The organism is Streptomyces inusitatus, from assembly GCF_014651115.1.
Classification (GTDB): domain Bacteria; phylum Actinomycetota; class Actinomycetes; order Streptomycetales; family Streptomycetaceae; genus Streptomyces; species Streptomyces amakusaensis.
Map to the genome: position 1 here is coordinate 111,665 of NZ_BMWG01000002.1, position 55,009 is coordinate 166,673.

60 protein-coding genes (2 of these 60 cut by a window edge) are annotated in these 55,009 nt (G+C 71.0%); 36 read left to right on the top strand and 24 right to left on the bottom strand.

From position 1 onward, the window contains the following. Nucleotides 1-606, top strand: partial view of a DUF8823 domain-containing protein gene (locus IE247_RS04260; RefSeq protein WP_373305503.1) — the 3' portion only. 1,029 nt of this gene lie to the left of the window's left edge; 606 of the gene's 1,635 nt are visible here — the last part of the coding sequence; its start codon lies off the left edge, out of view; the stop codon is at nt 604-606. Nucleotides 607-678: 72 nt separating this feature from the next. On the opposite strand, the gene IE247_RS04265 is transcribed toward IE247_RS04260, so the two are convergent. Further along, nucleotides 679-1,734, bottom strand: a complete 1,056-nt coding sequence (locus IE247_RS04265; RefSeq protein ID WP_190121532.1) for an NAD(P)-dependent alcohol dehydrogenase — start codon at nt 1,732-1,734, stop codon at nt 679-681. Nucleotides 1,735-1,896: 162 nt separating this feature from the next. Next, on the bottom strand, nt 1,897-3,174 hold the full coding sequence (locus tag IE247_RS04270; protein ID WP_190121533.1) for a L,D-transpeptidase: 1,278 nt from the start codon (nt 3,172-3,174) through the stop codon (nt 1,897-1,899). 271 nt (nt 3,175-3,445) lie between these two features. Between IE247_RS04270 and IE247_RS04275 the strand changes: the two genes are divergently transcribed. Further along, nucleotides 3,446-3,718, top strand: coding sequence for a hypothetical protein (locus IE247_RS04275; protein ID WP_190121534.1), 273 nt, complete (start codon nt 3,446-3,448; stop codon nt 3,716-3,718). A 79-nt stretch (nt 3,719-3,797) separates the two neighbouring features. Here IE247_RS04275 and hutH read toward each other — a convergent pair whose 3' ends face one another. The 5 genes from hutH to IE247_RS04300 all read right to left on the bottom strand — a co-directional run bounded on the left by hutH (nt 3,798) and on the right by IE247_RS04300 (nt 9,842). Then, complete coding sequence (gene hutH / locus IE247_RS04280) at nt 3,798-5,348, bottom strand: histidine ammonia-lyase (RefSeq protein ID WP_190121535.1); 1,551 nt, start codon at nt 5,346-5,348, stop codon at nt 3,798-3,800. Between the two features lie 77 nt (nt 5,349-5,425). Beyond that, entirely contained in the window at nt 5,426-6,643 is a 1,218-nt protein-coding gene (locus IE247_RS04285; protein ID WP_190121536.1) for a GGDEF domain-containing protein, read from the bottom strand. 76 nt (nt 6,644-6,719) lie between these two features. Continuing rightward, on the bottom strand, nt 6,720-7,565 hold the full coding sequence (locus IE247_RS04290) for an enoyl-CoA hydratase/isomerase family protein (RefSeq protein WP_190121537.1): 846 nt from the start codon (nt 7,563-7,565) through the stop codon (nt 6,720-6,722). A gap of 83 nt (nt 7,566-7,648) precedes the next feature. Next, nucleotides 7,649-8,842 (bottom strand): adenylate/guanylate cyclase domain-containing protein, encoded by a 1,194-nt coding sequence (locus IE247_RS04295; RefSeq protein ID WP_373305504.1) that lies wholly within the window; start codon nt 8,840-8,842, stop codon nt 7,649-7,651. Nucleotides 8,843-8,987: 145 nt separating this feature from the next. Continuing rightward, complete coding sequence (locus tag IE247_RS04300) at nt 8,988-9,842, bottom strand: biotin--[acetyl-CoA-carboxylase] ligase (RefSeq protein WP_190121538.1); 855 nt, start codon at nt 9,840-9,842, stop codon at nt 8,988-8,990. 243 nt (nt 9,843-10,085) lie between these two features. On the opposite strand from IE247_RS04300, the gene IE247_RS04305 reads away from it, so the two are divergent. From IE247_RS04305 to IE247_RS04325, 6 genes are all read left to right on the top strand, one after another. Beyond that, nucleotides 10,086-11,669 carry an acyl-CoA carboxylase subunit beta gene (locus tag IE247_RS04305; protein WP_190122067.1) on the top strand — a complete coding sequence of 528 codons (1,584 nt, stop codon included), beginning with the start codon at nt 10,086-10,088 and terminating at the stop codon, nt 11,667-11,669. A 56-nt stretch (nt 11,670-11,725) separates the two neighbouring features. After that, nucleotides 11,726-11,938 (top strand): acyl-CoA carboxylase epsilon subunit, encoded by a 213-nt coding sequence (locus tag IE247_RS04310; protein WP_190121539.1) that lies wholly within the window; start codon nt 11,726-11,728, stop codon nt 11,936-11,938. 153 nt (nt 11,939-12,091) lie between these two features. After that, nucleotides 12,092-12,220, top strand: a complete 129-nt coding sequence (mmpB, locus tag IE247_RS34720) for a morphogenic membrane protein MmpB (protein WP_268247174.1) — start codon at nt 12,092-12,094, stop codon at nt 12,218-12,220. 20 nt (nt 12,221-12,240) lie between these two features. Continuing rightward, nucleotides 12,241-12,846, top strand: coding sequence for a Maf family protein (locus IE247_RS04315; RefSeq protein WP_190121540.1), 606 nt, complete (start codon nt 12,241-12,243; stop codon nt 12,844-12,846). A gap of 401 nt (nt 12,847-13,247) precedes the next feature. Next, nucleotides 13,248-15,002 (top strand): acetyl/propionyl/methylcrotonyl-CoA carboxylase subunit alpha, encoded by a 1,755-nt coding sequence (locus IE247_RS04320; protein ID WP_190121541.1) that lies wholly within the window; start codon nt 13,248-13,250, stop codon nt 15,000-15,002. A 173-nt stretch (nt 15,003-15,175) separates the two neighbouring features. Then, nucleotides 15,176-15,769, top strand: a complete 594-nt coding sequence (locus tag IE247_RS04325) for a TetR/AcrR family transcriptional regulator (RefSeq protein ID WP_190121542.1) — start codon at nt 15,176-15,178, stop codon at nt 15,767-15,769. 12 nt (nt 15,770-15,781) lie between these two features. On the opposite strand, the gene IE247_RS04330 is transcribed toward IE247_RS04325, so the two are convergent. Both IE247_RS04330 and IE247_RS04335 read right to left on the bottom strand, forming a co-directional pair. Further along, a complete protein-coding gene (locus tag IE247_RS04330; RefSeq protein ID WP_229868783.1) occupies nt 15,782-16,762 on the bottom strand; it encodes a DeoR/GlpR family DNA-binding transcription regulator in 981 nt (326 codons plus the stop codon). A gap of 233 nt (nt 16,763-16,995) precedes the next feature. Beyond that, nucleotides 16,996-18,435, bottom strand: coding sequence for an NAD(P)H-quinone dehydrogenase (locus IE247_RS04335; protein WP_190121543.1), 1,440 nt, complete (start codon nt 18,433-18,435; stop codon nt 16,996-16,998). A gap of 237 nt (nt 18,436-18,672) precedes the next feature. Between IE247_RS04335 and IE247_RS04340 the strand changes: the two genes are divergently transcribed. The 4 genes from IE247_RS04340 (at nt 18,673) to IE247_RS04355 (ending at nt 23,191) form a co-directional block, all read left to right on the top strand. Further along, a complete protein-coding gene (locus IE247_RS04340; protein WP_190121544.1) occupies nt 18,673-19,110 on the top strand; it encodes a gamma-glutamylcyclotransferase family protein in 438 nt (145 codons plus the stop codon). A gap of 114 nt (nt 19,111-19,224) precedes the next feature. Further along, nucleotides 19,225-20,043, top strand: a complete 819-nt coding sequence (locus IE247_RS04345; protein WP_190122069.1) for a purine-nucleoside phosphorylase — start codon at nt 19,225-19,227, stop codon at nt 20,041-20,043. Between the two features lie 116 nt (nt 20,044-20,159). Beyond that, a complete protein-coding gene (locus IE247_RS04350) occupies nt 20,160-21,833 on the top strand; it encodes a phospho-sugar mutase (protein ID WP_190121545.1) in 1,674 nt (557 codons plus the stop codon). Between the two features lie 146 nt (nt 21,834-21,979). Continuing rightward, entirely contained in the window at nt 21,980-23,191 is a 1,212-nt protein-coding gene (locus IE247_RS04355; protein WP_190121546.1) for a putative hexosyltransferase, read from the top strand. Between the two features lie 10 nt (nt 23,192-23,201). Here IE247_RS04355 and IE247_RS04360 read toward each other — a convergent pair whose 3' ends face one another. Beyond that, a complete protein-coding gene (locus IE247_RS04360; protein WP_190121547.1) occupies nt 23,202-23,816 on the bottom strand; it encodes a PH domain-containing protein in 615 nt (204 codons plus the stop codon). A gap of 134 nt (nt 23,817-23,950) precedes the next feature. Here IE247_RS04360 and IE247_RS04365 point away from each other — a divergent pair, with 134 nt between their 5' ends. After that, complete coding sequence (locus tag IE247_RS04365) at nt 23,951-24,361, top strand: hypothetical protein (protein ID WP_190121548.1); 411 nt, start codon at nt 23,951-23,953, stop codon at nt 24,359-24,361. 75 nt (nt 24,362-24,436) lie between these two features. On the opposite strand, the gene IE247_RS34150 is transcribed toward IE247_RS04365, so the two are convergent. The 3 genes from IE247_RS34150 to IE247_RS04375 are packed head-to-tail and all read right to left on the bottom strand — an operon-like array spanning nt 24,437 to nt 25,694. After that, the gene (locus tag IE247_RS34150; protein ID WP_229868636.1) at nt 24,437-24,643 is read right to left on the bottom strand and encodes a DUF397 domain-containing protein; all 207 of its coding nucleotides are present in this window, start codon (nt 24,641-24,643) and stop codon (nt 24,437-24,439) included. An 8-nt stretch (nt 24,644-24,651) separates the two neighbouring features. Further along, entirely contained in the window at nt 24,652-24,858 is a 207-nt protein-coding gene (locus IE247_RS34155; RefSeq protein WP_229868638.1) for a DUF397 domain-containing protein, read from the bottom strand. Then, nucleotides 24,855-25,694, bottom strand: coding sequence for a helix-turn-helix domain-containing protein (locus tag IE247_RS04375; protein WP_190121550.1), 840 nt, complete (start codon nt 25,692-25,694; stop codon nt 24,855-24,857). The genes IE247_RS34155 and IE247_RS04375 overlap by 4 nt, the downstream gene beginning before the upstream one ends. 108 nt (nt 25,695-25,802) lie before the next feature. Between IE247_RS04375 and IE247_RS04380 the strand changes: the two genes are divergently transcribed. The 5 genes from IE247_RS04380 to IE247_RS04400 all read left to right on the top strand — a co-directional run bounded on the left by IE247_RS04380 (nt 25,803) and on the right by IE247_RS04400 (nt 29,386). Then, on the top strand, nt 25,803-26,093 hold the full coding sequence (locus IE247_RS04380) for a hypothetical protein (RefSeq protein WP_229868641.1): 291 nt from the start codon (nt 25,803-25,805) through the stop codon (nt 26,091-26,093). A gap of 141 nt (nt 26,094-26,234) precedes the next feature. After that, nucleotides 26,235-26,531 (top strand): hypothetical protein, encoded by a 297-nt coding sequence (locus tag IE247_RS04385; protein WP_190121551.1) that lies wholly within the window; start codon nt 26,235-26,237, stop codon nt 26,529-26,531. Between the two features lie 90 nt (nt 26,532-26,621). Beyond that, nucleotides 26,622-27,158: an RICIN domain-containing protein gene (locus IE247_RS04390; RefSeq protein ID WP_190121552.1), complete on the top strand. Its 537-nt coding sequence runs from the start codon at nt 26,622-26,624 to the stop codon at nt 27,156-27,158. 154 nt (nt 27,159-27,312) lie between these two features. Beyond that, entirely contained in the window at nt 27,313-28,137 is an 825-nt protein-coding gene (locus IE247_RS04395; protein ID WP_190121553.1) for a hypothetical protein, read from the top strand. 148 nt (nt 28,138-28,285) lie between these two features. Next, entirely contained in the window at nt 28,286-29,386 is a 1,101-nt protein-coding gene (locus tag IE247_RS04400) for an SGNH/GDSL hydrolase family protein (protein WP_229868645.1), read from the top strand. 121 nt (nt 29,387-29,507) lie between these two features. Here the strand turns inward: IE247_RS04400 and tgmC are convergent, their stop codons facing one another. Genes tgmC through tgmA form a run of 3 tightly spaced genes read right to left on the bottom strand, consistent with a single transcriptional unit; the run spans nt 29,508 to nt 31,850 of the window. Next, a complete protein-coding gene (gene tgmC, locus IE247_RS04405; RefSeq protein WP_190121554.1) occupies nt 29,508-30,644 on the bottom strand; it encodes an ATP-grasp peptide maturase system methyltransferase in 1,137 nt (378 codons plus the stop codon). Continuing rightward, entirely contained in the window at nt 30,634-31,605 is a 972-nt protein-coding gene (gene tgmB / locus IE247_RS04410; RefSeq protein WP_190121555.1) for an ATP-grasp ribosomal peptide maturase, read from the bottom strand. The genes tgmC and tgmB overlap by 11 nt, the downstream gene beginning before the upstream one ends. After that, complete coding sequence (tgmA, locus tag IE247_RS04415) at nt 31,602-31,850, bottom strand: putative ATP-grasp-modified RiPP (RefSeq protein WP_190121556.1); 249 nt, start codon at nt 31,848-31,850, stop codon at nt 31,602-31,604. Before tgmA ends, tgmB begins: the two co-directional genes overlap by 4 nt. A gap of 190 nt (nt 31,851-32,040) precedes the next feature. On the opposite strand from tgmA, the gene IE247_RS04420 reads away from it, so the two are divergent. The 3 genes from IE247_RS04420 to IE247_RS04430 all read left to right on the top strand — a co-directional run bounded on the left by IE247_RS04420 (nt 32,041) and on the right by IE247_RS04430 (nt 33,917). Next, nucleotides 32,041-32,346 carry a hypothetical protein gene (locus IE247_RS04420; RefSeq protein ID WP_190121557.1) on the top strand — a complete coding sequence of 102 codons (306 nt, stop codon included), beginning with the start codon at nt 32,041-32,043 and terminating at the stop codon, nt 32,344-32,346. A 113-nt stretch (nt 32,347-32,459) separates the two neighbouring features. Continuing rightward, nucleotides 32,460-33,296 carry a class I SAM-dependent methyltransferase gene (locus tag IE247_RS04425; protein ID WP_190121558.1) on the top strand — a complete coding sequence of 279 codons (837 nt, stop codon included), beginning with the start codon at nt 32,460-32,462 and terminating at the stop codon, nt 33,294-33,296. 75 nt (nt 33,297-33,371) lie between these two features. After that, nucleotides 33,372-33,917 (top strand): class IV adenylate cyclase, encoded by a 546-nt coding sequence (locus IE247_RS04430; RefSeq protein WP_190121559.1) that lies wholly within the window; start codon nt 33,372-33,374, stop codon nt 33,915-33,917. 215 nt (nt 33,918-34,132) lie between these two features. Here IE247_RS04430 and IE247_RS04435 read toward each other — a convergent pair whose 3' ends face one another. Together IE247_RS04435 and IE247_RS04440 are read right to left on the bottom strand one after the other, a co-directional pair. Next, entirely contained in the window at nt 34,133-34,699 is a 567-nt protein-coding gene (locus tag IE247_RS04435; protein ID WP_190121560.1) for a GNAT family N-acetyltransferase, read from the bottom strand. 22 nt (nt 34,700-34,721) lie between these two features. Further along, nucleotides 34,722-36,083 (bottom strand): NsdA family TPR-like regulatory protein, encoded by a 1,362-nt coding sequence (locus IE247_RS04440; RefSeq protein WP_229868648.1) that lies wholly within the window; start codon nt 36,081-36,083, stop codon nt 34,722-34,724. A gap of 291 nt (nt 36,084-36,374) precedes the next feature. Between IE247_RS04440 and IE247_RS34725 the strand changes: the two genes are divergently transcribed. Together IE247_RS34725 and IE247_RS04450 are read left to right on the top strand one after the other, a co-directional pair. After that, nucleotides 36,375-36,791 (top strand): ATP-binding protein, encoded by a 417-nt coding sequence (locus tag IE247_RS34725; protein WP_268247176.1) that lies wholly within the window; start codon nt 36,375-36,377, stop codon nt 36,789-36,791. Beyond that, complete coding sequence (locus IE247_RS04450) at nt 36,788-37,021, top strand: hypothetical protein (RefSeq protein ID WP_190121562.1); 234 nt, start codon at nt 36,788-36,790, stop codon at nt 37,019-37,021. The genes IE247_RS34725 and IE247_RS04450 overlap by 4 nt, the downstream gene beginning before the upstream one ends. On the opposite strand, the gene IE247_RS04455 is transcribed toward IE247_RS04450, so the two are convergent. After that, entirely contained in the window at nt 37,003-38,148 is a 1,146-nt protein-coding gene (locus IE247_RS04455) for a Fic family protein (protein WP_190121563.1), read from the bottom strand. The two genes, IE247_RS04450 and IE247_RS04455, sit on opposite strands and share 19 nt — an antisense overlap. A gap of 134 nt (nt 38,149-38,282) precedes the next feature. On the opposite strand from IE247_RS04455, the gene deoC reads away from it, so the two are divergent. The 3 genes from deoC to IE247_RS04470 are packed head-to-tail and all read left to right on the top strand — an operon-like array spanning nt 38,283 to nt 41,614. Beyond that, nucleotides 38,283-39,233 (top strand): deoxyribose-phosphate aldolase, encoded by a 951-nt coding sequence (deoC, locus tag IE247_RS04460; RefSeq protein ID WP_190121564.1) that lies wholly within the window; start codon nt 38,283-38,285, stop codon nt 39,231-39,233. Between the two features lie 6 nt (nt 39,234-39,239). Further along, the gene (locus tag IE247_RS04465) at nt 39,240-40,715 is read left to right on the top strand and encodes an aldehyde dehydrogenase family protein (RefSeq protein ID WP_190121565.1); all 1,476 of its coding nucleotides are present in this window, start codon (nt 39,240-39,242) and stop codon (nt 40,713-40,715) included. Nucleotides 40,716-40,717: 2 nt separating this feature from the next. After that, the gene (locus IE247_RS04470) at nt 40,718-41,614 is read left to right on the top strand and encodes an aldehyde dehydrogenase family protein (protein WP_190121566.1); all 897 of its coding nucleotides are present in this window, start codon (nt 40,718-40,720) and stop codon (nt 41,612-41,614) included. A 72-nt stretch (nt 41,615-41,686) separates the two neighbouring features. On the opposite strand, the gene IE247_RS04475 is transcribed toward IE247_RS04470, so the two are convergent. Then, a complete protein-coding gene (locus tag IE247_RS04475; RefSeq protein ID WP_190121567.1) occupies nt 41,687-42,100 on the bottom strand; it encodes a hypothetical protein in 414 nt (137 codons plus the stop codon). A 119-nt stretch (nt 42,101-42,219) separates the two neighbouring features. On the opposite strand from IE247_RS04475, the gene IE247_RS04480 reads away from it, so the two are divergent. Further along, a complete protein-coding gene (locus IE247_RS04480) occupies nt 42,220-42,876 on the top strand; it encodes a uridine kinase family protein (RefSeq protein ID WP_190121568.1) in 657 nt (218 codons plus the stop codon). Nucleotides 42,877-43,116: 240 nt separating this feature from the next. On the opposite strand, the gene IE247_RS04485 is transcribed toward IE247_RS04480, so the two are convergent. Then, on the bottom strand, nt 43,117-43,893 hold the full coding sequence (locus tag IE247_RS04485; protein WP_190121569.1) for a SigE family RNA polymerase sigma factor: 777 nt from the start codon (nt 43,891-43,893) through the stop codon (nt 43,117-43,119). A 242-nt stretch (nt 43,894-44,135) separates the two neighbouring features. Here IE247_RS04485 and afsQ1 point away from each other — a divergent pair, with 242 nt between their 5' ends. From afsQ1 to IE247_RS04510, 5 genes are all read left to right on the top strand, one after another. Continuing rightward, entirely contained in the window at nt 44,136-44,813 is a 678-nt protein-coding gene (gene afsQ1, locus IE247_RS04490; RefSeq protein ID WP_190121570.1) for a two-component system response regulator AfsQ1, read from the top strand. Nucleotides 44,814-44,847: 34 nt separating this feature from the next. Further along, complete coding sequence (locus tag IE247_RS04495; protein ID WP_308433191.1) at nt 44,848-46,443, top strand: ATP-binding protein; 1,596 nt, start codon at nt 44,848-44,850, stop codon at nt 46,441-46,443. Then, on the top strand, nt 46,440-47,093 hold the full coding sequence (locus tag IE247_RS04500; protein ID WP_190121571.1) for a hypothetical protein: 654 nt from the start codon (nt 46,440-46,442) through the stop codon (nt 47,091-47,093). Before IE247_RS04495 ends, IE247_RS04500 begins: the two co-directional genes overlap by 4 nt. Nucleotides 47,094-47,138: 45 nt before the next feature. Next, on the top strand, nt 47,139-47,828 hold the full coding sequence (locus IE247_RS04505) for a VanZ family protein (protein ID WP_190122074.1): 690 nt from the start codon (nt 47,139-47,141) through the stop codon (nt 47,826-47,828). A 97-nt stretch (nt 47,829-47,925) separates the two neighbouring features. Then, entirely contained in the window at nt 47,926-48,138 is a 213-nt protein-coding gene (locus IE247_RS04510) for a PspC domain-containing protein (RefSeq protein WP_190121572.1), read from the top strand. A 154-nt stretch (nt 48,139-48,292) separates the two neighbouring features. Here IE247_RS04510 and IE247_RS04515 read toward each other — a convergent pair whose 3' ends face one another. Both IE247_RS04515 and IE247_RS04520 read right to left on the bottom strand, forming a co-directional pair. Continuing rightward, nucleotides 48,293-48,715, bottom strand: coding sequence for an ATP-binding protein (locus tag IE247_RS04515; protein ID WP_190121573.1), 423 nt, complete (start codon nt 48,713-48,715; stop codon nt 48,293-48,295). Between the two features lie 123 nt (nt 48,716-48,838). After that, on the bottom strand, nt 48,839-49,999 hold the full coding sequence (locus IE247_RS04520) for an adenosine deaminase (RefSeq protein WP_190121574.1): 1,161 nt from the start codon (nt 49,997-49,999) through the stop codon (nt 48,839-48,841). A gap of 103 nt (nt 50,000-50,102) precedes the next feature. Here IE247_RS04520 and IE247_RS04525 point away from each other — a divergent pair, with 103 nt between their 5' ends. After that, on the top strand, nt 50,103-50,948 hold the full coding sequence (locus IE247_RS04525) for an alpha/beta fold hydrolase (protein ID WP_229868651.1): 846 nt from the start codon (nt 50,103-50,105) through the stop codon (nt 50,946-50,948). Between the two features lie 21 nt (nt 50,949-50,969). Here the strand turns inward: IE247_RS04525 and IE247_RS04530 are convergent, their stop codons facing one another. Further along, a complete protein-coding gene (locus IE247_RS04530) occupies nt 50,970-51,947 on the bottom strand; it encodes a LysR family transcriptional regulator (protein WP_190121575.1) in 978 nt (325 codons plus the stop codon). 62 nt (nt 51,948-52,009) lie between these two features. Here IE247_RS04530 and IE247_RS04535 point away from each other — a divergent pair, with 62 nt between their 5' ends. The 3 genes from IE247_RS04535 to IE247_RS04545 all read left to right on the top strand — a co-directional run. Next, nucleotides 52,010-53,308, top strand: coding sequence for an MFS transporter (locus IE247_RS04535; RefSeq protein ID WP_190121576.1), 1,299 nt, complete (start codon nt 52,010-52,012; stop codon nt 53,306-53,308). Nucleotides 53,309-53,546: 238 nt separating this feature from the next. Next, nucleotides 53,547-54,224, top strand: a complete 678-nt coding sequence (locus IE247_RS04540) for a L,D-transpeptidase family protein (RefSeq protein ID WP_190122076.1) — start codon at nt 53,547-53,549, stop codon at nt 54,222-54,224. 68 nt (nt 54,225-54,292) lie between these two features. After that, on the top strand, nt 54,293-55,009 hold the 5' portion of the coding sequence (locus IE247_RS04545) for a sigma-70 family RNA polymerase sigma factor (RefSeq protein ID WP_190121577.1). It continues 267 nt past the right edge of the window; only the first 717 of its 984 coding nucleotides appear in the window; its start codon is at nt 54,293-54,295; the stop codon falls past the right edge of the window.

The window sequence follows — 55,009 nt, forward strand, 5'->3', positions numbered from 1 at the left end:
CCGTCCTGGGCCCGGAACACCGACGGTGTGGTGCGGGAGCTGAAGCGGCTGGGCGCTGACCGCACCCGGGTGGAGGTCGTGCCCGCCCGTGACCACCGTGAGGCGACCCTGCTCGCGCCGCATGTGCCGCTGGCGCGGGGGTGGAACCGTCAGCTCGATGTGGAGCGCGGGCGGCTGTTCTACGACGGCTCCCTCTCCGAGTCGACTTATCGGCAGTGGCTGGACCGCTGGGCGGTCGGGTACGTGGTGCTGCCGCACGGCCGGATAGACGGCCCCGCGGAGGGCGAGGCGGAGATCGTCCGGCGCGGGCCCGAGTGGCTGGACCTGGTGTGGGGGGACGCGAACTGGACGATCTTCAAGGTCGCGGACGCGGTGCCGATGGTGTCCTCGCCCGGGACGGTCGCCGACTGGGACGCGGGCGAGCTGGTGGTGCGGATGGAGTCGCCGGGATCGGTGACGGTACGGGTCGCGTACTCGCCGTGGCTTCAGGCGCCCGGGGCGTGTCTGCGGCAGGAGGGCGAGTACACCCGGCTGACGGTGGAGCGGGCCGGGGAGTACCGGCTGGGCTCGCGGTACCGGCTGCCGGGGTCGGGCGACGGCTGCTGAGCGGCCCGGGACGCCGCGGGCCTCCTTCACGGCCTGCGGCGTCCCGGGGGCACAGCCCCGGTCGGCGGGGCCTCAGACGGTCGCGGCGTCGATCACGAAGCGGTAGCGCACATCGCTCGTCAGGACCCGCTCGTAGGCCTCGTTGATCCGGTCCGCGCCGATCAGCTCGATCTCCGCGCCGATGCCGTGCTCGGCGCAGAAGTCCAGCATCTCCTGGGTCTGCCGGATGCCTCCGATGTTCGAGCCGATGAGGCCCTTGTTGCCGTTGATGAGGGAGAGCAGATTGAGCGAGACGGGGGCCTCCGGCGCGCCCACGTTCACCAGCGCGCCGCCCGCCCTGAGCAGACCGATGTAGTCGTCCAGCGGCAGCGGCGCGGAGACGGTGGAGACGATGAGGTCGAAGGTCCCGGCCAGCTCCTCGAAGGTCGCCGGGTCGCTGGTGGCGTAGAAGTGGTCGGCCCCCAGCCGCAGCCCGTCGTCCCGCTTGCGCAGGGACTGGCTGAGTACGGTCACCTCGGCCCCCATCGCGTGGGCGAGCTTGACCCCCATGTGGCCGAGGCCGCCGAGGCCGACGACGGCGACCTTCTTGCCGGGGCCCGTGCCCTGGCCCGCGAGCGGCGAGTAGAGGGTGATGCCCGCGCAGAGCAGGGGGGCCGCGGTGTCGAGCGGCAGCCCGTCGGGGATGCGCAGGGTGAAGGCCTCGTCCACGACGATGTGGCTCGCGTAGCCGCCGAGGGTCGGTTCGCCCTTCTTGTCGAGGTCGTTGTAGGTGCCGACGCTGCGGTCCAGGCAGAACTGCTCGTTCCCGGCGAGGCAGTTGGCGCACTCGCGGCAGGAGTCGATCATGCAGCCGACACCGGCGCGGTCGCCGACGGCGAACTTGGTGACACCGGGGCCGACCTCGGTGACGATGCCGGCGATCTCATGGCCGGGCACCATCGGGAAGATCGACTCACCCCAGCCCTCGCGGGCCTGGTGGATGTCGGAGTGGCAGATGCCGGAGAACTTGATCTCTATGAGGACGTCGTGATCGCCCACCGGGCGGCGGGTGATCGTGGTGCGCTCCAGCGGCGCCCCGGAGGAGGGCACGGCGTAGGCGGAGACGGCCGAAGAGTCATAAGTGGTCATGGAGCACAGTGTGGTCATCGGAGTGGGATCGGGCCAATGACTTCCGGGGACGACGGAAGGGCGGCGTCCCCGGCAGGGGACGCCGCCCTTCGCTCACAGCGGTACGGAGAAACGGGTCCGGGCGGACGGATCAGGGAATCAACGGCCCGGCGGATCGGCCGCTCAGACCGCCGAGCCCGCCTTCCACTTCGACCAGTCCATGTTCCAGCCGTTGAGGCCGTTGTCCGGGGCGATGGTCTTGTCCTTGGAGTTCTTCACGATCACGACATCGCCGAGCAGCGAGTTGTCGAAGAACCAGGCGCCGGCCTTGTTGGGGTCGCCCGCGCCCTGGACGTCCTCCAGGCCGACACAGCCGTGGCTGGTGTTGGCGCTGCCGAAGATGCCCTTGCCCCAGTAGTTGCCGTGGATGAAGGTGCCGGAGGTGGACAGCCGCATGGCGTGCGGGACGTCCTTGATGTCGTACTCGCCCTTGCCGTCGGAGTCGGTGAAGCCGACGGTGGCGCCGTTCATCCGGGTCTCCTTGAACTTCTCGGAGATCACCATCTCACCGTTGTAGGTGGGGGTGGCCGGGGCTCCGGCGGAGATCGGGATGGTCTTGACCGTCTTGCCGTCCTGCTGGATCGTCATGGTCTTGGTGGCGGCGTCGACGGTGGAGACCTGGTTGCGGCCGATCTTGAAGGTGACCGTCTTCTGCTGGACGCCGACGACGCCGGGCGCGCCCTCGACCCCGTCCAGGGCGAGCTTCAGCGAGACGGTGGAGCCTTCCTTCCAGTACTGGTCGGGACGGAAGTCCAGGCGCTGCGAGTTGAACCAGTGACCGACGACCTCCTGGCCGCTGGTCGTGGAGACGGTGATGCCCTTCTGCACGTCCTTGCGGTTGGCGATGGGCTTGTTGAAGTTGAGCGACACCGGCATGCCGACACCGACGGTGGAGCCGTCCTCGGGGGTGAAGTTCCCGATGAAGCTGTTGTCCGGCGAGACGGTGGTGAAGGAGGAGTTCTCGTGGGCGGTCAGCCCGTCGGCGTCCTTGGCCGTGACATTCAGCTTGTACGCGGTGGAGCGCTCCAGCGCCGCATCGGGCGACCAGGTCTTCTTGTCCGCGGAGAGGGTGCCCTTGACGGCCGCGCCGTTCGCCGCGGTCATCTTGACCTCGGTGAGCGTCCCCTCACTGACGGCGACCTTCGCGGCGTTGTTGATGCTCGCGTTGGTCTCGCCGTTCTTCGGAGTGATGGATATTCGGGCGTCCGAGACCTTCTTCGCGGCCGCCGCGTCCACCTGGGCCTGGGTCTTCTTGGTGTCCCCGCCGCCCCCGGCGTTCTTCTCCCCGTCCCCGTCCCCGCCACCGCTACAGGCCGACAGCACCAGCACACTGCTGAGCACCGCTGACGCGGCCATGAGGGCCCTGCGCCGCTTGCTGTCCGTCATCACACGCTTCTCCATCGTCGCCGATTTCCCCTGGATTCCCCTGGACCGAACACTCTGTTCAACACCCATATCGGGCTTCCCGGTTCCTTTTCCCGAACGGATGTGGGGAACGCCACTCCCTCGGGCCCTACACCGGAGCAACCCTCGTACCCCACCATCTTTCCTGGGGCACTCCACGCACTCGCGACCGGGCCCCTCGGGCCGTCCGGATTTCCTTTGACGTGTGCCTATCACTAGCATCTGCGCATCCGGTCAACTCAAGGACGCCTCAAGGGAGATCGTGTCCGTGTCCGTCGCACGCCGACCGCTTCTGACCGCCATCGCCGCGGGAATCCTCCTCTGCGCGCTGTGGTTCGTACCCTCAGCGAACGCCTCGGCCGAGCCGGGTGTTGTGGAGAGACAGCAGACCAGCACGGAGACCGTGCCGCAAGATCTGAGGCTGGCCGATACCGGCAGCTTCGACACCACCCCGTATCTGCTCGGCGGCACCGCTTTCCTCGGTGTCGGCATCGGGTTCGTCACCTACGCGGTGCGCGGGCGAGGCGCTCTGCCGATGTGACGCTTCCGCGCAGCGCACAGACCGATGGGCCGGCCCCGGCGAAAGGGGACCGGCCCATCGGCCGTGTACGGGCGGGCGTTCAGCCCAGCGGGCCGGTGACCCGCTCCACCGCCTCGATCAGCCGTCCTTCGCGGACGAACACGGCGGCGGCCTCCAGGTCGGGGGCAAGGAAACGGTCGGGCCCGGGGCCCTGGACACCGGCCGCGCGCAGGGCGTCGACGGCGGCCCGGGAGGCGGGCGCGGGGGTCAGTCCCCGGCGCAGCTCGACGGCGCGGGTGGCGGCGTACAGCTCGACGGCGATGATCCGGCCGAGCGCGTCGACGGCGGTGCGCAGTTTGCGGGCGGCCGACCAGCCCATCGACACATGGTCCTCCTGCATCGCGGAGGAGGGGATGGAGTCGACGGAGGCCGGGACGGCGAGCCGCTTCATCTCGCTGACCAGGGCGGCCTGGGTGTACTGAGCGATCATCAGGCCCGAGTCGACGCCGGGGTCGTCGGCGAGGAAGGGCGGCAGCCCGTGGCTGCGGTTCTTGTCGAGGAGCCGGTCGGTGCGGCGCTCGGCGATGGAGCCGAGGTCGGCGGCGACGATCGCGAGGAAGTCGAGGGCGTACGCGATCGGCGCGCCGTGGAAGTTGCCGTTGGACTCCACCCGGCCCTCGGCGGGGAGTACGACGGGGTTGTCGACGGCGGCGGCCAGTTCGCGCTCCGCGACCAGCCGGGCGTGGGCGAGGGTGTCCCGGCCCGCCCCGGCGACCTGGGGCGCGCAGCGCACCGAGTAGGCGTCCTGGACGCGGGGGGCCTCGTCCTGCTGGAAGTGGCCGACGAGCCCGGAGCCCTTGAGCACCGCGGCCATGTTGGCGGCGGAGACGCTCTGGCCGGGGTGGGGGCGGATGGCGTGCAGTTCGGGGGCGAGGACCTTGTCGGTGCCGAGGAGGGCTTCGAGACTGAGCGCGGCGGTGATGTCGGCGCTGACGTAGAGCCGCTGGAGGTCGTCGAGGGCCATCAGCAGCATGCCGAGCATGCCGTCGGTGCCGTTGAGGAGGGCCAGGCCCTCCTTCTCTCGCAGTTCGACCGGTGCGATGCCGTGCTCGGCGAGCAGTTCGCCCGCGGGGCGCGTCCGCCCGTCGGGGCCTTCGGCGTCGCCCTCGCCCATGAGGGTCAGGGCGCAGTGGGAGAGGGGTGCGAGATCGCCCGAGCAGCCGAGGGAGCCGTACTCGTGGACGACGGGGGTGATCCCGGCGTTGAGCACGTCGGCCATGGTCTGGGCGACCTCGGGGCGTACGCCGGTGTGTCCGGAGCAGACGGTCTTGAGCCGGAGGAACATCAGCGCGCGGACGACTTCGCGTTCGACGCGCGGTCCCATGCCGGCCGCGTGGGAGCGCACGATATTGCGCTGGAGTCTGCCGCGCAGCTCCTGGCCGATGTGCCGGCTGGCGAGCGCCCCGAAGCCGGTGGAGACGCCGTAGACGGGCTCGGGCCTGGCGGCGAGCGCGTCCACGATGGAGCGGGCGGCGGCGAGGGCGGTGCGGGCGTCGTCGGAGAGTTCGACGCGGGCGTTCTCGCGGGCCACGGCGATGACATCGGCTGCGGTGGCGCCGGAGGTCCCCACCACGACTGTATGCATATCCATATTCAGCAGCGTACGGATTGAATTGCCGCATGTCATCAGGGGCGGTGGGGGCACCCGCCCGTGTCCCGGGCCGATCCTCAGGGCTCGCTCCAGGGCTCCGGCGGGTCCTCGTCGGGGGGTACGCCGCGGAAGGCGCGGCGCTCCTGCTGGGGGTGGCGGGGCGGGGTGTCGGCGAGGCGGAGAACGGTTCCGTCGCGGCCCGCGACGACGGGCCTCGGGGAGCGGGCGGCCTTGGCCCGGTACTGGGCGGCGTCCGCGAGGCGGAAGAGGCGGCGGGCGGTGCGGACCTGGCCGATCGGGTCGCCGGTGGAGGCGACTCCGCAGGCCACGCCCTCGCCGAGTTCCAATTCCGCCGCCCGCAGACAGAGTTCGGCGGCGACCTCGACCACCTCGTCCGCGCCGGGGCCGACGGAGAGCAGACAGAATTCGTCGCCGCCGAGCCGGGCGGCGAGCGCGCCGGGCAGCATCGCGCCGCAGAGCGAGAGGACCGAGCCGAACCGTTCCAGCAGCCGGTCGCCGACGGCGTGGCCATGGGTGTCGTTGACCTGTTTGAGGCCGTTGAGGTCGCAGACGACGAGGCTGACGACGGAGCCGTCGGCACGGTGGCGCTCCAGGGCCTCGTCCAGTCTCATGTCGACGGCGCGGCGGTTGGCGAGGCCGGTGAGGGGGTCGGTGAAGGCGAGTCTGCGGACCTCTTCGAGGCGCTCGGTCTGGGCGATGCCGGAGGCGACGACGGAGGCGAGGACGGTGGCGAAGTCGGCGTCCTCGCGGTCGAAGACGGGCGCGCCGAGGGGGCGGGCGACATACAGCTCCCCCCAGGCCCTGCCGTGCAGCACGATCGGGGCCACCACACAGCATCCGCGCCGCCGCCGCAGGAGTCCGGCGATCCGCCCGCCGGGCGGTGCGGAGGGGTGCCGGTACGCGGGCGGTCCCGCGACCGCCCCACCGGGGACCGGGTCCGGATCCGGCGGGGGCGGGACGGACTCGACCCAGGCGTCGGGTTCGCCGCCGCCCGCCCACTGCTCGTGGAGGAACTCCGTGATCTCGGGGAAGCGATTGACGGGGTAGGTCTCCGACTCGGGGAACTCCTCCTCGCCCGGAGCCCGTTCGCCCGCGTTCACCAGCACCTTCAGCCGTCCCAGCTCCCGTTCCCACACGGAGAGCGCGGCGAAGGACCCGGAGAGCGCGGAGCACGCCCCGAGCGCAGCGGCCCGCCAGAACTCGCGCGGGTTCTGCGCCGCCGCCATCGCCTGGGACAGTGCCACCACGGCCCGCAGCCGCCGATCCTCAGCCATCCCCCCACCTTAGGGAGGTTTGGGAGGTTTTGATCAGTCGGCGTGATTCCGGGCCGCTCTCGGGGCTCCCTCCGGGTCACTCTACGGGCCACCGGGGCTTCCGCTTCTCGTTGAAGGCGGCGACCCCTTCCACCCGGTCCCCGGAGAAGGCGACCACCCGCCAGGCGGCGTCCTCCACCTCAAGACCGGCCCGCAGATCGAGCCCCTGCCCCAGCCGGAGGGCCTTCTTGGCGGCGCGCAGCCCCACGGGCGAGTTCTCGGCGATCCGGGCGGCGAGGGCCAGCGCCTCGCCCCGGGCGTCGCCGCCGTCGGCGAGCAGGTCGACCAGTCCCAACTCCCGGGCCTCGGCCGCCGCCACCCGCCGCGCCGTGAAGACCAGCTCGGCCGCCCGCGCCGCGCCGACCCTGCGCGGCAGCAGCTGGGTGCCGCCGCCCGCGGGGATCACCCCGACGGAGACCTCGGGCAGTCCGACCACGGCGGTGTCGTCGGCGACGATCAGATCGCAGGACAGCGCCAGTTCGTAGCCGCCGCCGAGCGCGTAGCCGTGGACGGCGGCGACGGTCGGCATGGGCAGCTCCAGCACCCCTGTGTAGGCGGCGCGGGCGGTGGGCCGCTGGCGCACCAGCTCGGCGTCGGTGAGGGAGTTGCGCTCCTTGAGGTCGGCCCCGACACAGAAGGCGCGGTCGTTCGAGGAGGTGAGCACCGTGACCCGGACCCCCGGATCGGCCGCCAGCGCGGCACAGGCCCCGGCGAGCGAGCGGGCCAGCGCGGTGGAGACGGCGTTCATCGCGCCCGGCCGGTCGAGCACCAGCTCGGCGACGCGGCCGTCGAAGCGGACGAGCACATGCTCGCCGAACCGCCGCTCAGAACCGGGGGCGAACCGGCCCTCGGAGCCGTACGAGCGCTGTTCGGATTCGGACATGAGACACCCTCCCGGTTAACGACGGTTCACCGGATCATAGGCCCGCGCGATCAGGGGCCCAAGGGGTTCATGAGGGAGGTGCGTCAGTGCCTGCGCGACAGCAGCCAGGGCTCCACCACGCCGAGCCCCCGCACGGGCCGCTGCCACATGGGCTGGAGCGCGAAGCGGTACGAGGGGGCGGGCTCGCCCTCCTTCTCGGCCGCCGCGGCCTCCTCGGCGGCCTCCGCCTCGGAGGTGGGGGCTTCCCCGGTGCGGATCAGCTCCTCCGCGAAGGCCCCGTCCACCAGCACGGCGTCCTTGGGGGCTATCGAGGTGAGCCGGCTGGCCAGATTCACCGTGGTGCCGAAGACATCGCCCATGCGCGTGGTGACGGTGCCGAAGGCGATGCCCACCCGCAGCGCGGGCATGGTCTCGTCCTGGGTCATCGCGTCGATCAGCCGGAGCGCGATCTCGGAGGCGGTGGCCGCGTCGTCCGCCGCGTACAGCACCTCGTCGCCGAGGGTCTTGATCAGCCGCCCGCCGTGCGCGGCCACGAGGTCGGCGGAGGTGGTCTCGAAGGCCTCGACCAGCTCGCCCAGTTCCTCCTCCTCCAGCCGGCGTGTCAGCCGGGTGAAGCCGACCAGGTCGGCGAAGCCCACCGCGAGTCTGCGGTCGACCATCTCCTCGTCGTCGGCCGCCTGCACCACCCGGCCGGTGGCCGCCGCGAGCTGTCTGCGCCAGACGTAGCGCAGAAACTCCTCCAGCTCGGGCAGGAGCAGCTCGATCAGCGGGTACGTGACCTCCGTACGCGTCATCCCCGGCTCGGGCGGCTCGGTCAGCCCCTCCAGGAACGAGTCGATCTGCCACTCGGCCAGCCGGGCGGTGGTCTGGCCGGTGGAGCGGGCCACCTGGATCGCCATGGGCTCGCTCAGCAGCCCCGCCTCCACCAGACCGGCGAGCCGGCGCAGCGCGAGGACGTCGGCCTCGGTGAGCGCCTTGGCCTGGCCGATGTCGGCGAAGCCCATCGCCCGCCAGAAGCGGGAGGCCAGCTCCATGGAGACACCGGCGGTACGGGCGGCCTGAAAGGGGGTGTAGCGGCGGTCCGCGCCGAGGATCAGCGCCTCCAGCCGGATGGCGAGGGGGTCGTCGGTCGGCTCGGCGGTGTGGTCGACGGCGTGGTGCGGCGTCGGATGCACCGAACTCGGCTGCGCCGGGGCCGGGGGCGCCGACGGAGCCGGGGGCACCGACGGCCCGGCCGCCGGGCCGGACGCGCCGGAAGTGGTGTCGTCGCCGGTCACCAGCCGCCTCCTGCCCGTTCCGTGCGCACTGTCCTGCCGTTCTGGATCTATCTCTCGACCGCCTCAACGATACGACAGGTGTGCCCTGGCTCACGTCCCCGTGACGGTCCGGGTTCATCCGGCGGCCGGTGTCCCGGCGGGCGGCTCAGCCGGCGGGCCGCAGATGAACGATGTCCCCTGCACCGATCGACTGCCGTCCCCCGTCCGCCAGGGCCAGCACCAGCCGCCCGTCGCCGTCCAGCGCGACCGCCTCGCCGGTCACCGAGCGCCCGCCGGGCAGCTCCGCCCGCACCCGGCGGCCCAGCGTCGCGCAGCCCGCCGCGTAGGCGGGCTGGACCTGGGAGAGCACCGGGTCGCCCGCCGCCTCCCGCCACTGTCCGTACCACTGCTCCAGGGAGCGCAGCACCGCCCTCAGCAGCGGGTCGCGGTCGGTGGAGACCGCCCCGGCCAGGGCGATCGAGCCCGCCGCGGGCACCGGCAGCTCATCGGCGCGGAGGGTGACATTGATGCCGATGCCCACCACCACCGAGCCGTCGTCCGCCCGCTCGGCGAGGACGCCGCCCGCCTTGCGCTCCTCGCCGTCAACCTTCACCAGCAGGTCGTTGGGCCATTTGAGGGATGTGTCGACGCCCGCGGAGCGGCTGAGTCCGGTGGCGGCGGCGACCCCGGCGAGCAGCGGCAGCCAGCCCCAGCGCTCGACGGGCACCCCGGGGCCGGGCCGCAGCACCACGGAGAGGAAGATCCCCGAGCGGGGCGGGGCGGTCCAGCTCCGGTCGAGCCGGCCCCGGCCGGCGGTCTGCTCCTCGGCGACGAGGACCGCGCCCTCGGCGAGCGGGGTCCGGCGCACCAGGTCGGAGTTGGTGGACCCGGTCGCGGTCACGACGTCGAAGGAGGTCCACAGACCCCCGGGGCGGATCAGGGCGCGGCGGAGCATCGCGGTGTTCAGGGGCGGCCGGTCCAGGTCGGACCAGCGGCCGGGGGGCGCATTCTCTGGCGTCATGCAAGCCAGGTTAGGTGTGGCAAACGCCGCACTGCCGAACCGTATCCACGCCGATACGCTACGAGTCGGTAGCCCACCGGCCCAGCTCTCACCGGGCGGACGAGAAGCCCTGCTCCGGCGAGCCGTGCCGGCACCCGCCGTGCCACGCCATGCCATGCCGCCATGTCACGCCACGCCACCGAGCCGGCCGCGCAGCCGCTCAGCCGTCTCGGGCGGCCGACCAGCCAGGGGAGCCGCATCCCGATGTCCGAGCCGGAACAGACCGACCTCCACACCACCGCCGGAAAGATCGCGGAGCTGAGGCGGCGCACCCATGAGGCCACCCACGCCGGCTCCGCCCGCGCGGTGGAGAAGCAGCACGCCAAGGGCAAGCTGACGGCCCGTGAGCGGGTGGATCTGCTGCTGGACGAGGGCTCGTTCGTCGAGTTCGACGAGCTGGCCCGGCACCGCTCGACCGATTTCGGCCTGGAGCGGACCCGTCCGTACGGGGACGGCGTGGTCACCGGCTACGGCACGGTCGACGGGCGGCCGGTCGCCGTCTTCTCGCAGGACTTCACGGTCTTCGGCGGCGCGCTCGGCGAGGTCTACGGCCAGAAGATCATCAAGGTGATGGACTTCGCGCTGAAGACCGGCTGTCCGATGATCGGCATCAACGACTCCGGCGGCGCGCGCATCCAGGAGGGCGTGAGCGCGCTGGGCATGTACGGCGAGATCTTCCGCCGCAACACCCACGCCTCCGGGGTCATCCCGCAGATCTCGCTGGTCGTCGGCCCCTGCGCGGGCGGCGCGGTCTACTCCCCTGCGATCACCGACTTCACAGTGATGGTGGACCGGACCTCGCACATGTTCATCACCGGGCCCGACGTCATCAAGACCGTCACCGGCGAGGACGTCGGCTTTGAGGCGCTGGGCGGGGCCCGCACCCACAACACGACATCGGGTGTGGCGCACCATCTGGCGGCCGAGGAGAAGGACGCCGTCGAGTATGTGAAGTCCCTGCTCTCCTATCTGCCCTCCAACAACCTCTCCGAGCCGCCCGCCTTCCCCGAGGAGGCCGACCTCGGCCCCAGCGCCGAGGATCTGGAGCTGGACACCCTCATCCCGGACAGCGCGAACCAGCCGTACGACATCCACACGGTCGTCGAGCATGTGCTGGACGACGGCGAGTTCCTGGAGACCCAGTCGCTGTTCGCGCCGAACATCGTCACCGGCTTCGGGCGGGTGGAGGGTTTCCCGGTCGGCGTCGTGGCGAATCAGCCGATGCAGTTCGCGGGCTGTCTCGACATCAACGCCTCGGAGAAGGCCGCCCGGTTCGTTCGCACCTGCGACGCCTTCAATGTTCCGGTGCTCACCTTCGTGGACGTCCCCGGCTTCCTCCCGGGGGTGGACCAGGAGTACGGCGGGATCATCCGCCGGGGCGCGAAGCTGATCTACGCCTACGCGGAGGCGACGGTTCCGATGATCACGGTGATCACCCGGAAGGCGTTCGGCGGCGCGTACGACGTGATGGGCTCCAAGCATCTGGGCGCGGATCTCAATCTCGCCTGGCCGACCGCGCAGATCGCGGTCATGGGCGCGCAGGGCGCGGTGAACATCCTGCACCGCCGGGCGATCGCGGACGCCGAGGACCCCGAGGCGGCGCGGGCCGAGCTGATCCAGGCGTATGAGGACACCCTGCTCAATCCGTACACGGCGGCCGAGCGCGGCTACATCGACGCGGTGATCATGCCCTCGGACACCCGGGCGCAGATCGTGCGGGGGCTGCGGCAGCTACGGACGAAGCGGGAGAGCCTGCCGCCGAAGAAGCACGGCAACATCCCGCTGTGACCCCCGTGACCGCGACCCCTGTGACCCCTGTGACCCCTGTGACCCCGGGAGTGGAAATGATCAAGGTGGTACGGGGCAATCCCACCCCGGAGGAGCTGGCCGCCGCCCTGGCGGTGGTCCGGGCGCGCGCCGCGGCCCTCGCGGGGTCGGCGGCGGGCCCGGGCCCGGCGGTCCCGCCCGGGCGGTGGTCTGACCCGGCGCGGATCGCCCGCGCCCGCCGCCCGCTGCCGGGCCCGGGGGCCTGGGCGCGCACCTACTGGCCCGGCTGAGCCTGGCCGGTACGGCGCTTCCCGTCCGGAATCGAGCGGTGCGATCGCGGCCATCACGCGATCGCGCCGCCCGGGCGCGCGCCAGGAGCGGCTGTCCCATTTGAGTACCCGTACTCAGGCGCGACCCCGCCCCGGGCCCGCACCATGGAAGACATGCTGTGGTCCGACCCGGAGAACGAGCCGCCCAAGGAATTGCGGGAGACGCAGGCGATGATGCGCCGCGCCGGCCTGTTGCTGGCGCTCGCCATGGTGCTGGGGATGTTCGTGGTCGGCCTGCGGTGAGTGCCGCCTACGATGGCGGCATGACCGCCCGAACCCCCCGCCTGGTACTCGCCTCCGCCTCCCCCGCCCGTCTGCGCCTGCTGCGCGAGGCCGGATTCGCGCCCGAGGTGATCGTCAGCGGTGTCGACGAGGACGCCCTGAGCGCCCCGACACCGGCCGAGCTGGCCCTGGTCCTCGCCGAGGCGAAGGCCGCGGTGGTGGCCGCCCGCCCGGAGGCCGCGGGCTCCCTGGTCATCGGCTGCGACTCGGTCCTCGAACTGGACGGCGAGGCGCTCGGCAAGCCCGCCGACGCCGAGGAGGCCACCGCCCGCTGGAAGGCGATGCGCGGCCGGGCCGGGGTCCTCCAGACCGGTCACTGCGTCACCGACACCGCCACCGGCCGGATCGCCTCCGCGACCGCGTCCACGACGGTCCGCTTCGGCGAGCCCACCGACGCGGAGATCGCCGCCTATGTCGCGAGCGGCGAACCGCTGCATGTGGCGGGCGCGTTCACCCTGGACGGCCGCTCGGCCCCCTTCATCGACGGGATCGACGGCGACCACGGCAATGTCATCGGCCTGTCGCTGCCGCTGCTGCGCGCGCTCCTGGCCGAGCTGGGGTACTCGGTCACCGATCTGTGGGCCTGAGCCCGCCCCTCTTTCCCCCCTCACCGCGGGTACGCGACGGCTTACCGCGGGTACGCGACGAGGACGCGCGCGCTACTCACTGGTAAACCCGGCCACAGGGGTCACGGCACCGCTGTGCCCCGCCCGCGCCACGGCGGGCCACACCGCAAAGAATCATCCGCGCGTTCGTAGAGACCCCACAAAGAAACACGTCCGGCCGGGGGGCTCTCGAACAGAGACCTGCGCGGCGCAACACGGCTAGTCTGCGAGATAGAAGCCCGTCGTACGTGGTACGACAAGGGATTTCGCGACTTGCGCGAGCCTCGAATCACGCTCCGTGTGGGCAAGCTCACCAATGGGGACGGGTCGTAAGGCCGTGTCGGTAGTCCCTAAACTCAGCTTGTTCCAAGGAGGGAGCCATCGTGCGCAAGGTGCTCATCGCCAACCGTGGCGAAATCGCTGTCCGCGTTGCCCGTGCCTGCAGGGATGCCGGGATCGCGAGCGTAGCCGTCTACGCCGATCCCGACCGGGACGCGCTGCATGTCCGCGCGGCGGACGAGGCGTTCGCCCTGGGCGGTGACACTCCGGCCGCCAGCTATCTCGACATGGCCAAGGTCCTCCAGGCCGCCAAGGACTCCGGCGCGGACGCCATCCACCCCGGATACGGCTTCCTCTCCGAGAACGCGGAGTTCGCCCAGGCCGTCATCGACGCCGGGCTGACCTGGATCGGCCCGCCGCCGTCCGCGATCCGCGACCTCGGCGACAAGGTCGCCGCCCGTCATATCGCCCAGCGCGCGGGCGCTCCGCTGGTCGCGGGCACCCCCGACCCGGTCTCCGGGGCGGACGAGGTCGTCGCCTTCGCCAAGGAGCACGGGCTGCCGATCGCGATCAAGGCCGCCTTCGGCGGTGGCGGGCGCGGTCTCAAGGTCGCCCGCACCCTGGAGGAGGTCCCGGAGCTGTACGACTCCGCCGTCCGCGAGGCCGTCGCCGCCTTCGGCCGGGGCGAGTGCTTCGTCGAGCGCTATCTCGACAAGCCCCGCCATGTGGAGACGCAGTGCCTGGCCGACCAGCACGGCAATGTCGTGGTCGTCTCCACCCGTGACTGCTCGCTCCAGCGCCGCCATCAGAAGCTCGTGGAGGAGGCTCCCGCGCCGTTCCTCTCCGACGCGCAGAACGCCGAGCTGTACGCGGCCTCCAAGGCCATCCTCAAGGAGGCCGGTTACGCCGGCGCGGGCACCGTCGAGTTCCTCGTCGGCACCGACGGCACCATCTCCTTCCTTGAGGTCAACACCCGTCTCCAGGTGGAGCACCCGGTCACCGAAGAGGTCACCGGCATCGACCTGGTCCGCGAGATGTTCCGTATCGCCGACGGCGAGGAGCTGGGCTACGACGACCCGCCGGTGCGCGGACACTCCTTCGAGTTCCGTATCAACGGCGAGGACCCGGGCCGGGGCTTCCTGCCCGCCCCGGGCACGGTGACCCTGTTCAGCCCGCCCACCGGCCCCGGCGTCCGGCTCGACGCGGGCGTCGAGTCCGGCAGTGTGATCGGCCCGGCGTGGGACTCCCTGCTCGCCAAGCTGATCGTCACCGGCGCCACCCGTGAGCAGGCCCTTCAGCGCGCCGCCCGCGCGCTGGACGAGTTCACGGTCGAGGGCATGGCCACGGCCGTCCCCTTCCACCGCGCCGTCGTCGTCGACCCGGCGTTCACCGCCGACCCGTTCACGATCCACACCCGCTGGATCGAGACCGAGTTCGTCAACGAGATCCCCGCCTTCGCCACGCCGGCCGACGCCGACTCCGACGAGGAGCCGGGCCGTGAGACGGTCGTCGTCGAGGTGGGCGGCAAGCGCCTGGAGGTCTCGCTGCCCTCCTCGCTCGGTATGACGCTGGCCCGCACCGGGCTGGCGGCGGGTGCCAGGCCCAAGCGCCGGGCCGCGAAGAAGTCCGCCTCCGCCGCCTCCGGCGACACGCTCGCCTCCCCCATGCAGGGGACGATCGTGAAGATCGCCGTGGAGGAGGGCCAGGAGGTCCAGGAGGGCGATCTCATCGTCGTCCTGGAGGCCATGAAGATGGAGCAGCCCCTCAACGCGCACCGCGCGGGCACCGTCAAGGGCCTGAGCGCCGAGGTGGGTTCGTCCATCTCCTCCGGTGCGACCATCTGCGAGATCAAGGACTGAGCCCCGCGCTCACCCCCTCGTACGGACCGCGTACGCGAAGGGGCCCGAGGAACCGGTACGCCGGCTCCGCGGGCCCCTTCCGCCGTTCTCTGGGCTCATCGCGCCCGCGGTGGCATTCTGGTTCACCCTGGCCGGTGCCGGACGGCCGCAGGGGCATGGGGAGGATGGGGACGATGACGACCAGTGCGGCGGCGGGGACGACCCGCGCCATGCGGGCCGATGCCCGCCGTAATTACGAACGGCTGCTGGCCGAGGCCCGTACCGTCTTCGCCGAGGAGGGCACCGACGCCTCACTGGAGGAGATCGCCCGCCGCTCGGGCCTCGGCATCGGCACGCTCTACCGCCACTTCCCCAATCGCCAGGCGATGGTGAACGCGGTCTTCCGCGAGGCTGTGGACGCCCTGCTGGACCAGGCGCGTGAACTGGCCCGCTCACCGAGGCCGCATGAGGCCCTCCTGGAGTGGCTCGGCGCGCTCATCGCCCACGCGGGCGCGTACCGGGGGCTGCCGGGGGCGCTGATGACCGCCTCGCTGGACGGGAGTTCGGCGCTGTCGCCGTGCTCGGTTCCGCTGTACGAGGCCGGGGAACGGCTGCTGGAGCGCGCCAGGGCGGCGGGGGCGGTGCGCGAGGACGTCCCGGTCGGCGATCTGATGCGGCTCACCAGCGCGATCGCCTTCGCCGCCGAACAGACCCCGAACGATCCGGCCCTGGCCGGCCGACTGCTCACTCTCGCCCTGCGGGGGCTGGGCCCGGACCAGCCGCGCTGACCCGGGCTTCGCTCAGCGGCGGCGCAGATCGGCCATCCGTGTGCTGCGTTCCACCGCGCCCGCTCCGGCCCCGGCGCCCGGTTCGAGGCCGCCCGCGGGGTTGAGCCGCTGGGGGCCGGGCCCGGCTCCGCCGCGGGTGCGGCGCTGCCCCGGGAGGGGGACGTCGCGGCGGGCGGGCCGGCCGGGGGAGGTGTCGGTGTCGCCGGGCGGCGCGGGCGGCGACTGGGGGGAGCCGGCCGAGGGCGCTCCCGTACTCGCGACCGCGATCTGCACCCCCTGGTCCGCCAGGGCCTGAAGCTCGGTGATCGCCCGGTCGTCGTGGACGGGCGGCTCGTCCGTCACCAGCCGGGTGATGACATCGGTGGGCACGGTCTGGAACATCGTGTCGGCGCCGAGCTTGGTGTGGTCCGCGAGCACCACCACCTCCGCCGCCGCCTGCACCAGCGCCCGGTCGACGCTGGCGGAGAGCATGTTGGAGGTGGACAGCCCGCGCTCGGCGGTCAGCCCACTGCCGGAGAGGAAGGCCCGGGAGACCCTCAGCCCCTGGAGCGACTGCTCGGCCCCGCTGCCCACCAGCGCGTAGTTGGAGCCGCGCAGCGTCCCCCCGGTCATGACGACCTCGACCCGATTGGCGTGGGCCAGGGCCTGGGCGACGAGCAGCGAGTTGGTGACGACGGTCAGCCCCGGCACCCGGGCGAGCCTGCGGGCCAGCTCCTGAGTGGTGGTGCCCGCGCCGACGACGATCGCCTCGCCCTCTTCGACGAGGCTCGCGGCGAGATCGGCGATCGCCGTCTTCTCCGCGGTGGCGGACAGGGACTTCTGCGGAAAGCCGGACTCCCGGGTGAATCCGCCCGGCAGTACCGCACCGCCGTGCCGGCGGTCGAGGAGTCCTTCGGCCTCCAGCGCCCGCACGTCCCGCCGTACGGTCACTTCGGAGGTCTGGACGACGCGGGCGAGCTCACGGAGCGACACGGCCCCGTTGGCACGCACCATTTCAAGGATCAATTGGCGACGTTCTGCAGCGAACACGAAACTGACAGTAACCTGAGCGGCGGATAGTTTTCAGCAGTATGCGCCGAATAACAAGTAATGCGCTCACCCCGACCCGTCAAGTGGTATGAGCACGCGCCCGGGCCGCCGGTCAATGATCTTCGAATGACGCGCGGGGCCCGGTGTCCGGCGGGCTCTCCCCGCCCGTCACCGGGCCCTCGCGATCCGTCTTCCGGTCAGCCTTCGCCGGTCGCCTTCCGGGTGTGCAACTGCCGTGCCACCTCGGCGATCGACCCCGAGAGGGAGGGGTAGACGGTGAAGGCGTTGGCGATCTGTTCCACCGTCAGATTGTTGTCCACGGCGATCGAGATCGGGTGGATCAGCTCACTCGCCCGGGGGGCGACGACACAGCCGCCGACCACGATCCCGGTGCCCGGCCGGCAGAAGATCTTCACGAAACCGTCCCGAATGCCCTGCATCTTCGCACGGGGGTTGCGCAGCAGCGGCAGCTTGACGACCCGTGCATCGATCGTGCCCGCGTCGACGTCCGCCTGGGTGTAGCCGACGGTGGCGATCTCGGGGTCGGTGAAGACATTGGACGAGACGGTCTTCAGATTCAGCGGGGTGACCGCGTCGCCCAGGAAGTGGTACATCGCGATCCGGCCCTGCATGGCGGCCACCGAGGCGAGCGCGAAGACGCCGGTGACATCGCCTGCCGCGTACACGCCGGGGGCGCTGGTGCGGGAGACCCGGTCCGTCCGGATGTGGCCGGAGTCCTTGAGGCGTACGCCCGCCTCCTCCAGACCCATGTCGGCGGTGTTCGGGATCGCGCCGACCGCCATCAGGCAGTGCGTGCCGGAGATGACCCGGCCGTCGGAGAGGGTGACCTCGACCCGGTCGCCGACGCGCTTGGCGGACTCGGCGCGGGAGCGGGCCATGACATTCATCCCGCGACGGCGGAAGACGTCCTCCAGGACGGCGGCGGCGTCCGGGTCCTCGCCGGGCAGCACCCGGTCGCGGGAGGAGACCAGGGTGACCCGGGAGCCGAGGGCCTGGTAGGCCCCGGCGAACTCGGCGCCGGTGACGCCGGAGCCGACGACGATCAGCTCTTCGGGCAGCTCGTCCAGGTCGTAGACCTGGGTCCAGTTCAGGATCCGCTCGCCGTCGGGCAGCGCGTCGGGGATCTCGCGCGGGTGGCCGCCGGTCGCGATCAGCACCGCGTCGGCGATCAGGGTCTCCTCACTGCCGTCCGCCGCGCGGACGATCACCTTGCGGGAGCCGTCGGTGGCCTGCCGGCCGTCGAGCCTGCCCCGGCCGCGCACCACCCGGGCGCCGGCCCGGGTGACGGAGGCGGTGATGTCGTGCGACTGCGCCAGGGCGAGCCGCTTCACCCGGCGGTTCACCTTGCCGAGGTCCACGCCCACCACCCGGGCGGTGTGCTCCATCGGCGGGGTGTCGTCGGCGACGATGATGCCGAGCTCTTCGTAGGACGAGTCGAAGGTGGTCATCACCTCGGCCGTGGCGATGAGGGTCTTGGAGGGCACGCAGTCGGTCAGCACGGACGCGCCGCCGAGGCCGTCGCAGTCGACGACGGTCACCTCCGCGCCGAGTTGGGCGCCCACCAGGGCCGCCTCGTATCCGCCGGGTCCGCCGCCGATGATCACGATCCGGGTCACAGGGGTTACGCCTCGCGCTCTCGTTGCTGCCGGGTGGGCCGGGCGGGGTGTCTCCCCCGACGGGCTGCCCGCTGGGGGCCGTCCCACTGGGGGCTGGAGTACGTACCCCATTGTCCCGCACGCTTCAACTTGCTCGCTCCCGGGGCCTCCATTCGGGGTTGGGAGGCCCCCGGAGCCTCCCCGCGGGACCGCATCACACAAGGCGACCACCCGGGCCCCTCCCGTACCCTCAATCCCATGTCGCTCTACGCCGCGTACGCCGGCAACCTCGACGCGCGGCTGATGACCCGCCGCGCACCGCACTCCCCGCTGCGCGGCACGGGCTGGCTCAACGGCTGGCGGCTGACCTTCGGCGGCGAGCAGATGGGCTGGGAGGGGGCGCTGGCCACGATCGTGGAGGCCCCGCGCTCCCAGGTCTTCGTCGCGCTGTACGACGTCGCCCCGATGGACGAGGACTCCATGGACCGCTGGGAGGGCGTCGGGCTCGACATCTACCGGCGGATGCGGGTACGGGTGCACACCCTGGACGGCGAGGAGCCCGCCTGGGTGTACGTACTGAACGGGTACGAGGGCGGGCTGCCCTCCGCGCGCTACCTCGGCGAGATCGCCGACGCGGCCGACTCGGCGGGCGCGCCGCACGACTACGCGATGGAGCTGCGCAAGCGCCCCTGCTAGGGAGCCTTGAAGGTCGTTCGTCGGAAACGACAAGACAACGATCCAAGGACCGTACGCCGCTGCATCTACGCGCGTAGGGAATCAGCGGTTACCCTCATTCGCGTGAACGCACATGTGAATCCGGACCTCGACGGCGCTACCGCCGACCCCCACCAGACGGCCGGTGCCGCCGCCGCGCGACTGCGCGAGCTGACCGGCGCCGAGACCCATGACGTAGCCCTGGTGATGGGCTCCGGCTGGGCGCCCGCCGCGGAAGCGCTCGGCGCGCCCGAGGCTGAGTTCCCGGTCACGGAACTGCCCGGCTTCCCGCCGCCCGCCGTCCAGGGCCACGGCGGCACGGTCCGCTCGTACCGCATCGGCGACAAGCGCGCCCTGCTCTTCCTGGGCCGTACCCACTTCTACGAGGGCCGCGGCGTCGCCGCCGTCTCCCACGGAGTGCGCACCGCCGTCGCCGCGGGCTGCAAGACCATCGTCCTGACCAACGGCTGCGGCGGGCTCCGCGAGGGCATGCGCCCCGGCCAGCCGGTGCTGATCAGCGACCACATCAACCTCACCGCGACCTCGCCGATCGTGGGCGCGAACTTCGTCGACCTCACCGACCTGTACTCGCCGCGGCTGCGCGCGCTCTGCAAGGAGGTCGACCCCTCCCTCGAAGAGGGCGTGTACGTCCAGTTCCCCGGCCCGCACTACGAGACCCCCGCCGAGATCAACATGGTGCGGGTCCTCGGCGGCGACCTCGTCGGCATGTCCACCGTGCTGGAGGCCATCGCGGCACGCGAGGCGGGCGCTGAGGTCCTCGGCATCTCCCTCGTCACCAACCTGGCCGCCGGCATGTCGGGCGAGCCCCTCAACCACGAGGAAGTCCTCCAGGCCGGCCGCGACTCGGCCGCCCGGATGGGCGAGCTGCTGACCAGGGTCCTGGCGCGGCTCTGAGCCACCGGAACCGCGCCGGGCGGGCCGTCGTCGCGGCCCGCCCGGCGTGGGCTTCACCCATGCCCGGACATGCTCGGGGCATCTTGGAACACTTGGACACGAGAGGCGGAGCGATCGTGCAGCAGGACCTCATCACGCGGGCCCGGGCGTGGCTGGCGGAGGACCCGGACCCGGAGACACGGGACGAACTCGGCGAGCTGATCGAGGCCGGGGACCACGACGGGCTGACCGCCCGGTTCAGCGGAACGCTCCAGTTCGGCACCGCCGGGCTCCGGGGCGAGCTGGGCGCGGGCCCCATGCGGATGAACCGCGCCGTGGTGATCCGCGCCGCCGCCGGTCTCGCCGCGTACCTCAAGGCTCAGGGCCAGGGCGACGGCCTCGTCGTCATCGGCTACGACGCCCGCCACAAGTCGGCCGACTTCGCCCTCGACACCGCCGCCGTCATGGTCGGCGCGGGGCTGCGCGCCGCCGTGCTGCCGCGCCCGCTGCCCACCCCCGTCCTGGCCTTCGCCATAAGGCGGCTCGGGGCCGTGGCCGGGGTCGAGGTCACCGCCAGCCACAATCCGCCGCGCGACAACGGCTACAAGGTCTACCTCGGCGACGGCTCGCAGATCGTGCCGCCCGCCGACGCGGAGATCGCCGCCGAGATCGACGCGATCGCCGCACTCGCCGACGTACCCCGCGCCGACTCCGGCTGGGAGACCCTCGACGAGACCGTCCTCGACGCCTATCTGGCCCGTACGGACGCCGTCCTGACCCCCGGCTCCCCGCGCACGGCCGAGGTCGTCTACACCGCCATGCACGGCGTCGGCAAGGACGTCCTCCTCGCCACCTTCGCCCGCGCCGGCTTCCCCGCCCCCACCCTGGTGGCCGAGCAGGCCGAGCCCGACCCCGAATTCCCCACGGTCGCCTTCCCCAACCCGGAGGAGCCGGGCGCGATGGACCTCGCGTTCGCCACCGCCCGCCGCGCCCGCCCCGACATCGTCATCGCCAACGACCCCGACGCCGACCGCTGCGCCGTCGCCGTCCCGGACGGAGACGGAGACGGAGACGGAGACGGCGGCGGCGGCGGCGGCTGGCGCATGCTCCGCGGCGACGAGGTCGGCGCGCTGCTCGCCGCCCACCTGGTCCGCACCGGCGCGCGCGGCACCTTCGCCGAGTCGATCGTCTCCTCCTCCCTCCTCGGCCGGATCGCCGAATCGGCGGGCCTGCGGTACGAGGAGACCCTCACCGGCTTCAAGTGGATCGCCCGCGTCGAGGGCCTGCGGTACGGCTACGAGGAGGCCCTCGGCTACTGCGTCGACCCCGAGGGCGTCCGCGACAAGGACGGCATCACGGCGGCACTCCTCGTCGCCGAGCTGGCCTCCGTCCTCAAGGAGCAGGGCCGCACCCTCACCGACCTCCTCGACGATCTCGCCGTCGAACACGGTCTGCACGCCACCGACCAGCTCTCGGTCCGCGTCGAGGACCTCAGCGTCATCGCCGACGCCATGAAGGCGCTGCGCACCCGCCCGCCCGAGTCCCTCGCCGGGCTCACCGTCACCAGCACGGAGGATCTCAGCCTCGGCAGCGAGGCCCTCCCGCCCACCGACGGGCTGCGCTACTACCTGGACGGCTCCTACCGCGCCCGGGTCATCGTCCGCCCGAGCGGCACCGAGCCCAAGCTCAAGTGCTACCTGGAGGTCGTCGTCCCGGTCTCCGACGCGAGCGGCCTCCCCGCTGCCCGCGAGCGCGCGGCCGGGACCCTGGCGGCGCTCAAGCGCGACCTGGCGGCGGCCGCGGGCATCTGACCCGCCCAGGCTGTACGACCGGAAATCGCTCACCGCCCCCCGTACGGGTGAATCTCGTACGGGGGGCGGTCTGCGCGCTCCGCCGCCCGGCACGGCCGGGCAAAGGTGGCCGGGTAGTCCCTGCCGACCACCAGGAGCACCAGCCGTTGTCCCCCGCCGCGACCGCCCACGCCTTCGTCCCCGCCTCCCGCCGCCCCCCGGCCCCGGGAGGCGGCGGCACTCCCGGGCCCCCCGGCCTCCTTTTGGCCGCCCTCCGGCGCGCCTGGCCCGCCCTGGCGGCCTATCTCGCCGTACGGCTCTGCGGGCTGCTGGCCGTCGCCGCGCTGGCCCGTGCCAAGGGCCACGGCGTGTGGCCGACCCTGGCCGCCTCCTGGGATTCGAACTGGTACCTGGACATCGCCGCCGACGGCTACACCGACACCCTCGGCACCCGCGTCAACGACAACAACCTCGCCTTCTTCCCGCTCTACCCCCTGCTCGTACGCGCCCTCTCGCCCCTCACCCCCGGCTCCCCCGCCTCGGTCGGGCTGCTGCTGGCGGTCTTCTCCTCGTTCCTCGCCGCCTGGGGCGTCTTCGCGGTCGGCGACCGGCTCCACGGCCGCCGGGTCGGCACCCTCCTCACCGTGGTGTGGGGCGCGCTGCCCGTCGCCGTCGTCCAGTGGATGGGCTACACCGAATCGCTCTTCACCGCGCTCTGCGCCTGGGCCCTGTACGCCGTCCTCACCGGCCGCTGGTACTGGGCCGGGGCCCTGGCCTCCCTGGCCGGACTCACCCGCCCCACCGGCATCGCACTCGCGGCGGCCGTGACCTGCGCCGCCCTCCTCGCCTGCCGCCGCCTGCCGCGCGGACCTCTCCGGGCGGCGGCGGTGACGGGTGCGGTGATCGCCCCGCTGGGGTGGCTGGGGTTCGTGTCATGGGTCGGGCTGCGGGTCGGCCGTATCGACGGCTACTTCGCCGTCCAGCGCCTCTGGAAGAACGAGTGGGACGGGGGCCGCGCCACCCTGCTCGAACTGCGCCAGCAGTTCCTCTACGCCAGCCGCCCGCCGCTGTTCGTCCTGCTCGTCTCAGCGGTACTCATCGTCTCGGCCGTGCTCTTCCTGCTCTGCCTGGCCGACCGCCAGCCACTCCCCCTGCTGATCTTCACCGGCGTGCTGCTGCTCGTCGTCCTGGGCAGCGCGGGCGTCTACTTCCCCCGCGCCCGTTTCCTGCTCCCCGGCTTTCCTCTGCTGTTGCCTGTGGCCCGGGCCCTGGCACGGGCCCGCCGCCTGTCGACCGTCGCGGTGCTGCTGGGCGCGGGTGTCCTGCTGTCCGCGTGGGCTGGGGCACACATGCTGCTGGTGTGGGACGGGCCGCCGTAACAGTTACCCGCTACCCGATCGCGAGCAGCACCACGAGCAGCACCAGCCCGACGACCGCGGGCGCGGCCAGCTCGTACGCCCAGCGCGTCCGGACCTCTCCCTGCGCCCCGGGACTGTCCGCATTCACCTCAGCGAGCAGCCGCATATCCCGAATCGCCTGATCCGCCTGCGGCGTCTTCACCTGAATATCCGACCCGTCCCCCCGACGCGGCCGTTCCTTCCTCGCCTGCTGCCGCGCCGCCCGCTTGCGCTGCCGCAGCGACACCGGCACGGCCCAGAGCTGGTACTTCTCGCCGTCCTTCGTGAAGATCTCGCTGGAGTACCCGGCGCGCACGTCCTCCACCACCGCCCACGGCAGCACGATCGTCCGCAGCGGGTTCCGCACCCGAACGCGGTCGTCATTGACGAACACCGCAGGCCGCAGCGTGAACGCGACGATCAACGGCACCGCGAGCAGCAGCACCGCCACCGCGAACCACGGCGTCCGCCCGTCCCCCCGTACAGCGGCGTCAATCCCCAGCCACACCGTCAGGCCGAGCAGCAGTACGCCACCCGCCATCCCGGCGGGCGAACGGAACACCCGATCGGCGTACACGGGCTTCGCGGGCGGCTTCGAGCTGGTCATACCCCCGATTCTGCCCCACCCGGCAAATCCCCCGCTCCCCGGGCACACCCCTCGTATTCGAATACCCGCCTCCGCCGCGCCCGCACTCCGCCATGGTGTTCGCACAACCCGTCCCCCGGAGAAAGACCCCGCCCATGCGCCCCCAGCGATTCCAGTCCTTCGTCATCGACCTGGCCACCAACCACCCCACCGCGACCAAGGTCCAAACCCTCGCCGAGTCGGGCGAGACCAAAACCCCCGGCGGCGTCGCCATCACCACCTCGACCGGCGTCTCCCGCTGGGGCATCGTCGGCCAGCTCCCCGACGGCGCCAAGCACGACGGCTTCGAGGACGCCCCCGTCAGCGGCGACCCCGTCACCCCGGGCGACGCACCCCAGGCGGCGGACGCCCCGGAAGCCTGGCTGGCGGCCCTCCTCGCCCACTCCCAGTCCCCCGAGATCGCCAGCATCGAACGCTGGTCGACCAGCGAGGACGCCCGCCCCGACTACTTCGGCCTGACCGTCCGCTTCCACAACACCGCGCGGGTCTTCGTCCGCCTCCTCTGACCGACCCGCGCGACGACACAGCCGAGCCCCGCCGACCCGGAAGACGGGGCCGACGGGGCTCGGGGCTGTGCGGTCCTACAGCTCGGCGGACCGGGCGAGGGCGATCAGCCCGGCGAACGCCGAGCTGGACACCATGAGGGACGGGCCGCCCGGACGCTTGCTGTCCCGGACGGGAACTATGCCGGTGGCGGACGTGTGCTCGGGGGCCCACTCAACGCACTGGCCACCGTTGGCGCTGTAGCTCGACTTAACCCAACCGAGAGAAGAGGATTCGGCCGTCACGGGGTCTCCTAGATGTCGGCGGACCGAGCGAGAGCGACCAACCCGGTCCAAGCGGAAGAGCTGACCAGCAGGGACGGGCCGGTCGGGCGCTTGCTGTCCCGGACCGGGACGACGCCGGAAGCGGCCACACGCTCGGGGGCCCATTCAATGCACTGACCGCCGTTGTCGCTGTACGAAGACTTGATCCAGTTCAGGGGTTCGGTCGCGGTCGTCACGGAGTTCCCTTTCGTACCTGGTTGATCATGGCCACAGAGTCAGCCTGCGAGAGGGCATGCTTTTGGAGCTGATGGTAAGCCGTCAAGGTAGGCACCACAAACCTCCCTTCACGCTCAAGATGCCCCCGCGCAGCGGATTCTGCGTAGAAGACCAGTGAACGGTCGGGCAGCGTCAGCACCGTTATCGGCAGGTTGAACGGACGGCGCTCTCCCATGCTGAACGGGGCCACCTGAAGTGAGGCGTTCGGCTGTTCCGCGAACTCAAGCAGCCGGTCCAACTGCGCCCCCATCACCGCAGGTCCCCCGACGGGCCGACGGATGCAGCCCTCGTCCAGCACCACGAAGATCAGCGGTGGCGGAGTCCGGACAAGTGCCGCCTGTCGCTTGGCGGTCAGACCGGTTCGCTCCTTCGCCTGGTCGTCCGTGATCGCCCCGCGCTCGACGTACGCGTCCGCCAGCACGGCCGCGTACTCCGGCGTCTGAAGAAGCCCCGGGATGACGCCCACCTCGTACAAGCGGACCTCCACCGCCCGCCCCTCGTACCCGACGAACCCCGGAAACCCTTCCAGCAGCGCGCCGTACTTCATCCCCAACCACTCGCGCTCGAAAGACTCTTCGGTTCCCGCAAGCCCTAAAACCACATCAACGGCACGACAAAACGGCAAAGTCGCAACCTTCAAAGCAGTTTCGACATGCGAAACCTGTGTCGGCGAATACCCCATCCGCTCACCCAGCTCACGCTGCTTCCAGTCGCGCTGTTCCCGCTCCCGACGGAGACGCGCCCCTAACGCCGCCTGCGGGCTGGCGTCGGGGTTCAATTCCTTCCGGTTTGCCATGGGCGTTTCCCTCAACTTTGTTTGCTGATTCCCCGAGTTGAACCACTCTCGACTCTAAGCCACGCTAATGCCCCTTGGTAGCGGTTTCGCTACGGAAAGGAGTCACCGGTGTCTGGCACGAGTGTTCCCCCGAACAAACAGACAGCTCCGGATCTCAAGGCCGCGCACGGGGGCCGCCTCACAGTCGGAGACATCGCGTACGACAGTGAGCGCAAGGCCCTCGGTGTCCTCATGGCGGAGTACGGAACCCTCTACTTCCTCCGCCCGCTCACCGGCGGCCGGGAATGGGACGTCGCCAAAGAGAAAGTCCACCCCGCCACCACTACCGAACAGCTCTCCCCGGCCGTCGCCGAGGCGAATGCCAACAGCCTCCGCCGAGCCGACCGCCACCGCCCCTGAAACACCCCCATTCCCCCTGGCCGCACACCAGGGGAGGGGAGGGTGCCCCCGCACCCTCCGGCCCCGGCCGTCACATTCCCCCGCCACGGCCGGGGCCACCCCGTACCCATCCCGCACTCACCCCGAACAGGAGACAAGGCAGTGCCACCCCGCACCCCGGCGGAGAAAGCAGCGGCGCGGAATCGCGTCATCTCCGACCGTGCCACCGTCATCAACCGCTACACCCAGGGCGATTCGCTGAAAGCAATCGCCCGCACCTACGACGTACACGCGCCGTGGCTCGCGGCCCGTCTCACCCGCTGGGGCGTCCGGGTCCGTACACACGCGCACGCGACCTCCCACACCCACGTACACAGGGACAGCAGGACCGGAGCCGTAACGTCCATTCGCTGTCCGGACTCCCGCTGCGGGCGGATCACCGGCGGAATGGCCGGATAGGCGTTCTGTACACCGCGATCGCGGGATCCCTACGGTGAAGGCGGTTCGGACCGTGCCGGAAAGCCTGAGCCTGGTGAAGGGGAGAGCGGTATGCCGAGGATTCGTGACCGTGAAGCGACGTTCGACATCCCGGACGGGGATGTGTTCATCCACCTGGCCGGCCAGCCCAACCTGGTGTGGGACGTTGCCGGTGCCTCCCAGCAGGCGGGCGGGCGGACGCTGCTGTGGCCGCGCCACGGCGGTGCCAACCAGCGGTGGCGGGTGACCATTTTCGATGATGAGAACCAGTTCTACACCTGGTTCCGGATCACCAATGTGCACAGCGGCATGGCCCTGGTCCACCAGGAGGCGAGCAACACCTTCGTCCAACAGCCCCTCGCCCAGGACGGCTGGTCACAAGTCTGGGCCGCGGGCTATCCCGGCTTCGCCGGTTCGAGCTTCGACCCCGCCAGGCCCGCCCAGCCCCATCCCACCGGCTCCGACGGCATCCGCCTGCGCTACAAGGGAAGCTCCAGCTTCGGCGGCGTCATCACCATCGCCACCCCCGAGGCATCCGGCACCAACCTGTCCGCCACCGAACGCTGGCAGGACTTCGAAACCGGCTGGAAGTTCGTCGCCGCCCCCTGACCCTGGCGGCGGAGGCGGGCCGATGGCATCGAGGTTGACGGCAGCGCGAAGATGCACACTCTGGAGGGCGGGGCTTTCCGAAGCGCCCCGGCCGGGGTGGGCCCGTACGGTGCCAGACCCCGGCACCGTACCGCCCTGAAGGAGACCGCCATCGATGGAAGCCTCACTGGCCACCCCCATGATCATGGGGATTCACGGGGTGCTCACCCTGCACCCCTGGATCCGCCGGGAGTACGCGGAGGGCACCCTCGACGAGGATGTGTTCAGCCTGGTCGCCACCCGGGCCACCGCCTACGGCTGGCTCGGCTCCTGCGAGCCGGTCCCCGTCGGCGTCCGCTGGGGCCACAACGACGCCGACGGCGACTGGGAGCAGGACGGGCGGATCCGCGAACTGGGCTGGATGCAGATCGACGTCGGCGACACCCCCCGTGGCCAGCGGCTGCCCGTCCTGCCCGCCGCCACCGTCCTCGGCGAGGGCCTGGCCCGGGTGGGTCGGCTCGACTTCACCGGACTGCATACCGTGGCGCCCCTGCGACTCGCGGACGACAGCCGCCTCGACCTCCTGGAAGCAGCAGGCTGGTTCGGCCTCGGCGACCCCGAGGCCAAGGCCGCCTTCACCCTGACGGTGGCCGGGACCGAGCCTGCGGAGATCCCGGGCCGGGCGTCCGCGCTCCTCGACGGCGTACGGACACGGGCACGGGATCTCCTCACCATCGAGGCACCGGAGCCGGGCGCGCCCGGGGAACCAGCCCTGACCCCCGCCACCCAGCCCGGCCTCGCCCACCCGCCCTCCGGCGGCCCCGACGGCGGCCTGGCGGGAATGACCTCGGGCCTGACCTTCCGCTGCACTTCCCGGGAATGGTCTCTGGACCTGGCCTCCTGGGTGACCGAGATGGTCATCGACACCCTGCGGGAGACCGGCCTCACCCAGCCCGTCGCCATCGCGCTGTCACGTACCGACCTGACCAAGCCTCACTAGTCAGTGTCCGTCGGGTCGACTGGAGGAGGGCCGGCTCCGAACACGGTGGAGTGAATGATCATCCTGGCCATGGACCACCACGAAGCGCGGCTGATTGAGTACGCAGCGTCACAGGCCCTTGGTTTGTTTCCTGCTCTCAGGAGGCTACGTGTTCCACCTCAAGACATCCTTCGCACGCAGGGTCGCACTGGGCGCGCTCACCGCGCTGGCCCTCGCGGCCGCTGTCCCGGGCGGCGCGGCTACTGCGGCACCGGAGCCGGTGCAGTGGGCGGCGCTCGGTGACTCGTACACGGCCGGCGTGTTCGTCGGCTCCCCCAGCCCGGAGCTCGGCAGCACGGAGCGGGACGGATGCGACCGCACGACAGGCGCGTACCCGAACCTCGTCGAGCGCAGGTTCACGGTCGAGCCGCCTGCGGGCCGGCCGGTGAAGCTGACCGACTTCAGCTGCGGTGCCGCCACCATCGCGGAGATCGCCACCGCCCGGCAGACCCCCATCAGCCCGGTGCAGCCCCCCGAGGGCGGCTGGCCCTCCGTGGACGCGCAGATCGAACGTGCCGGACTGAGCGCGAGCACCGACGTGGTCACGATCGGCGTCGGCGGCAACAGCCTGCCCTTCGGCAAGATCGTCACATCCTGTCTGATCCTCGGCACCGGGCAGGAGGACGACGCCACCCCCTGCCGGGACGCCTACGAGAGGGGCGACTTCATCCTCGACCCCGAGTCGATCCAGGACAAGTTCCAGCGGGTCTTCCGGGAGTACGTCGAGATGCTGGAGGCAGTGCACGACAAGGCGCCCAACGCCAAGGTCATCACGGTCGGCTACCCCACGATCGTCCCGGCGGACGCCACCACCTGTGACCGCCAGGACACCACCGAGCTGGCGGCCGACCTCAAGGACGCCGAGGCCCGGCTCTCGGCCACCCACGGGGACATCGCCTGGCTGGGCCAGGTGAACACCGAGCTCAACTCGATCATCGAAGACGTCACGGACCTTGTCGACTACGGATACACCTACGTCGACGTCGCCGCCTCCAGCGTCGGCCACGACGCCTGCCAGCCCCGCGCCACGAAGTGGGTCGAGGGCGTCTGCGGCCAGGCCGGCCCGTACTGGCCCACCGACATCACCGTCGGCCTTGTCGCCCTGAAGTGCTCCAACGGCAACCGGTCCACCCTCGTGCACCCCAACGCCGCCGGCCACGCCAACACCGCCGCCCTGGTCGAAGCCGCCGTCCGCAAGGCCCTGACCTGACCTGACCTGATCGCATCGCGCCGCCGCCCCTGGCCCCAGCGGCCCGGGGCGGCCCGGCCTCGATGCCGAACGCCCATTCCGCCTCACGTCGCGGCCCCGAATCCGACCCGCCGGGCAGGCCCTAGACCGGGAGCTGCCAGCTCGGGCCCTCGGGCGAGCCGATCCATACGGTCTGCTCGAAGGGGGTGGCCGTCATTCCGAACCCTGTCAGATCGGGCGCTCCCTCGACCTGCCAACGGCGGAGAGCCTCTTCGACCTGATCCCACAGGCTGAGCGGCCCGTGCTGGTGCACCGCCCATCCTTCGCCGTCGGGTTCGGTCCACGCCTGTGAGCCGGTCGCCACGTCACGGAGGACGACGCCGGAGCCGGTGGCCATCAGTTCGGCGGAGGGCGCGGCAAGCTGGGCGACGAACCGTCCTGCCCACTCCTCCAGAAGCGCGGGGTCCAGACGGGTGCGGCGGGTGGTGCCGTCCTGCGGGAAGAAGACGGGAGACGGGGGCCGCTCGTGGGGACGGGCGAGCATGTACGTAACGGCGTCGCCGGTGAACCGGCCCCTGGCCGTCCCCTCATCGTCCAGGGCCAGGCGGATCAGTCCGCCGGCAAGCATCCATCCGCCGATGGCGGTGGTGATCGATCCGCCGTCATTCAGCTGCCAGAACCACGAGTGCGGGACGGAACGCACTGAACAGGTAGCGATGATCGCGTCATAGTCGGCATGCTCCTTGCACCCCCGAAGGCCGTCCCCCACCGCGAGCGTCGGCGCGTACCCGGCTTCGCCCAGGTGCGCGGCGGCACTCGCCGCGAGGCCGGAGTCGTACTCGACACTGACGACATTCGCGGCCCCGAGCCTGTGGCACAGAATCCCGGTGGAGTAGCCGGTACCGGTGCCCACTTCAAGGACCCTCTGCCCGGAACGGAGTTCCGCCACCTGCGCGGTGCGCACCACCAGAGAGGGGAGCGTGGCCGACGAGGTGGGGCTGCCGGAGACCGGGCTCGTGACATCGGCGGCGTTCCTCCCCTCCACCTGGGTGACCCATGTCGTGTCGGCGTAGACCATCCGCAGCCACTCCTCCTCCCCGGCCTTCGCCCGGTGCACCGGCTCCCACCCGGCACCAGTCGGGCGGAAGGCTGCGGAGTCGAGGAACAGCTCACGGGGAACGGATCCGACAGCGTCGCGCCATCCGGGGTCGAGGGCTGGATCGGCTGCGGCGATCTCCTCGGCCAGGGCGAGGCGGAGCGCGGCGGGGTCAGCGGACACGGTGGTCTCCTCCGTGCTGGAGCTGGTCGGCGAGGGCGGTGACAATCCTGCCGGTGATCGGTTCCGGGAACCAGGCGAATTGCCCGTTCGGGTTGCACTCATACAGCCAGATACGGCCGTCCTGATCGACACCGAAATCGAAGGCTCCGAAGACGAGCCCGAAGGCGTCCAGGTATCGGCGCACGCTCTTGGCCAGGTGCGGCGGGGTGCCAATGAGCGAGTACGAAAGGGCGTCGTAGTGCCGCCGCCAGTCCAGGCCGGGAGAACCGTCGATCCGGACCGTGAACACCTCTTCGCCCACTGCTGTCACTCGCAAATCGGCGATGGAGTGCACGCGTTTCTGGAACAGGTGCATGGTCTGGCCGACTCCGGCACCCAGGTCGGCGGGATCGACTTCCTCGACCCACACCGTCAGCGCCCGTCCGTCGGCATTCTGGTAGTCCGTGTTGCGCAGTGGTTTGTAGACCACCGGGCCATGATCGTGGGCGAATTCCCGGGCCGCGCTCACGTTGTTCGTGAGCAGGGTCGGCGGGACGTCGAAGCCGCAGCGCGCCGCGGTGGCGAGCTGGTCGGGCTTGTACTCGGCGTCCCGGTTCCGCCAGGGGTGGTTCACGTAGTGCGCTCCGGGGAGAGAAGCAAGGACGCCCCCGAGACCGTAGCGGGCCTCTTCCCGGCACCAGCGCGCTTCCTGCTCCCCGAGCCCGAGTGGCACAGTCCAGGGGCGCGGCCGACGCCAGTAGACGGAACGGATCTGATCAAGGCCGGTCACGCGAGTCCGAGTTTGCGCGGTTCCCCGCATCCCGTCGTTGTCCAGCCGGGCGGCGACAGTGATGCCCGAAGGGAAGTCGCCCGGATCCATGCGTACGACCGGGACCTGTCGTGAGTTCAGTTCTTCGATGACCAGATCTGCGGTCGCATCATCGAGCCGCGAGACGACCAGAACAGGAGTGTCCAGAGTCAATCCGTGTCACCTTCCTGGTCGCTGCCCTGATCCGGGGTCCCGTCCAGACTGGTCTTGGTCTTGGTCTCCTTGTTCGTCTCAGACCTTTTGTGCCTACTCGTGGGGGGCATGTCCAGGCCGTCCGGGCCGACCCGCCGGCCGATCTGCGTCGCGGGGTCGAGAACGACCTCCGCAGCCGGAAGGACCGCCGTCTCGGGGTAGGGCCTCATACGGGTCACGCCCCACGGCACTGCTGCCTCTTTCATTCTCTTCCTCCTGCCGCCCCTGACCTTCGGCGCACAGTGTGTAGCCTTCCCAGCACATAAAGTAAGAGGACATTCGGTCGACCGAGCGGAGGGGGCCGGGATTCGCGTCCCTTCCGGAGGCCGCACCCGCCCAGCACGTTGTCGGCACGTTCGACAACCAGCCACCCCGGCACCATGTTGAAGGAGCACCATGGCCAGCCGTGCCTTCGACCACATCACCGTGACCACCCCCGCCCTTGATGAGCCCGGCCTGTACCTGTCGGTGGTCGATTCGCTGGACAGCCCTCGCGGCATCGTTCAGGACTTCGCGTACGGAGGCGTGGAACTGCGCTCGCTCAGCCTCACCGGAATCCAGCTCATCACCGGCAGGATTAGCGACGTCCGTGCGAAGCACGTCGAATTCGACGCGCTGAACCTCCACAGCGTCGAGATCACCAACAGTGGCCTTGCTCAGGCCCTTGTGGACGAACTCGGCATCATCGTCGGAGACGACTGAGCAGGAGGACCGCGTACTCCTACTCATCGCATTCAACAACCTGGCCGCCCAGCGTGAGCTATCCACGAAGCGACCGCCCGCCCCGCTGTCGTCAGCCACTCCACGGAGCCGCGATGACCATCCAGCCCGCGAACGAACCTTCAGTCACCGACCGGGGTCTTCTCTCCACCAAGGCGTACGCCACCGGTCGGCATCTCGCCGCTCGGCAGTCCCTCTACCAGTGGCAGACCCCGCAGCACGATCTTCCGGGCATCGTCGTGAACGAGCTGGCCGAGGTGCGCGGTCCGATCGCGGATGTGGGCTGCGGCAACGGGAAGTTCGTGAAGCGGATACGGGAGGACCGGCCCGACCTCACGGCGGTACCCATGGATGTCTCCGCCGGTATCCTCGGCGGCGTCCCCGGAGCCGTCGTCGCGGACGCTCAACAACTCCCCATCGCCGATGGAGCCCTCGGCGCAGCCCTGGCGCTGCACATGCTGTACCACGTCGAAGACCAGGCCCAGGCCGTGCGCGAGCTGGGCAGAGTCCTGTCTCCCGACGGTGTGGCGATCGTCTCCACCAACAGCCGGACCGACAAGCGGGAGCTGGAGAGCCTCTGGAGAAGGTCCGCCGGTGACGTACTGGGTATCCCCGAAGGACCGGCCCGAGTGCAGTTGTCCGCCCGCTTCACTCTGGAGGACGCGCCGACGGTGCTCGGCGCGGTCTTCACCGACATCCGTACGATCCCCCTGCCCGGGGTGATCGAGGTGACCGACGCGGACCCGGTTGTCGCACACCTGGCCTCGTACGAAGCCTGGGCGGATCAGATGGGTGTCCCGTTCCGGGAAACCGTCGAGCGGGCCCGCGAGCGGGTCGAGGAGACCATCCGGGTGGAGGGCGCGTTCCGCGTCACGTGTCTGGGCGGCATCCTCGTCTGCCGAAGGGCGCGGGTACGGGTACGGGCAGCCTGAACCCTGCGGACCGGGCTGGTCAGCCGTTGTGGGACTTGCGACCTCACCGCATAGACCGAGACCAGAAGGAGAGAGATGGCACAGCACGAGTACGAGGCCAAGTTCCTGGACGTCGATGTGGATGCCCTGCGCGACCGCCTGAAGAGCGCCGGGGCTGAGCAGGTTTTCCCCAAGACCATGTTCACGCGCCTGATCTTCGAGAACGACACTGTGCAAGGGGAGCAGTGGCTGCGGCTGCGCGACGAGGGGGGCAAGACCACGCTGACGCTGAAGCAGGTCACCGACTCCGGCCACATCAACGGCACCACGGAGATCGAGATCGAGGTCGACGACCTGGAGAGGACCGCCGAACTCCTCAAGGCCCTGGGCCTCCGCCAGGTGCGCTACCAGCAGAACTACCGGGAGGAGTGGCAGCTCGGCGGCGTCACCTATGACCTCGACACCTGGCCCGACCTGCCTACCTTCCTGGAGATCGAAGGAGCATCGGAGCAGGCGGTGCGCGAGGCCGCAGCCGCGTTCGGCTTCGACTACGCCGAAGCCCGCTTCGGCAGTATCGACCTGATCTACAAGAGCGAAGCCGACAGGGACATCCTCGCCGAGCCGACTCTCCTGTTCGCCTGAGCCTTCCTCGTCCCCCTTCGCGCCCCTGACGGTCAAGCCCACCGTTGGGGGCGTACGCCTGTCCGGGGGTTCGTCGCTCACCGACGCCTCTCGGAGCCCGTACCCGCCCCAGGTGGAACGGGTACGGCACCTCGAACCCGGCCGGGCCCGGAAGGCCCGATACGGAGAACGCGCCCGGTCCCCGAAGCACGCGCGGCCCGGCCGGGCCGCGCCGCTCAGCCGTTGCGGGCCTTGTGGCCCGCCTCCCACTCCTCGTGGAGGATGCCGTAGACGATGGAGTCCCGCCATTCGCCGCGTACTTGGACATGGCCGCGGATACGGCCCTCCTCGGTCATGCCGACGGCGAGGAGGGTTCGTTCCGAGTCGGTGTTCAGGGGGGCGCGGGCGGCCCATACGCGGTGGAGGCCGAGGTCGTCGAAGGCGAGGGAGAGCATGAGGCGGACGGTTTCGCGGCCGTATCCGGTGCCCCAGGAGTCGGGGTTGAGGGCGAAGCCGATGGTGGCGGCGAGGGGCTGGTGGGGGTCGAGGGCGAGGCGGGCGAAGCCGATCAGTTCGGTGGTGGTGCGTTCGACGACGGCGAGGGCGTATTCGTCGCGTGGGGTGTGGGTGGCCGAGACGATGGAGCGGGAGACGATGCCTTCGACCTCTTCCCGGGAGCGGGGGGTGAAGCTGAGATGGCGGGTGGCCTCGGCGCTGCCGTAGATGGCGAGGACGGCGTCTATGTCGTCGGCGGCCAGTTCACGGAGGCTGAGGCGTGCGTCGTCACGCGTGACCGGATACATGTTCGGGACCCTATCCCCGGCCCTAACTCGGCATGGCGAGAGTCGGACGACTACTGAACGCGGCGATCTCCTCCCGGAGTTCCCGTGCGGTCAGCGCCTCGCGCACCGAGCCCTGGGACAGCGAGGCCCGCACCCGCTGGACCGAGCCGATGATGCCCGCGTTGCGCTGCCCGGGAGGCAGGTCCAGGACGGGCTGTACGGCTTCCACCGCGCCGTCGAGGTCACCGGTGTAGAGGCGGGCGAGCGCGAGGTCGGACTGTACGCCGGCCTGGTCGCCGAAGGCCCAGTGCGGGTGGTCGGGGTCGCTGAAGCCGAGGGCCGCCTCCTCCGCGCGGCGCACCAGGCCGGCGTCGCCGTGGCCCAGCAGGACGGAGGCCTCGACGCTGTAGTAGGCCTGCCTGATCTGGGGGAAGAGGAAGTTGCCGCCCAGGGCGTCGAGATCGTCGGGGCGGCAGCGTTCTCTGAGGACCTCCGCGCGCCGGTTCGCGGAGAGGACGGTCTCGGCGTCGCCGAGGAGGGCCGCGGCCCGGGCCTCCAGGCCCGCGAGCCATACGGTGACGCTGCCCCGGAGTCCGGCGGCGGCGGACACGCCCTTGCGGGCGTAGTGGACCGCATCCTCGGGGCGGTCGGCCCAGTAGGAGATCAGGGACTGGAGCCCCCGGATCCAGGCGCTCATCCCCACATGCTCGGCCTGGGCGGAGCAGACCGCGGCGGTGCGGGCCTGCATCATGGCCGACTGGGGGTCGCCGAGATCATGGCTGGCCTTGGCGAGCATTCCGGACTCAAGTGCGGCCAGAAAGTACAGATCCCGGGTCTGGGACGGCCTGGCCTGACCGCTCTCCAGCATGCGAAAGGTTTCATCCTGAATATTTGTCAGATCATCCAAAATCGTGCCCAGCGGGACGCGGATATAAATTCCGGCGATACGACGAACCTCGTCCTGAAGGTGCTCCAGGGTCTCCTGCCCCACCTCGTTCCGTTCCGCCCCCATGGCGAATCGGATCGCGCGTCGTGCGGCCATAGCTGTATGCCTTCCCATCCAGTCCAAATCCGCGCCAGGATCGGCGAGGGGTTCGCTGACCGGCGCACCCGCCCCCGGCTCCCGGATCGGCACTGCACATGCCCCCGATGCCTGCGCCTCGGCCAGAAGCTGAGTGATCGGCCGCCCGAACAGATGCGCAAGAACTCGCCGCGCATCGTTCTGCGGGGTGACCTTTCCGAAGTACCAGCGCTCGAAAGTGCTTTCCGAGAGGGTGAGCGTCGCCAGCGAGGAATCACCGGTTTCCCTGGCCAGCCCCTGGGCGGCGACCCGGTACTGATGAGCGAAGGTCTTGTATTCGTTCCAGCCCTGCTGGTCGATCAGAACACGCAGAAGTGTGACCATCATTCTCCCCTCTGCGGTGCGTCCGGCGCGTCGGCAAGACACTACGACCGCGTCCGCTCAATTTTGCTTGCGCAGAGATGAATCATTCGATCTGACCCAACTCTGACGACACTCTGACCAGATCGCATCCCCCCAACCATCCGCATATGAGCGGCATCTGACGGTGGATCTGGGCCTGACTTGTTTGCGACGATCTCTGAGCACGCGACTCGACACCGGCCGGGCCACCACACGTGCACACGATGACTCAACTGCACCCCTTTATAAGACAGTTGAGCGAGCGGAGGACCCATGTCGCCCGTCTCAGAAACCCACTTGGCACACAGGCTGAATCTACGCCTGAATGTGGAGCCCTCGGAGATCGGCGGTATTCGTCACACCGTCATACAGCACATCGGAAGCTGGGAATGCGCGGCCATTGCCGACGATGTCGTCCTGGTCGTGAGTGAGTTGCTGGCCAATGTCCATGAACACGCCGAAGGCGTCTGCGAACTGGAAATCGAGCACCAGGACGAAGGGTTGGTCGTCAAAGTCAGCGACACCTTCATGACCCCGCCCACCCTCAGGCACCGCCGCGGCTCCGCCGAGACCGGTCGGGGCCTCCTCCTGGTCGACGCGCTCACCGACCACTGGGAGACCACCATCACCGGCACCGGGAAGGTGATCACCTGCACCTTCGGCACCCCCGGTCGCGGGATCTCCCCATGACCAACAACGGCCACGCCTGGACCCCGGGCATGTGCTGGCTCTACTGCCGCCGCACCGGCATCCCCGTGATCTGGCTCGGGCCCGCCACCACCGAGGGCATCCACGCCCCCATGTACGGCTGCGCCCACTGCGTCGCCGAACTGGAGCACATGATCCGCCAGCACTTCATCGCCCGTAACGGCCCCCGGGCCTCGGGAAATCCAGGAGAACGTCAGGGCACGTCGGAGTAGGGGTCGACGATGACGTGACGACGCCGGGCAGCTTCAAGGACATCCTGCGGATATCGGGGGCCCGCGACATAGTGGCGGGCCTTGGTCTGCCCCACAGCGGTCAGCACCTCGGCCTTGGTCAGGGCCTGCAGATCCCGCGTGGCCTGCTGGGTGTTCAGCGCCTCGGCCTTCTCGTAACGCGAACGTCTCACTCGGCCGACCATCGCCACCTCATGCAGAGCCGTCACCTGCCGCTCGGAGACTCCCAGCGCGCCGGCCGCTTCCGTGAGCCGCGTCCAGCACTCGTTGGAACGGTCCACGCGCCGCCGCACTCGCTGGGCCTGCTGATGGTAGGCGAGGAGATTGAACCGGGCCCAGGGCAGAGTGTCGCGCTCGGGGGAGTAGACCGGGCCGCCGACCTCCCGCAGCACCTTGTAGTACTCCCAGGTATTGCCCGGCATTCCGAGCCACTCCTCGATCGAGGAGAACTCAGGGGCCAGGACCCCACCCCGGGCGATCAGCAGAGTCTGCAGCGAACGGGACATCCTGCCGTTCCCGTCCGACCACGGATGGATCTTCACCAGGTTCAGATGGGCCATCGCGGCCCGGATGAGGAAATGCGCGTCCAGGTCGCCTTCGTTGAGCCACTCGACCAGCTCGCCCATCAACCCGGGGACCAGCTCCTGATCCGGCCCCTCGTAATCCGTGGCGAACTCGTCCCCGGGGGCGGTGATGCGGATCGCCGTCCTGCGCCACCGTCCGGCCGCCCGCAGAGGGTGGTGATGACCTTGGAGCATCCAGTGCAGGCTGTTGAGGAGTTCCTTGTTGTAACGGAAGTCCGTGACGTCGTGGAGGGACTGGATGTAGGTCATGGCCTGCTGATAGGCGAGAGTCTCCGCCTTGTTCTCGTCGCTGGCCTCGACCTCCCGCTCGCCGTCCATCAGGTCGGCGACGTCCCGGGCGTCGACCCGGTACCCCTCGATCGTGTTGGAAGCCGCGATCGCGCTGGCCGTGAGCGCCTTGCGCAGGTCGAGAGTCCACTTCATCGGGGCCTGCTGCACGGCGTACCGCAGCTGATCGCGCATGACGTCGACCTGGTCCAGGACGCGGCGGTCGACGGGCTCCAGGCGGGGGGTCTCATACAGCATGAGGCAATGATACCAAGTGACTATCATCGCTGCCTGAAATGCCGCACTCCCGGGCCCCGGCGGGGGCCGGGCGCCGAGCCCCGACCACCCCCTGTACAGGTCGCTACGCGCGTAGATATGCTCCAGTGGTGAGCATGCCCATCGCACCCGCATCCGCCCTCTCGGAGGTCACCGCCTCCGACCAGGCTCTCCGTCGCTTTCTGCACGGGCTCCCCGGGGTCGACCCCGTCGGGCTCGAAGCCCGGGCCGCGTCGCTCGGGACGCGGTCGATCAAGGCCGAGGCGAAGGCCTACGCCATCGATCTCGCGATCTCGATGATCGACCTCACCACGCTCGAAGGCGCGGACACCCCGGGCAAGGTCCGGGCGCTCGCCGCCAAGGCCGTGCGCCCCGATCCGACCGACCGGACCTCTCCCGCCACCGCCGCCGTCTGTGTCTATCCGGACATGGTCGAGACGGCGAAGGCGGCCCTGAACGGAGCCGACGTCAAGGTCGCCTCCGTCGCCACGGCCTTCCCGGCCGGCCGGGCCTCGCTGGAGGTGAAGCTCGCCGACACCCGGGACGCCGTCGCCGCCGGGGCCGACGAGATCGACATGGTGATCGACCGGGGCGCGTTCCTGGCCGGCCGGTATCTGAAGGTGTACGAGGAGATCCTCGCCGTGAAGGAGGCCTCCGGCGCGGCCCGCCTGAAGGTCATCTTCGAGACCGGCGAGCTGTCCACGTACGACAACATCCGCCGCGCCTCCTGGCTCGGCATGCTCGCGGGCGCGGACTTCATCAAGACCTCGACGGGCAAGGTCGCGGTCAACGCCACCCCGGCGAACACGCTCCTGATGCTGGAGGCCGTCCGCGACTTCCGGGCGCAGACCGGGACGCAGATCGGTGTGAAGCCCGCGGGCGGCATCCGCACCAGCAAGGACGCCATCAAGTTCCTCGTCCTCGTCAATGAGACGGCGGGCGCGGACTGGCTGGATAACCACTGGTTCCGCTTCGGCGCGTCCAGCCTGCTCAACGATCTGCTGATGCAGCGCCAGAAGCTGGCCACCGGCCGCTACTCCGGCCCCGACTATGTGACTGTGGACTGAGCGGACATGACAACAGAGACCACACCGGCCGGCCCGTTCGCCTACGCCCCGGCTCCGGAATCCCGCGCGGTCGTCGACATCGCGCCCTCGTACGGCCTCTTCATCGACGGAGAGTTCACCGAGTCGAGCGGCCAGGACCGCGCCAAGACCCTCTCCCCCGCCACCGAGGAAGTCCTCGCCGAGTACACCCAGGCCAACGCCGAGGATGTGGACCGGGCCGTCAAGGCCGCCCGCAAGGCGTTCGAGAAGTGGTCGGCGCTGCCCGGCGCGGAGCGGGCGAAGTACCTGTTCCGGATCGCCCGGATCATCCAGGAGCGCAGCCGTGAGCTGGCGGTCCTGGAGACCCTCGACAACGGCAAGCCGATCAGGGAGACCCGCGACGCGGACCTTCCGCTGGTCGCGGCGCACTTCTTCTACTACGCGGGCTGGGCCGACAAGCTCGACCACGCCGGATACGGCCGGAACCCGCGCCCGCTGGGCGTCGCGGGCCAGGTCATCCCGTGGAACTTCCCGCTGCTGATGCTCGCGTGGAAGATCGCCCCGGCGCTCGCCACCGGCAACACGGTCGTGCTGAAGCCCGCCGAGACCACCCCGCTCTCCGCGCTCTTCTTCGCGGACATCTGCCGTCAGGCGGGGCTCCCCAGGGGCGTCGTCAACATCGTGACCGGCGACGGCCGCACCGGCGAGGCCCTGGTCTCGCACCCGGGCGTCGACAAGGTCGCGTTCACCGGCTCCACGGCGGTCGGCAAGGCCATCGCCCGCCGGATCGCGGGCACCGACAAGCGGGTCACCCTGGAGCTGGGCGGCAAGGGCGCCAACATCGTCTTCGACGACGCCCCCGTCGACCAGGCCGTCGAGGGCATCGTCAACGGCATCTTCTTCAACCAGGGCCAGGTCTGCTGCGCGGGCTCCCGGCTGCTGGTCCAGGAGTCGATCCAGGACGAGCTGCTGGACTCCCTCAAGCGCAGGCTCGCCACGCTGCGCCTGGGCGACCCGCTGGACAAGAACACCGACATCGGCGCGATCAACTCCGCCGAGCAGCTCGCGCGGATCACCGCGCTCGCCGACACCGGCGAGGCGGAGGGCGCGGAGCGCTGGTCCGCGCCGTGCGAGCTGCCGTCCGCGGGCTACTGGTTCGCCCCGACGCTCTTCACCGGCGTCACCCAGGCCCACACCGTGGCCCGTGACGAGATCTTCGGCCCGGTCCTCTCGGTGCTCTCCTTCCGCACCCCGGACGAGGCCGTCGCCAAGGCGAACAACAGCCAGTACGGGCTGTCCGCCGGTATCTGGACGGAGAAGGGCTCCCGCATGCTCGCCGTCGCGAGCAAGCTCCGGGCCGGTGTCGTCTGGGCGAACACCTTCAATAAATTCGACCCGACCTCGCCGTTCGGCGGCTACAAGGAGTCGGGCTTCGGCCGTGAGGGCGGCCGCCACGGCCTGGAGGCCTACCTCGCCCCGGCGACCCCGAAGGGCGAGCGCTGATCATGAGCACTGTCGAACAGAACCGTCTGAGCGTCTTCAAGACCTACAAGCTGTACGTGGGCGGGAAGTTCCCGCGTTCCGAGAGCGGCCGGGTGTACGAGGTGACCGACTCCAAGGGCAAGTGGCTGGCGAACGCGCCGCTCTCGTCCCGCAAGGACGCCCGGGACGCGGTGGTCGCGGCCCGCAAGGCCTTCGGCGGCTGGTCGGGCGCGACCGCGTACAACCGGGGGCAGATCCTCTATCGCGTCGCCGAGATGCTGGAGGGCCGCCGGGAGCAGTTCGTCCGGGAGGTCGCCGAGGCGGAGGGACTCTCCAAGTCCAAGGCCTCGGCCCAGGTGGACGCGGCGATCGACCGCTGGGTCTGGTACGCGGGCTGGACCGACAAGATCGCCCAGGTGATGGGCGGGGCGAACCCGGTCGCGGGTCCGTTCTTCAATCTCTCCACGCCCGAGCCGACCGGTGTCGTCGCCGTGCTCGCGCCGCAGGAGTCCTCCTTCCTCGGTCTGGTCTCGGTGATCGCCCCGGTGATCGCCACCGGCAACACCGCCGTGGTGATCGCCGGTGAGAAGAACCCGCTGCCCGCGCTGTCGCTGGGCGAGGTGCTGGCCACCTCCGACCTGCCCGGCGGCGTGGTCAACATCCTCTCGGGCCGTACGGGCGAGATCGCGGCCCCGCTCGCCGCGCACCAGGACGTCAACGGCATCGACCTCACGGGCGCGGGCGATGAGCTGGCGAAGGAGCTGGAGATCGCGGCTGCGGACAACCTCAAGCGGGTGCTGCGACCGGGGTCCGCCGAGTACACGGCCGACCCGGGCACCCACCGGATGACAGCCTTCCTGGAGACCAAGACGGTCTGGCACCCCACGGGCGCGCTGGGCGCGTCCGGCTCCTCCTACTAGGGCGAGCGCGGAAGTACGAGAGAGGAGCCCCCTGCCGTCCCCGTCCGGCGGCAGGGGGCTCAGTCGTACTCCCTAGCCCTTCGGCACCAGCGGGAGCTGCTGGACCAGCGGGCCCACCAGCGGAAGGTCCTTGATCGCCCCGCCCTGGGAGAGCGGGCCGGTGACCAGCTCGGTGGAGATCGGCTTGAAGTCGGCGACCTGGGTGCCGACCGCGTTGGCCAGCGGGTCGACACCGGTGTTGGCCAGCGGGTTCAGCTGGAGGCTGGTGAGGTGGCCGACGCCCGAGACCGAGTTGGTGACCGCGGTGAGAGCGCCCCCGCCCGGGCCGTTGAGCGCCGTGCCGACAGCGTCGAGACCGCCGCCGAGCGGCGGGGGCTCCGCCGCGTGCGCGGCACCGCCCGCGCCGAGGGCGGCGGCCATCGCCGCGAGGGTCAGTCCCGCGCGCAGGGCGGTGCGCCGGGGTTGGTGAGCTGCGTGACGTGCCATGGGGATTCCCGCCTGGGTCAGTAATCGGACGAGCACCCAGCGTAGTTGAGCGGTGATTCTCATTCCACCGTCATCCCCGATGGCTCCCCTTACGGGTCAATGCCTCACACTGGTGTCCCGTGACCTCTTCCGCCATACCGACGCGCGTCGTACTGCTCGCGGGCCCCTCCGGCTCCGGCAAGTCGTCCCTGGCCGCCCGCACGGGACTGCCCGTGCTGCGCCTGGACGACTTCTACAAGGACGGCGACGACCCGACGCTTCCGCTGGTCGCGGGGAGCACGGACATCGACTGGGACTCCCCGCTGTCCTGGGACGCCGAGGCCGCGATCGCGGCGATCACGGAGCTGTGCGACACCGGGCGCACCAGCGTCCCGGTGTACGACATCGCCACCAGCGCGCGGGTGGGCCGGGAGGCGTTCGCCATCGACCGCACGCCTCTGTTCGTGGCGGAGGGGATCTTCGCGGCGGACATCGTGGCGCGCTGCGAGGAGCTGGGCGTCCTCGCGGACGCGCTCTGTCTGCGGGGCCGTCCGACGACGACCTTCCGCCGCCGGCTGGCGCGGGATCTGCGCGAGGGCCGGAAGTCGGTGAGTGTTCTGCTGCGGCGCGGCTGGCGGCTGATGCGGGCCGAGCGGGCGATCGTGGCGCGGCAGGCGAGTCTGGGCGCGTATCCGTGCGACAAGGACGAGGCGCTCGGCCGGGTGGCGGCGGCAGCGGCGGGACGGCATCGCGGCTGTACCGCGGGCGTCGCGCCCTCGGCCGGTTCCGGTTCCTGAGACGGCGGCCGGTTCCTGGGACGGCTGGTTCCTGGGACGCCGGCCTCTGGGACGCCGGCCTCTGAGACGAAATGAGTCGCGGGACCGGACACGACCCCCCGGCCCGTCCGGTCCCGCTGTTTTCCCCCGTTGACCCCGCAGGTCCCCCGACCTTTGTGGCCCCCGTGATCCCGCCGTCTCCCCCGAGACGGCGGCCCCCCGTGATTCCCCCGTGCTTTCCCCCGTGTTCCCCCCGTCGCCTCAGGCCACCAGCTCGCCGAAGGACTCTTCCTCGTCACGGCCGAAGCTGAGGACCTGGTCCTCGCGCAGCCGGCGGAGCGACCGCCAGATGCTCGACTTCACCGTGCCGACACTGATGTTCAGGATGTCGGCGATCTCCGGGTCGGTGCGGCCCTCGTAGTAACGGAGGACCAGCATCGTCCGCTGGAGTTCCGGCAGCCTGGCCAGCGCCTGCCAGAGCACGGCGCGCAGCTCGGTCCCCCGCATCGCGTCGGTGTCGCCCGCCGTCTCCGGCAGCTCCTCCGTGGGGTACTCGTTGAGCTTGCGCCGTCGCCAGGCGCTGATGTGCAGATTGGTCATGGTGCGGCGGAGGTATCCCCCGACCGCCGCCTTGTCGCTGATCCGGTCCCACGCCCGGTAGGTCGAGAACAGCGCGCTCTGGAGCAGGTCCTCGGCCTCGTAGCGGTCGCCGGTGAGGTGGTAGGCGGTCGCGTACAGGGAGGAACGGCGCTCTTGTACGTAGGCGGTGAACTCCGCCTCCGACAGCCCCCCGGCCTCCGGCGCGGGAATCCCGAGCCGGGCGCCGTTCTCCCTGTTCTCCCTGACCGGGGCGGCCTTGGCGACCGGCCCCGGGGTGACGGTGACGTCAACGACCGTCATGTACGACGGCTTGTGCTGACGCCCGGTGCCGCGAACGCACCCCCGCCCGTTCACGGCACCGGACTTCTCGGACGCCCGGCCGACGTCGTGGAGACGCGTGACAACTGCGTTTGAGGTGGTGCTGTGCAGTGCGTTCATCTCACGCCCCCCGTCGATCGGTGTCTGTTTCCGTCCAGGTGCCTAGAAGCTTGCCGAGGCGATTTCATGGCGGTGTCCGTCGACTGTCACAGGCCTGTCACAGGGGTACGGGAGGGCCGTGTCGCGGGAGGGGCGCGGGAGGGGCATGGGAGGGGCGTGGGAGGAAGCCGGAGCGGGCCGGGGAGAGAGGGCGTGCGGCCTGCGGTCGAACTCCGGCGCGGCCATGGGCCAGAATGACGCTCGTGCCTTTCCTGTTGCTGATCGAGGACGACGACGCCATCCGCACGGCCCTCGAACTCTCCCTGTCCCGCCAGGGCCACCGTGTGGCCACCGCGGCGACGGGAGAGGACGGTCTGAAACTGCTGCGCGAGCAGCGGCCGGACCTGGTCGTGCTGGATGTCATGCTGCCCGGGATCGACGGCTTCGAGGTGTGCCGTCGCATCAGACGCACCGACCAGCTGCCGATCATTCTGCTGACCGCCCGCAGCGACGACATCGACGTGGTCGTGGGCCTGGAGTCGGGAGCCGACGACTATGTGGTCAAACCCGTCCAGGGCCGGGTGCTGGACGCCCGGATCCGGGCGGTGCTGCGGCGGGGCGAGCGGGAGTCCACCGACTCCGCCACCTTCGGCTCGCTGATGATCGACCGTTCCGCGATGACCGTCACCAAGAACGGCGAGGATCTCCAGCTCACGCCGACCGAGCTGCGGCTCCTGCTGGAACTGAGCCGGCGTCCCGGGCAGGCGCTCTCCCGTCAGCAGTTGCTGCGGCTGGTGTGGGAGCACGACTATCTCGGCGACTCCCGGCTGGTGGACGCCTGTGTCCAGCGGCTGCGGGCGAAGGTGGAGGACGTGCCGTCCTCGCCGACCCTGATCCGTACCGTGCGCGGTGTGGGCTACCGGCTGGACGCTCCCCAGTGACGGACCGCGCCGCCCCCGCGAAGGGCGACGAGCGGTGACCGGTGCCGCCAAGCGCGCGATGGTCGCCGGGCTGCGCTGGACGAGTCTGCGGCTGCGGCTGGTCGTGGTCTTCGCGGCCGTCGCGCTGACCGCCGCCGTCTCCGCGTCGGGGATCGCCTACTGGCTGAACCGCGAGGCCGTGCTCACCCGTACCCAGGATTCGGCGCTGGACTCCTTCCGCAAGGAGATGCAGAGCCACGCGGCCTCGCTGCCCGCGCTGCCGACGCAGAGCGAGCTTCAGGACACCGCGAATCTGATGGCGAACGGCAAGACCGGCTACAGCGTGCTGCTGCTGGGCGAGCGGGAGAAGGGCAAGCCGGTCGCCGCCACCTCCGACAGCGACGACTTCACTCTCGGGGATGTGCCGCGCACGCTCCAGGACGCGGTGAACGACCGGCAGGAGCTGAGCGCGGGCAACTCGGCTCCGTACCATCTGTACTGGCAGCGGGTGGAGCGCGACGGAAAGCCGTATCTGGTCGGCGGTTCGCGGATCGTGAACGGCGGGCCGACCGGCTATGTGCTGAAGTCCCTGGACAAGGAGCGCGAGGATCTCAACACCCTCGCGTGGTCGCTGGGGATCGCCACCGCGCTGGCCCTCGTCGGCTCCGCGCTGCTGGCGCAGGCCGCGGCGACGACCGTGCTCAAGCCGGTGCGCCGGCTCGGGGACGCGGCGCGGCGGCTCGGTGAGGGGAAACTCGACACGCGGCTGCGGGTGTCGGGCACGGACGAGCTGGCCGAGCTGGCGCGGACCTTCAACAAGACGGCGGAGTCGCTGGAGAAGAAGGTCGCCGACATGAGCGCGCGGGAGGAGTCCAGCCGCCGTTTCGTCGCCGACATGTCGCACGAGCTGCGCACTCCGCTGACCGCGCTCACGGCTGTCGCCGAGGTGCTGGAGGACGAGGTCGACAGCCTCGACCCGATGATCGCGCCCGCGGTGAATCTGGTGGTCAGCGAGACCCGGCGGCTGGGCATTCTGGTGGAGAACCTGATGGAGGTGACCCGCTTTGACGCGGGCACCGCCAAGGTGGTGCTGGACACGGTCGATGTGGCCGACCAGGTCACCGCCTGCATCGACGCCCGCGCCTGGCTGGACGCGGTGGATCTGGACGCCGAGCGCGGGATCATGGCGCGGCTCGACCCCCGGCGGCTCGATGTGATCCTGGCGAATCTGATCGGCAACGCGCTCAAGCACGGCGGTTCGCCGGTACGGGTGTCGGTGCGGCCGAACGAGAGGGACGCCGAGCTGCTGATCGAGGTGCGCGACCACGGGCCCGGCATCCCGGTGGAGGTGCTGCCGCATGTCTTCGACCGGTTCTACAAGGCCAGCGCCTCCCGGCCGAAGTCGGACGGCAGCGGGCTCGGTCTGTCGATCGCGATGGAGAACGCGATCGCCCACGGCGGCACCATCACCGCCGCGAACTCGCCCGACGGCGACGGCGCGGTGTTTGTGCTGCGGCTCCCGATGGACGCGTCGGCCCCGGCCGGCGGCGCGTCGGCGACCGGGGCGAACGGCGGGGGCACGGATCCGGACGCGGACGGTCCGCAGGACGGCGGGGAGAGCGGCGAACGGCGAGAGGGGAGCGCGGAGTGAGGCGTAAGGCCCTGGCCCTGACGGCACTGGCGGGCGGGACGCTGATACTCGCCGGGTGCGGGATCCGGACCACACAGGTGCCGGTGGACGCGGGTCCCGCCCCGTCCCGGATGCTCTGCGAGGTGCGCGGCGAGAGCCGTGCGTCGGCCTCGCCCCGGGGCTTTCCCGTACGGGTGCAACTGGTCTGCGCGTCCCAGCTGAAGTCCGTCGACCGCACGATCGAGCTGCCCGCCGAGACCTCCCCGGACAGCCGGGTCGAGACCGCCCGGGCGCTCTTGGCCGAGCTGGAGCGGGAGCCGTCCGCCGATGAGCGGGACGCGGGCTTCGGCACCGATGTGCAGGGGCCGGTGGGGGTCGGCGGGCCGCGCCCGGGCGATCCGGCCGGGACCCTGCGGCTGAGCCGTCAGCCCGAGGATCTGCCGGAGGCGGCACTCGCGCAGATCGTCTGCACCTTCGCGGAGAGCCGGGCGGCGGCCCCGGGCGGCGCGGTGGTCCTCGGCGGGCCCGGGGAGTATCCGCCCCGGGGGTACACCTGCTCCGACGGGGCCAAGGAGCGCCCGTCCGAGCCGCTGCCGACGGTCGCGCCGTCGTCCGCCGCACCGCTCGCCTCCCCGTCGGCCCCGTCCTCGGCGCCGTCGGCGGCCCCGTAGAAGCGGAACGGAACCATTTCCGGCGTGGGGCGCGTCTTGTCGTGCGTGCAGCGTCAAGGTACGGGCGGGAGTGCCGTCATCCGTGTACGCGTGGCGGGGGTTCTCCTCCTCCTCGTGCACTTGCTGCTAGTCGGGTGGCTGACGCTGCGCCCGCTGGATGTGCCCTGGGTGACGGCCGCCAATCTCGAACCGCTCGCCACCGTGAAGGCGAATCTGGTGCTCGGACCGGCGGAGGCCGTGCGCCGTATCGGCGGCGGACTGCTGCTGCTGGCCCCGCTGGGGGTTCTGCTGCCGCTGGCGGGCGGCCGTCTCACCGTCTCCCCGCTCGGCTCGCTGGCCCGGACCATGGCCGCCGGTGCGCTGATCTCGCTCGCCATCGAGCTGGCGCAGACCGGGGTGCCGGGCCGGGTGCTCAATGTGGACTCGCTGCTGCTGAACACGGCCGGGGTGGCGCTCACGCATCTGCTGGTGGTGCCCGCGGGCCGGGCGCGGCTGCGCAGGACCCGCGCCCGGGGCCGGGGCCGGGCGCGTGCGCCGCGCCGTCCGGATCGCTCCCGCCCGGATCGCTCCCGCCCGCCCGTTCCCCCGGTGCCCGCCGTGAATCGCCGTTCGGACTCCCGCGCGCCGCGCGCCTCCGACTGTGGGACGAGGCCCGGCGGTGGCGGCACCGTTCTGAGGGAGGACGCCCCTCAGGGGGCGACCCCGACGATTCCCAGGGTCGGCATCGCCCCGTAGAGCGACGCTTTGCCCGCCTTCGTTCGACACCATGGAGCTGTCGGGAAAATCCACGACGCAGTGGAAATCCACAGCCGGTTTCGCGAAGGAGCCCACCATGGCCGCACTTGTCCGCCCCCGCGATGGACGCATGATCGGTGGAGTGTGCGCAGCGCTGGCGAGGCGCTTCGGCACTTCCGCCCTCACCATGCGGGTGGTCTTCCTGGCCTCTTGTCTGCTGCCCGGTCCGCAGATACTGCTGTATCTGGCGATGTGGCTGCTGCTGCCCGCCGAGCGGGCCTCGGCGGCGTCGGCGAAGGCCGCCTGGTAACGCGTACGACTCCGGACACGGGTCCGGACACGGGTCCGGACACGACGCTGGGGCGTACGCCGTGATCTTGGCGTACGCCCCAGATCTCCGCCGTGTCGGCGGACCGGCTCGGCCGTCCGTACGGGGAAGCGACGGCGGGCGCGGTGGCGTCGGGTCAGACGGCTCCGCCGAGGAGGCCGCCGACCAGGGGCAGGCCCGCGGTGGGCAGGGCGCCGGTGGGGAGGCCGCCGGCGGGCAGGGTCTGGGTCAGCTGTCCGACCGGCAGACCGCCGAGCAGACCGGTGACGGCCTCGGTGGGCGCGCCGGGGGCCAGCGCGCGCTGGCCGGCGCCCTGGAGGGTGCCGGGCAGGGTGGCCGTGCTCGTGGTGAGGGCGCTCTGCGCGCCGGCCAGCGACTCGGGGCCCGCCGGGACGCTGGAGAGCAGCTCGGTGGCCGGCAGCGTGCTGGACACGGTGTCGAGCGAGGTGGCGGAGTCGGGGAAGGGGGCGGGAGCGGCGGTGGCCGCGCCCGCTCCGGCGGCTACGAAGGCGGCGCCGAGAGCGGCGACACCGAGAGTCCTGGCAGCAGACTGCTTCATCAGAGGTGTGTCCTTGGGACGGGGGAATATGAGCGGCTCCGCAAGCTAGCCACACCCCCGTCCCGGAGGCAAACATCCCGAAGTGGGCGGGTGTTGACTATTCCGGCCACCTCGGAATTCGTGCTACCAGCTCTCCTCGGGGGAGGTTTCGCTGGTGGCGGCGGTCTGCCGGAACAGCCATTCGGATTTCAGCTCGGCGTATCCGGGCTTGATGACGTCGTTGATCATCGCGAGGCGTTCATCGAAAGGGATGAAGGCGCTTTTCATTCCATTGACGGTGAACCACTGCATGTCGTCGAGCGTGTATCCGAAGGCATCGATCAGATGCTCGAACTCCATGCTCATGCTGGTTCCCGACATCAGCCGGTTGTCCGTGTTCACGGTGGCGCGGAAGTGGAGTCTGCGGAGCAGTCCGATGGGGTGTTCCGGATAGGAGTCGGCGGCCCCGGTCTGGAGGTTGGAGGTCGGACAGAGCTCCAGCGGGATCCGCTTGTCGCGGACGTAGGAGGCGAGCCTGCCGAGGCGGACCTCGCCGTCCTCGGTCACGGTGATGTCGTCGATGATGCGCACGCCGTGCCCGAGCCGGTCGGCCCCGCACCACTGGAGCGCCTGCCAGATCGAGGGCAGCCCGAAGGCCTCGCCGGCGTGGATGGTGAAGTGGTTGTTCTCGCGCTTGAGGTACTCGAAGGCGTCGAGATGGCGGGTGGGAGGGAAGCCCGCCTCGGCCCCGGCGATGTCGAAGCCGACCACGCCCGTGTCGCGGTAGCGGTTGGCGAGTTCGGCGATCTCCAGGGCGCGGGCCGCGTGCCGCATCGCGGTGAGGAGCGCGCCGACCCTGATCCGGTGGCCGTTGTCCCTGGCGATCCGCTCGCCCTCGCGGAAGCCCTCGTTGACGGCCTCCACCACCTCTTCGAGGGTGAGTCCGGCCTCCAGATGCTGTTCGGGGGCGTACCGCACCTCCGCGTAGACGACCCCGTCCTCGGCGAGGTCCTCGGCGCACTCGGCGGCGACGCGGAAGAGCGCCTCACGGGTCTGCATCACCGCGCAGGTGTGCGCGAAGGTCTCCAGATACCGCTCCAGCGAGCCGGAGTCGGCGGCCTCCCGGAACCAGAGCCCGAGCTTGTCGGGCTCGGTCTCGGGGAGCGAGGCCTCGTAGCCCGTCGCTCGGGCGAGATCGATGATCGTGCCGGGACGCAGCCCGCCGTCGAGGTGATCGTGGAGGAGCACCTTCGGAGCGCGGCGGATCTGTTCCGCGGTGGGCGTGTTGAGGGTCTGGCTCGTCATTCGCGCACTCTAGTCCCTACGCGCGTAGAGCGGACCGGGTCGATACGTAACAGTGACCGCGCGTACGGGTGGCGTACGGGCGTACTTCTGAGACTGTTCTGCCATGGCACACCGCGCACTGCCCCCTTGGCGGGGACGGACCGAAGAGCGTGAGACGACCCCCGCGGAGGGCGAGGTCCGGCTCGGCCGGGCCCACGGCGGCCGGGCCGCGGCCCGGAGCGGCGCGGACCCGGCGGTGAGCGGGGTGGTGCTGCTGCTCCCCGACGGGGAGCGCGAGTCGGTACGGGGGACCTCGGCGCGCTCGCTGCTGCGGCTCCTCCCGCTGGGCCGGGCGCTGGCGCGGGCGGGGCGCGCGGACGGGCTGGTGGTGCACTCGGTGCACTACCGCCGCCGGGGGTGGAACGGAGCGGACGCGCAGCTCGCGGCGGACGCGCTGCGGGCGGCCGACGAGGTGGTCCGGCGGTACGGCGATGTGCCGATCTGTCTCGCGGGCCACGGCTTCGGCGGCCGGGCGGCGCTGCACGCGGCGGACCATCCGGGGGTCGGCGCGGTGCTGGCGATGGCCCCCTGGCTGCCCGACGACGGGGCGGGCGGCGGGGCGCGCGGCGGCGGCGCGGGCGCTTTGGAGCCGGTGAAGCAGCTCGCGGGGCGGCAGGTGCTGATCGTGCACGGCACCAATGACGCGCGTACCGAACCGGATCTCTCCTACCGGCTGGCGGAGCGCGCGAAGAAGGTGAACCGGAACATATGCCGGTTCGAGGTGCACACGGACGGGAACTCGCTGCGGCAGCACCACGCCGAGGTGATGGCGCTGGCGACGGATTTCGTGCTCGGCTCGCTCTTCCCCCATCCGTACTCGCGTCCGGTGGCGGACGCGCTGGCCGCGCCGCCGCCGCTGGGGCTGCGGATGCCGCTGGCGGCGGGCTTCGGGAAGTCGCTCAGACCGTAGCGCTCAGGCGGCGGGCGGTGTTCAGACCGTGGGCGGCAGTTGGGGATCGGCCGGGAGCAGATGGCCCCGGCGGGAGAGCAGGAACTTCTTGAAGGCGGCGACCGGGGCGGTGTCCGGGTGGCCGCCGAGCCAGGCGACGCCGATCTCGCGGACCGCGCGGGGGGCGGTGACCGTCAGCTCGACGACCCCGGGGCGGGCGACGGCGGGCGGCGGCAGCAGGGCCACGCCGAGGCCCGCAGCGACGAGTCCGCGCAGGGTCTCGGCCTCCTCGCCCTCGAAGGCGACCTTGGGGGTGAAGCCGGCCCGGGAGCAGAGGTCGTCGGTGATCCGGCGCAGCCCGTAGCCGGGTTCCAGGGTGACGAAGACGTCGTCGGCGGCCTCGGCGAGCTTGATGCGCTTGCGGCCGGCGAGCCGGTGGTCGTCGGGGACGACCAGCCGCAGCCGCTGTTCGTCCAGCCGGCGGGCGACCAGATCGGGCGCGTCCGGCACGGGCGAGGTGAGGCAGAGGTCGAGGTCGCCCGCGCGCAGTCCGCCGAGCATCGCCTCGCCGTGGTTCTGGACGAGGGTGAAGCGGACCTTGGGGTGGTCCGCCCGGAAGGCGCGCAGCAGGGCGGGGACGGTCTCGGAGCCCATGGTGTGCAGAAAGCCGAAGGCGACCTTTCCGCCGGTGGGGTCGGCGTCCGCGCGTACCGACTCGGCCGCGCGCTCGACCTCGGCGAGGGCGCGTTCCACGGAGGTGAGGAGGGTGCGGCCGGCCGGGGTGAGGGAGACGGTGCGGCCCCGGCGGGCGAAGAGGGTGACCCCGAGGTCCCGCTCCAGCCGGACGACGGCGCGCGAGAGGGTCGACTGCGGGACGCCCATCTCCTGCGCGGCGCGGGTCACGTGCTCGTGGCGGGCGACTCCGGCGAAGTACGCGAGACGTGGGGCGAGCAGCAAGGACATGTCTTCTTCGTAACTGCTCTGTGACAGCCGAGGCTGTGAGCTGTGCTCATGCATCATGGGAACGATTATCTGCATTTCATGCATTGGACGCATGACGTTGCTGACCGTACGTTCGACACATGCCTCCTGCCAGTACCAAGGCGTCCACCCCGGTGGGCGCCGCCTCCGTCGTCGCTTCCCCCGAACAACCCGAGCCGCCCGCCTCCGGGCCGCTGGCTCCCGGCCGTCCCGGCTACCGCCGGATGAGCCTCGCGCTCTTCGCCGCGGGCATGGCCGCCTTCGCCCTCCTCTACTCCACCCAGGCACTGCTGCCCGCGATCTCCGCCGACTTCGGCGTGAGCGCCTCGGCGGCCAGCTGGACGGTCTCCGCCGCGACGGGCGCGCTGGCACTGTTCGTCCTTCCGCTGAGCGCGCTCTCCGAGCGGTTCGGCAGGCGCACCCTGATGACGGCCTCGCTGGCGGTCGCCGTCGTCCTCGGGCTGCTGGTGCCCTTCGCGCCGAACCTGGAGTGGCTGGTGGCGCTGCGCGCGCTCCAGGGCGCGGCGCTGGCCGGGCTGCCGGCCTCGGCGATGGCGTATCTGGCCGAGGAGGTGCGGCCCAAGGCGCTGATCGCCGCAATCGGGCTCTTCGTCGCGGGCAACAGCGTCGGCGGGATGAGCGGCCGGATCGTCACCGGCTGGGCGGCGCAGCTGTGGGGCTGGCGCGCGGGTCTGCTGGCGGTGGGTCTGCTGGCGCTGGCGGGCGCGGTCGTCTTCCGGCTGCTGCTGCCGAGGGCCCGGCGCTTCACCCCCGGGACGCTCAGCCCCCGGGCGCTGGCGCGGACCGTGCGCGGGCATCTGGCCGATCCGCTGCTGCTGCGGCTGTACGCGATCGGCGCGCTGTTCATGACGGTGTTCGGCGCGGTCTACACCGTGATCGGCTACCGCCTGGTGGCGGAGCCCTTCAGCCTCCCCCAGGGCGTGGTCGGCTCGATCTTCCTGGTCTATCTCGTCGGCACCGCGTCCTCGGCCGCCGCCGGCTCCCTGGTGGGCCGTCTCGGCCGGCGCGGGGCGCTGTATCTGGCCGTCACCACGACCGCGGCGGGGCTGCTGCTCTCCCTGTCGGACTCGCTCGCCGCCGTGCTGGCCGGGCTGGTGCTGATCACCGCCGGATTCTTCGCCGGGCACGCGGTCGCCTCCTCCTCGGTGAGCCGTACGGCGACCACCGGCCGCGCGCAGGCTTCGGCGCTCTACCAGTCGGTCTACTACCTGGGCAGCAGCGTCGGCGGCACGCTCGGCGCGATCGCCTTCCACGCGGGCGGCTGGGCGGGCACGGTGGCGCTCGGTCTGCTGGCGGTGCTGGGCGTCGTCTCGATCACCCTGTACGGGACCCGGGTGGCCCGCGCCGAGCGGCGCGGTCTGGTGCCGGTACGGGCCTGAGCGCGCCATCTCCCCCTGAATGTAGCCGGATTGAGACTATTTCCCCACAACCGCGCCCCCTTAATGTGCGTCAAATGGTGCAAGCCGCCGCGAAGCGCGACGGCGCACGGAGGGAGTGGGAACGGTGGGAAACGCGATACGGACGGAGCGAGTACGCCGGGTGCGCCGGGCGGCGGGCGGTCTCGGCCGGGGGGCGGGCGTCACGCTCGCGCTGACGGGGCTGGTGGTCCCGCTGACGATGGCGCTGGGGAGCGCGCCCGCCTCGGCCGCCCCCGCCTCGGCGGCCACGGCCACGGCCACGGCCACAGCCACAGCCACGGCCTGTTCGGCGAAGACGGGACCGCACCAGAAGCAGGTGGAGAAGTTCCTCGGACGGACGGCCGACGGGCGGCAGTCGGTGGCCGACTGCAAGGCGATCCGCGCCTTCCAGAAGCAGCACGGCATCACTCCGGCGGCCGGTTACGCGGGGCCGCTGACCTGGCAGACGATGAACACGATGCTCCAGCAGCGGGCGGCGGGGAAGAACCCGAACAAGGCCAAGAAGTGCCCGACGAACAAGGGCCGGATCGCCTGTGTGGACCTCACCCGGCAGCTCAGCTGGGTCCAGGACGGCAAGAAGCTGGTGTACGGCCCGGTGCCGGTGCGGACGGGCAAGGACGGGACCGAGACACGGACCGGCTCGAAGAAGATCTACTGGCGGAACATCGACCACTTCTCGTCGATCTACAAGGTCAAGATGCCGTACGCGCAGTTCTTCGACGGCGGCCAGGCCTTCCACTCGGTGACCAAGTCGATGTGGAACCCGCCGGGTTCGGGCGGCTGTGTGAACATGCGGCCCGACGACGCCAAGGCGTACTGGAAGCTGCTGAAGAACGGCGACGACGTCCACGTGTACGGGAGCAAGCCGGGCACCTGACCGCTCGTTGTCAGTCCTCCCCTGTAGGTTCAAAACGCTTGGACCGATGGGTGACGGAGGTGGATCCGATGAGTGACACGGCGACGGAGCCGGGCGCGGAGCTGGAGGAGTACCGGCGGGAGCTGACCGGGTACTGCTACCGCATGCTCGGCTCGTCCTTCGAGGCGGAGGACGCCGTACAGGACACGATGGTCCGCGCCTGGCGGAGCATCGGGAAGTTCGAGGGGCGCTCCTCGCTGCGCTCCTGGCTGTACCGCATCGCGACGAACGTCTGCCACGACATGCTGACCGCCGGTGGCCGCCGGGCCCGCCCGATGGATCTGTCGGGCCCGACCCCGGTGGCCGAGGCGCGGCTGAACACCCGCCCGGAGGCCGTCTGGCTGGAGCCGGTGCCCGACGGGCGGGTGCTGACACCGGTCGCGGATCCGGCGGACACGGCGGTGGAGCGGGAGTCGATCCGGCTGGCCTTCGTCGCCGCGCTCCAGCATCTGCCGCCGAAGCAGCGCGCGGTGCTGATCCTCCGTGAGGTCCTGGCCTGGAAGGCCTCGGAGGTCGCCGAGCTGCTGGACACCTCGGTCCCCTCCGTCAACAGCGCCCTCCAGCGGGCCCGGGCGACGCTCGCGCAGTCGCCGCCGCCCCTGAGCGAGCAGGCGAACCCGCTGGACGCGGAGCAGAGCGAGCTGCTGGAGCGCTATGTGACGGCCTTCGAGGGCTATGACATGGAGGCGCTGAAGGAGCTGCTCCACAGCGACGCCACCCTGTCCATGCCCCCGTACGACCTCTGG

Bases quoted from the DNA above. Each gene is read 5' to 3' on its own strand.
- IE247_RS04300 (WP_190121538.1), bottom strand. From the start codon at position 9,842: ATGACGCCAGAGAATGCGCCCCCCGGCCGCTGGTCCGACCTGGACCGG.
- IE247_RS34725 (WP_268247176.1), top strand. From the start codon at position 36,375: ATGTCGCCCGTCTCAGAAACCCACTTGGCACACAGGCTGAATCTACGC.
- IE247_RS04425 (WP_190121558.1), top strand. From the start codon at position 32,460: ATGACCATCCAGCCCGCGAACGAACCTTCAGTCACCGACCGGGGTCTT.
- tgmA (WP_190121556.1), bottom strand. From the start codon at position 31,850: ATGAAAGAGGCAGCAGTGCCGTGGGGCGTGACCCGTATGAGGCCCTAC.
- IE247_RS04390 (WP_190121552.1), top strand. From the start codon at position 26,622: ATGCCGAGGATTCGTGACCGTGAAGCGACGTTCGACATCCCGGACGGG.
- mmpB (WP_268247174.1), top strand. From the start codon at position 12,092: ATGCTGTGGTCCGACCCGGAGAACGAGCCGCCCAAGGAATTGCGGGAG.
- IE247_RS04470 (WP_190121566.1), top strand. From the start codon at position 40,718: ATGAGCACTGTCGAACAGAACCGTCTGAGCGTCTTCAAGACCTACAAG.
- deoC (WP_190121564.1), top strand. From the start codon at position 38,283: ATGCCCATCGCACCCGCATCCGCCCTCTCGGAGGTCACCGCCTCCGAC.
- IE247_RS04365 (WP_190121548.1), top strand. From the start codon at position 23,951: ATGCGCCCCCAGCGATTCCAGTCCTTCGTCATCGACCTGGCCACCAAC.
- IE247_RS04515 (WP_190121573.1), bottom strand. From the start codon at position 48,715: ATGAAGCAGTCTGCTGCCAGGACTCTCGGTGTCGCCGCTCTCGGCGCC.
- IE247_RS04510 (WP_190121572.1), top strand. From the start codon at position 47,926: ATGGCCGCACTTGTCCGCCCCCGCGATGGACGCATGATCGGTGGAGTG.
- IE247_RS04530 (WP_190121575.1), bottom strand. From the start codon at position 51,947: ATGATGCATGAGCACAGCTCACAGCCTCGGCTGTCACAGAGCAGTTAC.
- IE247_RS04375 (WP_190121550.1), bottom strand. From the start codon at position 25,694: ATGGCAAACCGGAAGGAATTGAACCCCGACGCCAGCCCGCAGGCGGCG.
- IE247_RS04330 (WP_229868783.1), bottom strand. From the start codon at position 16,762: ATGGTGCGTGCCAACGGGGCCGTGTCGCTCCGTGAGCTCGCCCGCGTC.
- IE247_RS04270 (WP_190121533.1), bottom strand. From the start codon at position 3,174: ATGGAGAAGCGTGTGATGACGGACAGCAAGCGGCGCAGGGCCCTCATG.
- IE247_RS04265 (WP_190121532.1), bottom strand. From the start codon at position 1,734: ATGACCACTTATGACTCTTCGGCCGTCTCCGCCTACGCCGTGCCCTCC.
- IE247_RS04440 (WP_229868648.1), bottom strand. From the start codon at position 36,083: ATGGTCACACTTCTGCGTGTTCTGATCGACCAGCAGGGCTGGAACGAA.
- IE247_RS04520 (WP_190121574.1), bottom strand. From the start codon at position 49,999: ATGACGAGCCAGACCCTCAACACGCCCACCGCGGAACAGATCCGCCGC.
- IE247_RS04420 (WP_190121557.1), top strand. From the start codon at position 32,041: ATGGCCAGCCGTGCCTTCGACCACATCACCGTGACCACCCCCGCCCTT.
- IE247_RS04450 (WP_190121562.1), top strand. From the start codon at position 36,788: ATGACCAACAACGGCCACGCCTGGACCCCGGGCATGTGCTGGCTCTAC.
- IE247_RS04340 (WP_190121544.1), top strand. From the start codon at position 18,673: ATGTCGCTCTACGCCGCGTACGCCGGCAACCTCGACGCGCGGCTGATG.
- IE247_RS04465 (WP_190121565.1), top strand. From the start codon at position 39,240: ATGACAACAGAGACCACACCGGCCGGCCCGTTCGCCTACGCCCCGGCT.
- hutH (WP_190121535.1), bottom strand. From the start codon at position 5,348: ATGGATATGCATACAGTCGTGGTGGGGACCTCCGGCGCCACCGCAGCC.
- IE247_RS04285 (WP_190121536.1), bottom strand. From the start codon at position 6,643: ATGGCTGAGGATCGGCGGCTGCGGGCCGTGGTGGCACTGTCCCAGGCG.
- IE247_RS04315 (WP_190121540.1), top strand. From the start codon at position 12,241: ATGACCGCCCGAACCCCCCGCCTGGTACTCGCCTCCGCCTCCCCCGCC.
- IE247_RS04290 (WP_190121537.1), bottom strand. From the start codon at position 7,565: ATGTCCGAATCCGAACAGCGCTCGTACGGCTCCGAGGGCCGGTTCGCC.
- IE247_RS04310 (WP_190121539.1), top strand. From the start codon at position 11,726: ATGATCAAGGTGGTACGGGGCAATCCCACCCCGGAGGAGCTGGCCGCC.
- IE247_RS04455 (WP_190121563.1), bottom strand. From the start codon at position 38,148: ATGCTGTATGAGACCCCCCGCCTGGAGCCCGTCGACCGCCGCGTCCTG.
- IE247_RS04540 (WP_190122076.1), top strand. From the start codon at position 53,547: ATGGCGCTGGGGAGCGCGCCCGCCTCGGCCGCCCCCGCCTCGGCGGCC.
- IE247_RS04395 (WP_190121553.1), top strand. From the start codon at position 27,313: ATGGAAGCCTCACTGGCCACCCCCATGATCATGGGGATTCACGGGGTG.
- IE247_RS04325 (WP_190121542.1), top strand. From the start codon at position 15,176: ATGACGACCAGTGCGGCGGCGGGGACGACCCGCGCCATGCGGGCCGAT.
- IE247_RS04430 (WP_190121559.1), top strand. From the start codon at position 33,372: ATGGCACAGCACGAGTACGAGGCCAAGTTCCTGGACGTCGATGTGGAT.
- IE247_RS04305 (WP_190122067.1), top strand. From the start codon at position 10,086: ATGTCCGAGCCGGAACAGACCGACCTCCACACCACCGCCGGAAAGATC.
- IE247_RS04535 (WP_190121576.1), top strand. From the start codon at position 52,010: ATGCCTCCTGCCAGTACCAAGGCGTCCACCCCGGTGGGCGCCGCCTCC.
- IE247_RS04360 (WP_190121547.1), bottom strand. From the start codon at position 23,816: ATGACCAGCTCGAAGCCGCCCGCGAAGCCCGTGTACGCCGATCGGGTG.
- IE247_RS04485 (WP_190121569.1), bottom strand. From the start codon at position 43,893: ATGAACGCACTGCACAGCACCACCTCAAACGCAGTTGTCACGCGTCTC.
- IE247_RS04525 (WP_229868651.1), top strand. From the start codon at position 50,103: ATGGCACACCGCGCACTGCCCCCTTGGCGGGGACGGACCGAAGAGCGT.
- IE247_RS04435 (WP_190121560.1), bottom strand. From the start codon at position 34,699: ATGTATCCGGTCACGCGTGACGACGCACGCCTCAGCCTCCGTGAACTG.
- IE247_RS04475 (WP_190121567.1), bottom strand. From the start codon at position 42,100: ATGGCACGTCACGCAGCTCACCAACCCCGGCGCACCGCCCTGCGCGCG.